53 protein-coding genes and 1 tRNA gene (1 of these 54 only partly in view) are annotated in these 56205 nt (G+C 58.0%); 35 read left to right on the top strand and 19 right to left on the bottom strand.

The window, feature by feature from the left end; translation table 11 throughout:
• The 11 genes from DW171_RS06610 to nagA form a co-directional block, all read left to right on the top strand.
• Positions 1 to 420, top strand: partial view of a hypothetical protein gene (locus tag DW171_RS06610; protein ID WP_118270768.1) — the 3' portion only. It extends 279 nt beyond the left edge of the window; the window shows 420 of its 699 coding nt (coding positions 280-699); its start codon lies beyond the left edge, outside the window; it ends in the stop codon at positions 418 to 420.
• A gap of 6 nt (positions 421 to 426) precedes the next feature.
• Positions 427 to 1512 (top strand): isocitrate/isopropylmalate dehydrogenase family protein, encoded by a 1086-nt coding sequence (locus DW171_RS06605; protein ID WP_117743273.1) that lies wholly within the window; start codon positions 427 to 429, stop codon positions 1510 to 1512.
• Between the two features lie 126 nt (positions 1513 to 1638).
• Positions 1639 to 2721, top strand: coding sequence for a hypothetical protein (locus DW171_RS06600; protein ID WP_118270767.1), 1083 nt, complete (start codon positions 1639 to 1641; stop codon positions 2719 to 2721).
• A gap of 631 nt (positions 2722 to 3352) precedes the next feature.
• Entirely contained in the window at positions 3353 to 3796 is a 444-nt protein-coding gene (locus DW171_RS06595) for a PTS sugar transporter subunit IIA (RefSeq protein ID WP_035137680.1), read from the top strand.
• Positions 3796 to 4077 carry a preprotein translocase subunit YajC gene (gene yajC, locus DW171_RS06590; RefSeq protein ID WP_022094612.1) on the top strand — a complete coding sequence of 94 codons (282 nt, stop codon included), beginning with the start codon at positions 3796 to 3798 and terminating at the stop codon, positions 4075 to 4077. The genes DW171_RS06595 and yajC overlap by 1 nt, the downstream gene beginning before the upstream one ends.
• Positions 4078 to 4113: 36 nt before the next feature.
• Complete coding sequence (agaV, locus tag DW171_RS06585; RefSeq protein ID WP_118270766.1) at positions 4114 to 4596, top strand: PTS N-acetylgalactosamine transporter subunit IIB; 483 nt, start codon at positions 4114 to 4116, stop codon at positions 4594 to 4596.
• A 90-nt stretch (positions 4597 to 4686) separates the two neighbouring features.
• Positions 4687 to 5487 (top strand): PTS sugar transporter subunit IIC, encoded by an 801-nt coding sequence (locus DW171_RS06580; RefSeq protein WP_022094610.1) that lies wholly within the window; start codon positions 4687 to 4689, stop codon positions 5485 to 5487.
• Positions 5477 to 6559, top strand: coding sequence for a PTS system mannose/fructose/sorbose family transporter subunit IID (locus DW171_RS06575; RefSeq protein ID WP_022094609.1), 1083 nt, complete (start codon positions 5477 to 5479; stop codon positions 6557 to 6559). Before DW171_RS06580 ends, DW171_RS06575 begins: the two co-directional genes overlap by 11 nt.
• Positions 6560 to 6743: 184 nt before the next feature.
• A complete protein-coding gene (locus tag DW171_RS06570) occupies positions 6744 to 7475 on the top strand; it encodes a GntR family transcriptional regulator (RefSeq protein ID WP_089572401.1) in 732 nt (243 codons plus the stop codon).
• A 114-nt stretch (positions 7476 to 7589) separates the two neighbouring features.
• A complete protein-coding gene (locus DW171_RS06565; RefSeq protein ID WP_117797507.1) occupies positions 7590 to 8756 on the top strand; it encodes an SIS domain-containing protein in 1167 nt (388 codons plus the stop codon).
• Between the two features lie 118 nt (positions 8757 to 8874).
• Complete coding sequence (gene nagA, locus DW171_RS06560) at positions 8875 to 10044, top strand: N-acetylglucosamine-6-phosphate deacetylase (RefSeq protein WP_118270765.1); 1170 nt, start codon at positions 8875 to 8877, stop codon at positions 10042 to 10044.
• A 75-nt stretch (positions 10045 to 10119) separates the two neighbouring features.
• Here nagA and DW171_RS06555 read toward each other — a convergent pair whose 3' ends face one another.
• Positions 10120 to 10704, bottom strand: coding sequence for a flavodoxin domain-containing protein (locus tag DW171_RS06555; protein WP_118270764.1), 585 nt, complete (start codon positions 10702 to 10704; stop codon positions 10120 to 10122).
• Positions 10705 to 10861: 157 nt separating this feature from the next.
• Between DW171_RS06555 and DW171_RS06550 the strand changes: the two genes are divergently transcribed.
• The 4 genes from DW171_RS06550 to DW171_RS06535 are packed head-to-tail and all read left to right on the top strand — an operon-like array spanning position 10862 to position 13416.
• Positions 10862 to 11743: an aldose 1-epimerase family protein gene (locus DW171_RS06550; RefSeq protein ID WP_089572398.1), complete on the top strand. Its 882-nt coding sequence runs from the start codon at positions 10862 to 10864 to the stop codon at positions 11741 to 11743.
• A gap of 59 nt (positions 11744 to 11802) precedes the next feature.
• Positions 11803 to 12738 (top strand): hexose kinase, encoded by a 936-nt coding sequence (locus DW171_RS06545; RefSeq protein WP_118270763.1) that lies wholly within the window; start codon positions 11803 to 11805, stop codon positions 12736 to 12738.
• A gap of 37 nt (positions 12739 to 12775) precedes the next feature.
• On the top strand, positions 12776 to 12910 hold the full coding sequence (locus tag DW171_RS10380; RefSeq protein WP_255413387.1) for a hypothetical protein: 135 nt from the start codon (positions 12776 to 12778) through the stop codon (positions 12908 to 12910).
• A gap of 32 nt (positions 12911 to 12942) precedes the next feature.
• Complete coding sequence (locus tag DW171_RS06535; RefSeq protein ID WP_089572396.1) at positions 12943 to 13416, top strand: YhcH/YjgK/YiaL family protein; 474 nt, start codon at positions 12943 to 12945, stop codon at positions 13414 to 13416.
• A gap of 136 nt (positions 13417 to 13552) precedes the next feature.
• On the opposite strand, the gene DW171_RS06530 is transcribed toward DW171_RS06535, so the two are convergent.
• The 3 genes from DW171_RS06530 to DW171_RS06520 all read right to left on the bottom strand — a co-directional run bounded on the left by DW171_RS06530 (position 13553) and on the right by DW171_RS06520 (position 14775).
• Positions 13553 to 13918: a hypothetical protein gene (locus tag DW171_RS06530; protein ID WP_117766459.1), complete on the bottom strand. Its 366-nt coding sequence runs from the start codon at positions 13916 to 13918 to the stop codon at positions 13553 to 13555.
• Positions 13919 to 13932: 14 nt separating this feature from the next.
• Positions 13933 to 14442 (bottom strand): hypothetical protein, encoded by a 510-nt coding sequence (locus tag DW171_RS06525; RefSeq protein ID WP_117790543.1) that lies wholly within the window; start codon positions 14440 to 14442, stop codon positions 13933 to 13935.
• Positions 14443 to 14699: 257 nt separating this feature from the next.
• A tRNA-Thr gene (locus DW171_RS06520) sits at positions 14700 to 14775 on the bottom strand.
• Positions 14776 to 14982: 207 nt separating this feature from the next.
• Here DW171_RS06520 and DW171_RS06515 point away from each other — a divergent pair.
• Positions 14983 to 15465: a PTS sugar transporter subunit IIB gene (locus DW171_RS06515; RefSeq protein WP_118270761.1), complete on the top strand. Its 483-nt coding sequence runs from the start codon at positions 14983 to 14985 to the stop codon at positions 15463 to 15465.
• A gap of 326 nt (positions 15466 to 15791) precedes the next feature.
• On the opposite strand, the gene DW171_RS06510 is transcribed toward DW171_RS06515, so the two are convergent.
• Positions 15792 to 16844, bottom strand: coding sequence for an aldose epimerase family protein (locus DW171_RS06510; protein ID WP_117635796.1), 1053 nt, complete (start codon positions 16842 to 16844; stop codon positions 15792 to 15794).
• 205 nt (positions 16845 to 17049) lie between these two features.
• Here DW171_RS06510 and DW171_RS06505 point away from each other — a divergent pair, with 205 nt between their 5' ends.
• Positions 17050 to 17814 carry a DeoR/GlpR family DNA-binding transcription regulator gene (locus tag DW171_RS06505; protein ID WP_233539123.1) on the top strand — a complete coding sequence of 255 codons (765 nt, stop codon included), beginning with the start codon at positions 17050 to 17052 and terminating at the stop codon, positions 17812 to 17814.
• Between the two features lie 14 nt (positions 17815 to 17828).
• Here the strand turns inward: DW171_RS06505 and DW171_RS06500 are convergent, their stop codons facing one another.
• Together DW171_RS06500 and DW171_RS06495 are read right to left on the bottom strand one after the other, a co-directional pair.
• Entirely contained in the window at positions 17829 to 18134 is a 306-nt protein-coding gene (locus tag DW171_RS06500) for a type II toxin-antitoxin system RelE/ParE family toxin (RefSeq protein WP_118270759.1), read from the bottom strand.
• Complete coding sequence (locus tag DW171_RS06495) at positions 18124 to 18390, bottom strand: type II toxin-antitoxin system Phd/YefM family antitoxin (RefSeq protein ID WP_118256586.1); 267 nt, start codon at positions 18388 to 18390, stop codon at positions 18124 to 18126. Before DW171_RS06495 ends, DW171_RS06500 begins: the two co-directional genes overlap by 11 nt.
• Positions 18391 to 18691: 301 nt before the next feature.
• Here DW171_RS06495 and DW171_RS06490 point away from each other — a divergent pair, with 301 nt between their 5' ends.
• On the top strand, positions 18692 to 20062 hold the full coding sequence (locus DW171_RS06490; RefSeq protein ID WP_117629883.1) for an ATP-binding protein: 1371 nt from the start codon (positions 18692 to 18694) through the stop codon (positions 20060 to 20062).
• A gap of 314 nt (positions 20063 to 20376) precedes the next feature.
• Here DW171_RS06490 and lacG read toward each other — a convergent pair whose 3' ends face one another.
• Together lacG and DW171_RS06480 are read right to left on the bottom strand one after the other, a co-directional pair.
• Positions 20377 to 21816, bottom strand: coding sequence for a 6-phospho-beta-galactosidase (gene lacG / locus DW171_RS06485; protein ID WP_117790538.1), 1440 nt, complete (start codon positions 21814 to 21816; stop codon positions 20377 to 20379).
• A 66-nt stretch (positions 21817 to 21882) separates the two neighbouring features.
• Positions 21883 to 23658 (bottom strand): lactose/cellobiose PTS transporter subunit IIB, encoded by a 1776-nt coding sequence (locus DW171_RS06480; protein WP_118270758.1) that lies wholly within the window; start codon positions 23656 to 23658, stop codon positions 21883 to 21885.
• Between the two features lie 356 nt (positions 23659 to 24014).
• Here DW171_RS06480 and DW171_RS06475 point away from each other — a divergent pair, with 356 nt between their 5' ends.
• The 7 genes from DW171_RS06475 to DW171_RS06445 all read left to right on the top strand — a co-directional run bounded on the left by DW171_RS06475 (position 24015) and on the right by DW171_RS06445 (position 30186).
• Positions 24015 to 25019, top strand: coding sequence for a LacI family DNA-binding transcriptional regulator (locus DW171_RS06475; protein ID WP_118270757.1), 1005 nt, complete (start codon positions 24015 to 24017; stop codon positions 25017 to 25019).
• Positions 25020 to 25233: 214 nt separating this feature from the next.
• Positions 25234 to 25572 (top strand): PTS lactose/cellobiose transporter subunit IIA, encoded by a 339-nt coding sequence (locus DW171_RS06470; protein ID WP_089572387.1) that lies wholly within the window; start codon positions 25234 to 25236, stop codon positions 25570 to 25572.
• A 326-nt stretch (positions 25573 to 25898) separates the two neighbouring features.
• Positions 25899 to 26870, top strand: coding sequence for a hypothetical protein (locus DW171_RS06465; protein ID WP_118270756.1), 972 nt, complete (start codon positions 25899 to 25901; stop codon positions 26868 to 26870).
• Between the two features lie 309 nt (positions 26871 to 27179).
• A complete protein-coding gene (gene lacA / locus DW171_RS06460) occupies positions 27180 to 27608 on the top strand; it encodes a galactose-6-phosphate isomerase subunit LacA (protein WP_006234830.1) in 429 nt (142 codons plus the stop codon).
• 63 nt (positions 27609 to 27671) lie between these two features.
• On the top strand, positions 27672 to 28196 hold the full coding sequence (gene lacB / locus DW171_RS06455) for a galactose-6-phosphate isomerase subunit LacB (RefSeq protein WP_006234831.1): 525 nt from the start codon (positions 27672 to 27674) through the stop codon (positions 28194 to 28196).
• Between the two features lie 119 nt (positions 28197 to 28315).
• Complete coding sequence (locus DW171_RS06450) at positions 28316 to 29197, top strand: aldose 1-epimerase family protein (protein WP_118270755.1); 882 nt, start codon at positions 28316 to 28318, stop codon at positions 29195 to 29197.
• 53 nt (positions 29198 to 29250) lie between these two features.
• A complete protein-coding gene (locus DW171_RS06445; protein ID WP_118270774.1) occupies positions 29251 to 30186 on the top strand; it encodes a hexose kinase in 936 nt (311 codons plus the stop codon).
• A 315-nt stretch (positions 30187 to 30501) separates the two neighbouring features.
• On the opposite strand, the gene DW171_RS06440 is transcribed toward DW171_RS06445, so the two are convergent.
• Together DW171_RS06440 and DW171_RS06435 are read right to left on the bottom strand one after the other, a co-directional pair.
• On the bottom strand, positions 30502 to 32130 hold the full coding sequence (locus DW171_RS06440; protein WP_233539122.1) for a UDP-glucose--hexose-1-phosphate uridylyltransferase: 1629 nt from the start codon (positions 32128 to 32130) through the stop codon (positions 30502 to 30504).
• The gene (locus DW171_RS06435) at positions 32121 to 33326 is read right to left on the bottom strand and encodes a galactokinase family protein (protein ID WP_118270753.1); all 1206 of its coding nucleotides are present in this window, start codon (positions 33324 to 33326) and stop codon (positions 32121 to 32123) included. Before DW171_RS06435 ends, DW171_RS06440 begins: the two co-directional genes overlap by 10 nt.
• 383 nt (positions 33327 to 33709) lie before the next feature.
• On the opposite strand from DW171_RS06435, the gene DW171_RS06430 reads away from it, so the two are divergent.
• Both DW171_RS06430 and DW171_RS06425 read left to right on the top strand, forming a co-directional pair.
• Complete coding sequence (locus tag DW171_RS06430) at positions 33710 to 34696, top strand: LacI family DNA-binding transcriptional regulator (protein WP_118270752.1); 987 nt, start codon at positions 33710 to 33712, stop codon at positions 34694 to 34696.
• A 129-nt stretch (positions 34697 to 34825) separates the two neighbouring features.
• Positions 34826 to 35986: an FprA family A-type flavoprotein gene (locus tag DW171_RS06425; protein WP_233539121.1), complete on the top strand. Its 1161-nt coding sequence runs from the start codon at positions 34826 to 34828 to the stop codon at positions 35984 to 35986.
• A 66-nt stretch (positions 35987 to 36052) separates the two neighbouring features.
• Here the strand turns inward: DW171_RS06425 and DW171_RS06420 are convergent, their stop codons facing one another.
• Positions 36053 to 36856: a DeoR/GlpR family DNA-binding transcription regulator gene (locus DW171_RS06420; protein WP_118270750.1), complete on the bottom strand. Its 804-nt coding sequence runs from the start codon at positions 36854 to 36856 to the stop codon at positions 36053 to 36055.
• A gap of 335 nt (positions 36857 to 37191) precedes the next feature.
• Between DW171_RS06420 and DW171_RS06415 the strand changes: the two genes are divergently transcribed.
• A complete protein-coding gene (locus DW171_RS06415) occupies positions 37192 to 38049 on the top strand; it encodes a class II fructose-bisphosphate aldolase (protein WP_118270749.1) in 858 nt (285 codons plus the stop codon).
• A 322-nt stretch (positions 38050 to 38371) separates the two neighbouring features.
• On the opposite strand, the gene DW171_RS06410 is transcribed toward DW171_RS06415, so the two are convergent.
• The 3 genes from DW171_RS06410 to vsr all read right to left on the bottom strand — a co-directional run bounded on the left by DW171_RS06410 (position 38372) and on the right by vsr (position 41454).
• Complete coding sequence (locus DW171_RS06410; RefSeq protein WP_089572377.1) at positions 38372 to 38995, bottom strand: HAD family hydrolase; 624 nt, start codon at positions 38993 to 38995, stop codon at positions 38372 to 38374.
• A 56-nt stretch (positions 38996 to 39051) separates the two neighbouring features.
• Positions 39052 to 39981 carry an AraC family transcriptional regulator gene (locus DW171_RS06405; RefSeq protein ID WP_158549316.1) on the bottom strand — a complete coding sequence of 310 codons (930 nt, stop codon included), beginning with the start codon at positions 39979 to 39981 and terminating at the stop codon, positions 39052 to 39054.
• A gap of 498 nt (positions 39982 to 40479) precedes the next feature.
• Entirely contained in the window at positions 40480 to 41454 is a 975-nt protein-coding gene (gene vsr / locus DW171_RS06395) for a DNA mismatch endonuclease Vsr (RefSeq protein WP_118270748.1), read from the bottom strand.
• Between the two features lie 312 nt (positions 41455 to 41766).
• Here vsr and DW171_RS06390 point away from each other — a divergent pair, with 312 nt between their 5' ends.
• The gene (locus tag DW171_RS06390; RefSeq protein WP_118270747.1) at positions 41767 to 42552 is read left to right on the top strand and encodes an ABC transporter ATP-binding protein; all 786 of its coding nucleotides are present in this window, start codon (positions 41767 to 41769) and stop codon (positions 42550 to 42552) included.
• Positions 42542 to 44779, top strand: a complete 2238-nt coding sequence (locus DW171_RS06385) for an ABC transporter permease (RefSeq protein WP_118270746.1) — start codon at positions 42542 to 42544, stop codon at positions 44777 to 44779. The genes DW171_RS06390 and DW171_RS06385 overlap by 11 nt, the downstream gene beginning before the upstream one ends.
• 328 nt (positions 44780 to 45107) lie before the next feature.
• Here the strand turns inward: DW171_RS06385 and DW171_RS06380 are convergent, their stop codons facing one another.
• On the bottom strand, positions 45108 to 46073 hold the full coding sequence (locus tag DW171_RS06380; protein ID WP_118270745.1) for a response regulator transcription factor: 966 nt from the start codon (positions 46071 to 46073) through the stop codon (positions 45108 to 45110).
• 330 nt (positions 46074 to 46403) lie between these two features.
• Here DW171_RS06380 and ptcA point away from each other — a divergent pair, with 330 nt between their 5' ends.
• From ptcA to DW171_RS06360, 5 genes are all read left to right on the top strand, one after another.
• Positions 46404 to 47477, top strand: a complete 1074-nt coding sequence (gene ptcA, locus DW171_RS06375) for a putrescine carbamoyltransferase (protein WP_117583532.1) — start codon at positions 46404 to 46406, stop codon at positions 47475 to 47477.
• A gap of 133 nt (positions 47478 to 47610) precedes the next feature.
• Entirely contained in the window at positions 47611 to 49050 is a 1440-nt protein-coding gene (locus tag DW171_RS06370) for an APC family permease (protein WP_118226933.1), read from the top strand.
• Between the two features lie 367 nt (positions 49051 to 49417).
• A complete protein-coding gene (locus tag DW171_RS06365) occupies positions 49418 to 50623 on the top strand; it encodes an agmatine deiminase family protein (RefSeq protein WP_118270744.1) in 1206 nt (401 codons plus the stop codon).
• A 374-nt stretch (positions 50624 to 50997) separates the two neighbouring features.
• A complete protein-coding gene (locus DW171_RS10080) occupies positions 50998 to 51180 on the top strand; it encodes a hypothetical protein (protein WP_147327489.1) in 183 nt (60 codons plus the stop codon).
• Entirely contained in the window at positions 51170 to 52579 is a 1410-nt protein-coding gene (locus tag DW171_RS06360; RefSeq protein ID WP_117774345.1) for an APC family permease, read from the top strand. The genes DW171_RS10080 and DW171_RS06360 overlap by 11 nt, the downstream gene beginning before the upstream one ends.
• A 35-nt stretch (positions 52580 to 52614) precedes the next feature.
• Here the strand turns inward: DW171_RS06360 and DW171_RS06355 are convergent, their stop codons facing one another.
• From DW171_RS06355 to DW171_RS06345, 3 genes are all read right to left on the bottom strand, one after another.
• On the bottom strand, positions 52615 to 52806 hold the full coding sequence (locus DW171_RS06355; protein ID WP_117629864.1) for a hypothetical protein: 192 nt from the start codon (positions 52804 to 52806) through the stop codon (positions 52615 to 52617).
• A gap of 758 nt (positions 52807 to 53564) precedes the next feature.
• On the bottom strand, positions 53565 to 54215 hold the full coding sequence (locus DW171_RS06350; RefSeq protein WP_117818019.1) for a GNAT family N-acetyltransferase: 651 nt from the start codon (positions 54213 to 54215) through the stop codon (positions 53565 to 53567).
• A gap of 383 nt (positions 54216 to 54598) precedes the next feature.
• On the bottom strand, positions 54599 to 55630 hold the full coding sequence (locus DW171_RS06345) for a 3-deoxy-7-phosphoheptulonate synthase (protein ID WP_118270743.1): 1032 nt from the start codon (positions 55628 to 55630) through the stop codon (positions 54599 to 54601).
• Positions 55631 to 56205: the final 575 nt, after the last annotated feature.

Genomic DNA, 56205 nt, shown 5'->3' with positions numbered 1-56205 from the left:
CCCGAGCAGCTGGGCGATGCCTTTGAGGGCGCCGAGACCGCGCTGTTCGACGAGATCTCCTCCACGCTGCGCTATGCCGCCTTCCGCCTGCTGTGCGTGTGGGGTGCCACGAGTGTCGAGCGTTCGCGCGAGGCCTGGCCCATCCTGGACGAGGCCATCCAGTGCTACCACGGCGACCTTGAGTATCGCGACATGCTCGGTTGCCTGTACGAGTTTTGCCAGGGCGAGATCGACGCCGAGGTCGCAGAGAAGCTTGCGCTGCGCCTTAAGTTCGACGCCGAGAACGGCAAGGGCAGCTATCTCAAGGCCCGTTCGAGCGAGATTTGCGAAATGCTTGTTAAACGTTTTGGCCTGGATCTCTCCAAAAAGAAGAAGCGTGCTAGCGTTAAAAAATCTGACGACGCCGAAGACGAGGAGTAACAGATTATGGCGCACGATGTAGTCCTGATTCCCGGTGACGGTATCGGTCCCGAGATTACGCAGGCAATGCGCCGCGTGGTCGAGGCCACCGGCGTCCAGATCAACTGGAACGTCCAGGAGGCCGGCGCCGGCGTCATGGACGAGTTTGGCACGCCGCTGCCCCAGCACGTGCTCGACGCGGTCGCCGAGACCAAGGTTGCCATCAAGGGCCCCATCACTACGCCGGTCGGCACGGGCTTCCGCAGCGTTAACGTGGCCCTGCGCAAGCACTTTGACCTGTATGCCTGCGTGCGTCCCTGTCTGTCGCAGCCGGGCGACGGCTCGCGCTTCCGCGACGTTGACCTGGTCATCGTGCGCGAGAACACCGAGGACCTCTACGCCGGCATCGAGTTCGACGAGGGCGCAGCCGAGGTCGAGGAGCTCTCACAGCTCGTCGAGCGCTCGGGTCAGAAGACCTTTGCCGCCGATTCCGCCATCTCGATCAAGCCCATCTCTATCGCCAAGAGCCGCCGTATTGTGGAGTACGCCTTTGAGTACGCCCGCCGCTGCGGCCGCAAAAAGGTGACGGCCGTGCACAAGGCCAATATCATGAAGGCGACCGACGGCCTGTTCCTGCGCGTTGCGCGCGAGGTAGCCGCCAACTATCCCGACATTGAGTTCAACGACAAGATCGTCGACGCCACCTGCATGGGCCTGGTCCAGAACCCCAACGACTTCGATGTCCTGGTGCTGCCAAACCTGTACGGCGACATTGTGAGCGACCTGTGCGCCGGCCTGGTGGGCGGCCTGGGTATGGCCCCCGGCTCCAACATCGGTGCCGACTGCGCCATCTTTGAGGCGACGCACGGCTCTGCGCCTGATATCGCGGGGCAGGATATTGCCAACCCCACGGCCGAGATTCTCTCTGCTGCGATGATGCTCGATCACCTGGGTGAGAACGACGCGGCCAACCGCATTCGCGCCGCCGTCTCTGCCACGCTCGACGAGGGCGAACAGGTTACCGGTGACGTGCGTCGTGCCCAGACCGGTTCCGTTGAGGGCGCCGTGGGCACGCAGGCCTTCGCCGATGCCGTTATCGCGCACCTGGTCTAAGGCATGCAGGCTGCAAACGCCTAAATAGTACTTAAGTGTTTGCGTATAACCTAAGAATCAATACGCCCGGCGCTCCGTCGGGCGTATTCTATTGGGGACTATGTTTCCTAACAAGGAGTAACCGATATGGGTTTGATTCAAAAGAAGGACGAGAAGGACGAGATCGACGGCATCCAGATCATCGAGCGCGGCGAAGGCCCCGACGGTGACGAGGCCGAGAAGATCGACCTGGTCGCCGGTACATCTGCCGAGCACATTGCCGCTGGTACGACGGCCGAGGAGGAGGACGCTCGACTGGAGGCTCAGATTGCCGCGGACGCCGCTGATGAGAACCTCATGCCCGAGGAACAGGACGAGGACGACTCCGACGAAGACGACCATGCATCCAAGCACAAGAAGACGATGATCGCCGCCTTCGTGGTTGCAGTCGTGATCGCTGCGGTGGTCGGCTTCTTTATTGGCAATGGCGGCTTTGGCGGCAAGGGTGTCGGTTCGTCGACCCTGACCGAGGACCAGCTCGATTCGACCGTGGCAAGCTATAGCTACAACGGCAAGAAGAGCGACATCACCGCGCGCGAGGCCATCGAGAGCCAGTACAGCCTCGATACCGTCAAGGATAGCGATGGCAACTACACCGCTCCTTCTGCCGACGTCATCCTGTCCTATGTGCGCAACAAGATCCTGCTCGACGCTGCCGAGGACGAGGGCATTACCGTCTCTTCTAAGGAGATGAAGAAGTACGCCGAGGATTCCATCGGCACCTCCGACTACAAGACCATGGCAAAACAGTACGGCGTGTCCAAGGACCAGGCCAAGCAGATCGTCCGCCAGTCCGCGACGCTGCAGAAGCTCTACAAGAAGAAGGTCGGCGATAGCTCCGCAAGCATGCCGACCGCCCCGACCGAGCCTGCTGACGGCAACGAGGAGACCGCGAGCAAGGACTACGCCGACTACATCATTAACCTTGCCGGCGACGAGTGGGATAGCGAGAAGGGCACCTGGAAGGACGCCGATAGCACCTATGCCAAGGCCTTCGCTGACGATGCCTTTACGGCCGATAGCGCTACCTATAAGCAGGCCATGACCGCCTATTACACCGCCTACCAGCAGTATTCCTCGCAGGCCTCAAGCGCTAGCTCCAAGTGGACCGAGTATGCTAACGGCCTCTACGCCAAGGCCAACATCAGCATCTACGGCCTGTTTGCGTAAGGTTTGCCTGCACTACTGCGCGCTAGCCGATCTGCCTGATTTAGCCCGCTAGAACGGACAACGTTCTAGCGGGCTTTTTGCTGCCGAAACCACTGGGGTAGGCCTCGCGCCCGCGCAAGCGCTCCATCGCGCTTCCCTAATTCATCTGGGAAAACAACTGCAAACGATTGCAAGTAACCGGTGAGCGGTCGAAAACTACCGTTCACCGATAATCTCAAAACTGGTTCTAACTGGTATTAAGTCAAAAAGACCAATTCACATATCTTCACAATGACCTGCAATTTTTCTACACGCTATTTTTAGCCGCCCTGCGTTGTTTAGACACAGGAAAAGATCCGATCTTTTGCCAAAACATTTCGAAACGGTTTCAAAACCGCAGGTAGAAGTGTTAACGACCGGTAAACGGTCGATTTATCACCGTGAGCGGTGCAAAAACGTTTTACCGTATGAATCAACGAAAGCGACCTCTTTTGGGGTGATATAGTGACAACAACACGTCACGTGGTTACTACCAGTTTAGAAACCACTGGTCTTCAAAGAAGGCTTTCTAAGAAGCTTTAAGGGCGAGCGCCCGCTGGCTTCCGAAAATCATCGGACTCAGATTGTACACACCTTCGGAAGGGAAATTTGAATGGTTGGCTTTATTCTTACCGGTCATGGACAGTTCGCACCCGGCCTTGCAAGCGCTATCGCTATGGTTGCCGGCGACCAGCCTGCTTTTACCGTCGTTCCTTTTGAGGGCGACCAGGCCGCATCCTACGGTGAGGATCTCCGCGCCGCTATTACCGCCATGCGCGAGGAGTGCGATGGCGTGCTCGTCTTTACCGACCTGCTTGGCGGCACCCCGTTCAACCAGTCGATGATGATTGCCCAGGATGTCGACAACGTCGAGGTTCTGACTGGCACCAACCTTCCCATGGTTATTGAGCTTCTGTTCCTCCGCGGCAATGCCACGCTCGCCGAGCTTGGCGAGCAGGCCGTGACCGTTGGCCAGACGGGCGTCACCGCCCAGACGGTCGCATCCGTTGCCGGCTCCGAGGAAGAGGATATCTTCGGCGACGAGGACGGCATCTAATGGCCGATTTCGGAGCCAACGTCCTGAGCTCCTCGGTCGCCCTTTTAGGCCTGCTTGTCATCATGGGCTTGATTTACACCATCTGGTCGCAAATCAACATGAAGAAGAAGCAGAAGTACTTCAAGGAGCTGCACACCGAGCTAAAGCCGGGTCAAGAGGTTCTTTTCGCCGGCGGTATCTACGGAACCGTCAAAGGCATCGAAGGCGAGAAGGTCCAGATCAAAGTCCGATCCGGGGCCGTCGTAGATGTTTCGCGTTACGCGATTCAGGAGATCAAGTAACTGTCGTCAGCAAATAACGAAAGGAAGCTGATCAACATGGCAGAACCCAACATTCTTCTTACCCGCATCGATAACCGACTGGTTCATGGTCAGGTTGCCACCCAGTGGAACTCCACCCTGGGCTCCAACCTCATCCTCGTCGCCAACGACGACGTGGCGTCCAACACCATGCGCCAGAACCTCATGAAGATGGCCGCTCCCGCCGGCGTCGCTACGCGTTTCTTCTCTCTGCAGAAGACCATCGACGTCATTGGCAAGGCGAGCCCGCGCCAGAAGATCTTCATCGTGGCCGAAACACCGGAAGACGTGCTTACGCTCGTCAACGGCGGTGTGCCTATAAAGAAGGTAAACATCGGCAACATGCACATGTCGGAAGGAAAGCGCCAAGTCGCCACCTCCGTCGCAGTTAACGACGAGGATGTCGCTGCGTTTAAAGAGCTGCAGGAATTGGGGGTGGAGTTGGAGATCAGGCGCGTTCCGAGCACGCCTGTTGAGGACACGAGCAAGCTCTTCTCGTAATCCTCGTGATCCACGTTGTCAGGAGTGAAACCCTGACGTTCTGTACGTGATATCCAAAGTGCGTACATTCATTTTGAAAGGAGGAGCAAGATGGAATACTCGATCATCCAGATCGCTCTGGTCTTCGTCGTCACGTTCATCGCGGCAATCGACCAGTTTGACTTCCTCGAGTCTCTCTATCAGCCCATCGTCACCGGCGCCGTCATCGGTCTTATCCTTGGCGACCTCAACACCGGTCTTCTCGTGGGTGGTACTTATCAGCTCATGACGATCGGCAACATGCCGATCGGAGGCGCTCAGCCGCCTAACGCCGTCATTGGCGGCATCATGGCAGCCATTCTCGCTATCGCTACGGGTCTCGAGCCCAACGCGGCAGTCGGCCTTGCCATTCCGTTCGCTCTGCTTGGTCAGCTCGGCGTTACCCTGGTCTTCACGCTTATGTCCCCGCTTATGTCCACGGCCGATAACATGGCTCATAACGCGGACACCAAGGGCATCGAGCGCCTGAACTACTTCGCCATGGCTCTGCTCGGCCTGATCTTCGCTGTCGTCGTCACCCTGTTCTTCATCGCTGGCGCTACCATTGGTCAGACCATCGCTTCCGCCATCCCGACTTGGCTGCAGACCGGTCTGTCCGCTGCAGGCGGCATGATGCGCTTCGTCGGCTTCGCCGTCCTGCTCAAGGTTATGATGAACCGCGATATGTGGGGCTTCTTCCTCATGGGCTTTGGCCTCGCGCTCATCACCGTTGCCAACGATTCTCTGGCAACCCCTGCTCTGCTCATCCTCGCTCTCATCGGCTTCGGCATCGCTTTCTGGGACTTCCAGCAGCAGACCGAGCTGAAGGGTGCAGCTGTTTCTGACGGAGGTGACTTCGAAGATGGCATCTAATGAGTATGTAATCCCGGAGCACTACGAGGATCTCACTCCTGCTCCGCAGCTCGACCAGAAGACCCTCAACAAGATGGCTTGGCGCTCCTGCTTCCTGCAGGCCTCGTTCAACTACGAGCGTATGCAGGCCGCTGGCTGGCTCTACTCCATCATCCCCGGTCTGGAGAAGATCCACACCAACAAGAACGACCTCGCGGCTTCCATGAGCCACAACCTGGAGTTCTTCAACACCCACCCGTTCCTCGTCACCTTTGTTATGGGTATCGTGCTTTCGCTCGAGCAGAACAAGGTTGACATCCCCACGATCCGCGCCGTCCGCGTCGCCGCAATGGGCCCGCTCGGTGGTATCGGTGACGCCCTGTTCTGGCTGACGCTCGTGCCTATCACGGCCGGCATCACCTCCAACATGGCCATCAACGGCAACGCCGCTGCGCCGATCATCTTCCTGGTGATCTTCAACGTCGTCCAGTTCGCTCTGCGCTTCTGGCTCATGAACTGGTCCTACAAGCTTGGCACCAGCGCTATTGACGCTCTGACTGCCAACATGCAGGCCTTCACGCGTGCCGCTTCCATCATGGGCGTCTTCGTCGTCGGTTGCCTGGTCGTCACCATGGGTGGCACCCAGATCAACCTCCAGATCCCCAACGGCACCACCCGTGGCCTCTCCGCTACTACCGTGATCGTCTCCGAGAAGGAGGCCGAGAACTTCACCGGTATGGAGGGCATCGATACCGAGACCGCTGAGGCCGGTACCATCGCCATGACCGATGAGGACGGCAACGCCCTCACCGCTTCCGATGCCGACGGCAACGCTGTCGAGTGCGGCGTCACCGATCTGGGCAACGGCATGGAGTCCGTTACCTACGGCACCGTCACCGAGGATCCGGTCAACTTCTCCGTTGCCGACACCCTCAACACCATCGTCCCGAAGCTCGTCCCGCTTATGCTTACGCTGCTGCTTTACTACATGTTCGCTAAGCACAGCTGGACCCCGACCAAGGGCATTCTGCTGCTCTTCGTCCTGGGCATCCTGGGCGCTGGTCCGCTTGGTCTCTGGCCGAGCATCTGGTAAGGCTCTAGCTTGAGGGGTGTGTCCCTGCGCGGCTCACACCCCGACCCCTTAAGCCATGTGTATGTTAAAAGCCGCGTGCTCGAAAGAGCGCGCGGCTTTTGTTTTCTTGATGATTCGGGTGTGGCAGACAGATAATGCTAAACACCCAAGGTAGTAGCCTAGTTTGAGCAAAAGGGGGGATAGGATGGCGATCGGAGCGCGCAAGCAACCGCTGTACGATCAGCTGGTCGATATTCTGACCGAAAAGATTGACCATGAATATCGCGCCGGTGACATGATTCCTTCCGAGCGCGAACTTTCGGAGCGCTATGGTCTCTCGCGCACTACGGTACGCCTGGCTCTGCAGGAACTGGAGCGTTTAGGACTGGTGGTTCGGCAGCACGGTCGCGGTACCTTTGTGACCGACCGTTCGGCAAAGGCAACCAATCTTATGCAGTCCTACAGCTTTACCGAGCAGATGCGCGCGATGGGTCGCGACCCCGAGACCACGATTCTCGATTTTTGCGAGATGGAGGCCGATAAGAATCTGGCCGAGCATATGGGATTACGTATCGGTGATCGCATTTTTAAGCTCAAGCGCCTTCGTTCTGCCGACAACATGCCCATGATGGTCGAACGTAGCTATCTACCGGTTCGTCAATTTCTGTCCCTAAAGCGACCGCTGCTGGAGCGTAAGCCGCTTTACGATGTGATTGAGCAAGACTTTCAGCAAAAGATACGCGTGGCTGAAGAGGAGTTCTATGCGAGCATAGCCCGTCCCACCGACGCCCACCTTTTGGGAATTGTCGAGGGCTCGCCTGTGCTCGATTTGGTCAGGACTACGTATAACGAGTCAAACGAGGTTGTGGAGTATACACTCTCGGTTGCTCGTGCCGATCAGTTTAAATACAAGGTTTACCACCAGCGTAGCAACTAGTGTCCGCATCGTTTCCATATGGTGATTCTTTGCATTTAACTGGTTACTACCAGATAACCAACCGAAGTGTATAATTGCACGTCAGAGGATTACTTCTAGAGAGAGGTATTAGAAATGTTCGAGAAGAGTGTCGAGGAGCTCACCGAGCTCGGCGCCCAGATCACCACGGCCGAGATTGCTCAGCAGCCCGAGCTTTGGCGTGATACGCTCAACATCTATCGCGAGAACAAGGAGGCCATCGAGGCCTTCCTGGCCGAGGCTCGCGCTATGGGCGAGGGCCGTCTGTCCGTTGTCTTCACCGGTGCCGGTACGTCCGACTACGTTGGCGATACCTGCGCCCCGTACCTGCGTCACGCTGGCAACACTGATCTCTACGACTTTAAGCCCATCGCCACGACCGATATCGTGAGCGCCCCGCGCGACTTCCTGCGCGCCGAGGATCCCACGCTCGTGGTTTCCTTTGCCCGCTCTGGCAACAGCCCCGAGAGCCTTGCCGCCGTCGCCGTTGCCAAGGAGCTCGTCCACAACGTCAAGTTCCTCAACATCACCTGCGCTCCCGAGGGCAAGCTCGCTGTCGAGTCCGCTGATGACCCCAATGCGCTGACGCTGCTCATCCCGCGCGCCAACGACAAGGGCTTCGCCATGACCGGTTCCTATACCTGCATGACCCTGCTCTCTACCCTCATCTTTGACGAGGCTTCCGACGAGCAGAAGGCCGAGTGGGTCGAGACCATCGCCAAGATGGGCGAGGAGGTCATCGCTCGCGAGTCCGAGGTTGCCGATTACCTGGCTGGCGACTTCAACCGCGTGACCTACTTGGGTTCCGGCTCCTTCGGTGGCCTTGCCCAGGAGAGCCAGCTCAAGATCCTCGAGCTCGCTCACGGTCTGGTCGCTACTTCCTACGACACCTCTATGGGTTATCGTCACGGACCCAAGTCCTTCGTCGACGACAAGACCCTCGTGTTCGTGTTCGTCAACAACGATGCCTACACCCGTCAGTACGATATCGACATCCTCAACGAGATCGGTGGCGACGAGATCGCTCAGCACACCGTTGCCGTTCAGCAGGATGGCGCTACCGTCTACGAGGGCGAGTCCTTCACCTTTAAGGGCTATGAGGCACTCCCCGAGGGCTACCTTGCCCTGCCGTTCGTGATGTTTGCCCAGGCCATCAGCCTGCTCAACTCCGTGCGCGTGGGCAACACGCCCGATACGCCGAGCCCCACCGGCACGGTCAACCGCGTGGTTAAGGGCGTGACGATTCACCCCTTCACCGCTTAATCGCGTCCCCCCTGTAAGGGCGCCCGTCCGCTCATAACGGCGGGCGGGCGCTTTTTGTTTTACCTGAGCTGGGTATAAGCATCACCACAGTCAACTGCTTTAGAAGCAAGGAGTGCATATGAGCACGTACGCAATTAAGGCTGACAAGTTCTTCTTGCCGGCAGGCCCGCAACTGGGCGGCTATCTTATGGTCGAGGATGGCGTCTTTGGCGCCTGGCAGGCCGACGAGCCCTCTTGCGAGATTAAGGACTACACTGGATCGTGGATCGCACCGGGTATGGTCGATACTCACATCCATGGCTTCTACAACCACTCAACTACCGATAACGACCCCGAGGGTATCGATATCAGCTCGACTGAGCTCGCCCGTCGCGGTACCACCAGCTGGCTACCCACGACGTTCACCGATGGCGTCGAGCAGATCAAGGACGCCTGCGCCGCCATCGCTCAGGCGGACGAGGGTCGCGGCCCCGACTTCTGCGGTGCTCGCATTCAGGGCATCTACCTGGAGGGCCCCTTCTTTACCATGAAGCACGTGGGCGCGCAGAACCCCGCTTATCTTATCGATCCCTCCGAGGAGGTCTTTGATCAGTGGCAGGAGGCTGCGGGCGGTCGCATCGTTAAGAGCGCCATGGCGGCCGAGCGCGACGGCGCCGCTGCTTATGCGGCTGCTCTGAACGCCAAGGGTGTGGTGACCAGCATCGGTCACTCCGACGCCACCTACGATGAGTGCATCGCCGTCATCAACGCCGGTGCCAGCTGCTTTACGCATACCTATAACGGCCAGCGCGGGCTGCATCACCGTGAGCCCGGTGTCGTGGGTGCTGCTATGTCCACGTCCGAGACCTACGCCGAGATCATCTGTGACGGCAAGCACGTAAACCCTGCCGCCATCAAGGCGCTGCTGCAGGCCAAGGGCTGGCAGCACACGGTACTCATCACCGACTGCCTGGGCTGCGGCGGCATGCCCGAGGGCAGCTACACCAGCGGCGGCATGGACGTCATCATGAAGGACAACCTGTGCTGGCTCGCCGATGGCAAGAGCATTGCCGGTTCGGTGCTCACGCTTGCCCAGGGCGTCAAGAACATCGTCGACTGGGGCATCGCCAGCGCCGATATCGCCATTCGCATGGCAACCGAGGTGCCGGCACGCTCCGCGCACATCGAGGATAAGTGCGGCAGCATCATGCCGGGTCGCGACGCCGACTTTGTCGTGTTCGACCATGAGCTCACCCTCGTCGAGACGTATGTTGGCGGCCAGAGCGTCGGCAACGCCTTTACCGAGTAACGAAAGAAAAAGACGGCGGGCCCGAATCTGCTCGGACCCGCCGTACGGGTTAAACGCTCAAAAGCACCTTTACAGTTACAGCTTGCTAGCGATTTTCTTTGCCGTACGCTTAACGCCGGCCACCAGGCCTCCTGCAGGATGCTCCTTCTCGTATGCTAGGCGCTTCTCGCGCTTGGCGTACTCTTCGACGATGATGTCTCCATACTCGTCTTCGATCTTGTCGAAGAAGTCGACGGCACCCTTAATTTCCTCAGCGGTCGGGTGCCCCTTTTGGACACCGCCGGTGAGTTTGAACGGCCCCCACGTATCAAAGCCGGGGCAGCCGTAGACACCCATAAAGATGGCCTGCCTCATGCGGCAGATGCCATCGATATCCTTGCCGTACCACTTGTTTTTGCCACCGTAGGTCATAAGGCCAAACACCTTGTCCTGCGGCTGCAACACGTTAGTGAGCACGCGTGCCATGTCCTTGTCGATCTCGGAGTAATAGATGCCCGTGGCGACACCAATCAGATGGTATTCGTGCAGGTTGGGATACTCGTTTTTGCCGAGCGCCTTGACGTCGAGGGTATCGATTTCGGGGTGCGCCTCGACGATGGCGTCCACGAGCTTTTTCGTATTGCCGTGGTGGCGTGAGGCATAAAGAATGATGGTTCGCATAAGAAGGCCTTTCAGCTGTAATTGCATCAATGTCTGTATGGTACCCCGTTACATGGCCGGGATACCGGACGCATCGATGAGCGTGCGGGTTTGTTCTATGGTTAGGATTGAAACGGGCGCTTGCGTGAAATAAAGCAGTTGTTCGAAAGGATGGGTAATGGAATACGCTCTCTCCAACGATTCGATTTCTATTAAGGTTTCCACGGCTGGTGGCTCGTTTACCTCGATTGAGGCCGGCGGTCGCGAGTACTTGTGGCAGGGTGATCCCACCGTGTGGTCCGGCCAGGCGCCGATTTGCTTCCCGATTTGCGGAGGCTTGCGCGACAACAGCGCCATGACGTTTGCCGGGCATCATGTAAAGCTCGCTCGCCACGGCTTTGCGCGCAAGCAGGAGTGGAAGCTGCTGAGCCAAGGCGAGAACGAGTTGGCTATGTGCCTGGCTTCGGAGGATAACGCCGCGCTGCTGAGCGATTATCCGTATCCGTTTAGGCTCGTCGCCCGCTATACGCTCGAGGACGCCGCCGTGCGTGTCTCCTATGAGGTTACCAACGAGGGCACCGAGGACATGCCGTTCTTTATCGGTGGGCATCCCGGCTTTAGGTGCCCGCTCGATGAGGGCGAGGCCTATACGGACTACGAGTTGCGCTTTGAGAAAGAAGAGGCTGCAGAGCTTTGCACCGCTGTCCCTTCGACTGGCTTGATTGACGTGGACAAGCGCTCCAAGAACCCCATGGTGGGAAAGACGCTGCCCCTGTCGCACGAGCTCTTCGATTTTGCGGAGACCATCTTTGACGTGCTCGAGAGCCGCCAGGTCACGCTTTCCAAAAAGGGCGAGGACAAGGGCGTTCGCCTGAGCTTTGAGGGCTTCCCATATCTCATTGTGTGGAGCAAGCCCGAGGGTGATTTTGTGGCAGTTGAGCCTTGGGGCGGCCTTTCGACCTGCTCCGATGAGGACGACGTGCTTGAGCATAAGCGTGGCTGCCTTGTCGCCAAGCCCAAGGAGACCGTCGTTCGCTCGTTCACGATTGAGATTCTGTAATTCCGTTTTGTCGACTCGTATCGCGAGGCACAAGGAGCCTGCGAGATAAGGAGCTAAAAATGATCCTCACCGTTACGATGAACCCGTCCGTCGATACACGCTATCAGCTCGATGAGCTCATTATCGACGACGTTAACCGTGTGACGCCCGAAAAGACCGCCGGCGGCAAGGGTCTTAACGTGGCCCGTGTACTGGGTCAGCTGGGCGACGACGTTGTGGCAACTGGTCTACTCGGCGGCCACATGGGCGCCTACATGGCCGAGCTCATGGATGCTAACGGCATTAAGAATGATTTTGTACCCATCAAGGGCGAGACTCGTATTTGCCTTAACATCCTCCACGCCGGCAACCAGACCGAGCTACTCGAGAGCGGCCCGACGATTGCCCCCGAGGAGCTCGATGCCTTTACCGCCAAGTTCGCCGAGCTTGCGAGCAAGGCCGCTGTTGTTACCATCTCGGGTTCGCTGCCCCGTGGTGTCGAGGCGGACTACTACGCCAAGATCACGGGCATTGCCGAGAACGCCGGCGCCAAGGTGCTGCTCGATACCTCGGGTGCTTCGCTCGAGGCCGCCCTTAAGTCCGATATTAAGCCCGAGCTGGTCAAGCCTAACCTGACCGAGATTAACGGCCTTCTGGGCACGAGCTTTACCACCGACGATGTGGACGAGCTCCGCGCCGCGCTCGCCTCTGATGCCCGCTTCTCCGATATCCCCTGGGTCGTCGTGTCCATGGGCGCTGCCGGCTCCGTGGGCTTCCATAATGGCCGTGCATTCCGCGCCAAGACCCCCGATATCCCCGCCGTTAACGCTACGGGCTCTGGCGATTCGACCATTGCCGGCTTCGCACATGCGATTGCTGCTGGCGCGGATGACGAGACGGTGCTGCGTACCGCCAACACCTGCGGCAAGCTCAATGCCATGGATCCCATGACTGGCCACTTGGTTATGGATCGTTGGGACGAGGTTTACAACGGCGTTGTCGTGACCGAGCTGTAGGAGCTTGTGCGCCGCCCCCGGCATCGGTTGCTTGCTTGTGGTTAGAGTTGACGACAAGTGCGGTAGCATTATGCTGGGGCGCGACGCCGAGTTTGTCGTGTTCAATCCCGACCTTACCCTGGTCGAGGCGTATGTGGGTGGCAACAGCATCGGTAACGCGTTTGCCGATTAGCCGCCAAAGAAGCGATCCGAGAGGGGATTTAGATGATTTACGGTGCATTGGGCGATATCGAGGAGTACCGCGGAATGCTCAAGGGCCTCGACGTGCTGATCGACTGGCTCGAGGAGAACGACCCGGCACAGCTCGAGGTCGGCAGCCATCCGATTTTGGGTGAGAAGGTCTTTGCGAACGTCATGTCTCCCACGACGCGTCCCGAGGCCGAGGCTCACTATGAGACGCATCAGCGCTATCACGACCTGCAGATCGACGTCGAGGGTCGCGAGGCCTTTAAGGTCGCCACGGGCAGCCTGACGCTGGTTCAGGAGTTTGACGAGAAGGACGACTACGATCTGGTCGATTCCGACGCTTCGATCGCCGGCGATCTTGCCGACGATAAGTTTGCACTGTTCGTTGCCGGCGAGCCTCACATGCCCACGCTCGAGTTCCCGGGCGATGGCGCACAGCCGGTCAAGAAGATTTGCTTTAAGCTGCTTGCAGATGCTTACTGGGAGGAGTAGCGAACTGCTCGGCTGAGCTGCTCGTCTGATGGCGTGATCCCCTTAGGGAAAACACGCCAGGACCCCGCCAAGCGTTTTTTCCCTAGGGAAATCACGTTTGGCGGGGTTTTCGGTTTTTTGAATAGGGAAGCCTCATTTATTTGCGAAGAACATCGGCTAGCCGCAGGATTGAAATCATCGACCGATAAGTGAGTTCCACTTTTTCGCCCGCAAGCAGTCGTTTCGAGCCAATCTCATCTAGCCCCACAAGCCGAGAAAACAGCGGGCCGCTCATCGTTCCCTCGTCAATTGATTCCCTTATGGTCTTCAAAACGTCCGTATCATGAAGCGATGCCGAGCTGTAGGGGGCAACACGAGCGGAACTCTCAATTAACGACGAGACAAAAGGATGGAGATGCTTTGGACATAGTCCATCAAACACCACATCCCCATTGTCGTTCGAGCCGACCAGGCGCCAAGTATAGTGATCGACCCAGTCATCTCCGTCATATATGGCGTTCATGAGCAACTTCCCGTCTAGAGAGAGAAACCTATTTGGACATCGGGGCGCAAGACCGCAATCCATATCGGGCCTCCAGCAGCTCCAACCCAACGCACCACATAGGTTCCCTTTCGTACATGTGTATCAATCTGCCCCGAAATGCCGGTGAATGCAATTCCAGACCCGTTTGTCGGATAGCAATCGACGTATTTTTGTTTTCCGCTCACAACCTTGTATAGATATATCGTTCCAGCAAAAGAGAAGGGATCGTTCGCAATTTTGTCCGGAAGAACTTGCCACCTCAAAATCCCGCTACCAATATGGTCAAGCTTGACCGTTCCGCCGTCCCCCTCAAAAGTGGCAAGGGGATTTACCCCAGACTGAGAGTCGGCATCGCCCTCCTTAGCAGTTATCAGCAGGCTGCCCGTATAAGACTGCTGAGGCTCACCTTCAGGACAGGCAGCCTCGGCCCAAGAAGGGCCACTCAGGCAGAACAGTCCGAGCAGCATCATTACCAACAAAAGAAAACCCTTAGTTCTTTTCATCTATATCGCCAATATCTCTCGACATTTGTATATCGTGACTATTTTAGATCTATATGGCCAATTTGAGCCCTCACCATGGCAATTGTTGCAGCTGGGTTTCTTTTCATTAAGATTTCACTTTGGTAAATCCCCCCCCCCTAAGCATTAACCCGAAGTCCACCGAGTGGGCCGCCGTTGACGTGGCGATGTTTGGATTGGCGCGCACGCACTCAAAATCGGCAACAAAAAAGCCGCCCGAAGGCGGCTATCTTGTGTAATGGAGCCAGCGACCGGGCTCGAACCGGTGACCCCCGCTTTACGAGAGCGGTGCTCTACCAACTGAGCTACGCTGGCGGCCATATGATGACGCAACTGAGGCGTCAACGGCTGTCTATGATACGGGACATCACACATCCGCGCAAGTGTTCTGACGGCTTTTCTCACTTTAAATGCACTAATATTAGAGGCGTGATGTCTGCAGTGCCCATTTGTTACTTGACCTGCTGTTGAGTTGGTGGTCGACGTCCCGCTCGTATGGGTCTCAAACAGAATGGGGCAGCCATGGCTCAACCCAAGATTCTTCTTACGCGTATCGATGACCGTTTCATTTACGGGCAAGACGTTGAGCTGTGGAACGAAGCCGTGGGTTCCAACCTTGTCCTAATCGTCAACGATGAGATCGCGGCGGATTCGCGCCAATGGGCACCAATGAGGGTGGCGGTGCCAGAAGGCGTTTGGACGCGGTTTTTCTCGGTGCAAAGGACCATCGACATCATTTATACCGCAACGCCGCGCCAATGGATCTTGATCATAGTGGCCTCACCCGCCGATGCGCTCGCGCTGGTTAAGGGTGGTGTGCCAATAACCAAGATCAGCATTGGCCATATGCAGGCAGGGGAGGGCAAGCGCTCTGCAACGCCTACCATTGCCGTAGACGATACGGACATCGCCGCCTTCAAAGAGTTGCAAAAGCTCGGCATAGAGCTAGAAATCCGCTATCTCCCCAGTTCCGCCCCCGATCCCATTGGCAATCTGTTCAACTGATCCCTTGGGGACGGAGGAAAACGGATCATTTTGCCCTTGCGAGGGACGCGCGCGATGCCGCCTGTCAAAAACTATGCCCATTTACTACGTTTGATTGGCTATCGTCGAGCATGTCGAATTTTAGATAAACAAAACCGCAGGTATACTGCTCACAAATGTAACAAAAACCGGTGCATGGTCGAGCATCCCGGGCTAAACGTAGTAAATGGGCATAGTTTTGATATGTCACTCATACAGTCACAGAAAAAACGAGCCTAAAAGATGAAAAAGCGCCCGCTGGCGGTGGTGCCGGCGGGCGCTGCTGTGCGATATGTCGCGTTGCGGGCTTAGTGCCTCATAAAGTGGTATTCGATCACATTGCTGTAGGGATGGCCCGGGCCCACAATGCCCTGCGGGAACAGAGGCTGGTGCGGCGTGTCGGGGTACATCTCGGCCTCGAGGGCAAAGCCGGCGCCCCAGCCATAGTTGGCATCGTCCTTGGCGTGCTCGTCGCCCAGCCAGTTGCCGGTGTAGAGCTGCACGCCCGGGGCAGTGGTGTAGTAGTCCATCTCACGACCGGTCCACATCTCCTCGACGTGCATCGCGCGGCGCAGGTTGCGGCCGTACTGATAGCCATCGATGCACAGGCAGTGATCGTAGCCACGGGCCTGCTTGATCTGCGGGTCGTCGGCCTCCATGCCGGGTGCGACGGGGCGAAGCTCGCGAAAGTCAAACGGTGTTCCCTCGACCGGAGCAATCTCGCCGGTGGGGATGTTCTGCTCGTTAATGGGCAGGTAGTGGGCGGCGTTGGCGACAAAGAAATGTTCGCAGTCCATGCCGGCGTTATGGCCTGCAAGGTTAAAGTACGTGTGGTTGGTCATGGACACGTAGGTGGCGCGGTCGCTCTCGCAGCCATAATCGATGCGGAAGACGCCGGTGCGCGTAACGGTAAACACGGCCGTAAAGGTTCGGTTGCCGGGCAGGCCCAGCTCGCCATCCTTAAGCGAGGTGGTCATGCGCACGGCGTTATGGACCTCGTCGAGCTCAACATCCCACACACGTTTGTGCAGGCCGTGCTCAAGGTCGCTGTGCAGGTTGTTGGCGCCCTCGTTGGCGGGCATATGCCAGTCCGTGCCGTCGATGGCGATCGTGGCGCCAGCGGTGCGGTTTGCCACGGGGCCGATGGTCGCACCAAAGCAGGCGGGGTTGTCAAAGTAATCCTCGAGCTTATCGAAGCCCAGCACCACATCGCGTACGTTGCCGGGAATGTCGGGCACATCGATGCCCAGCACGGTGGCGCCATAGTCCATAATGCGAACGCAAATCTCGGGCCCGTTGAGGGTGTAGCGATGAACGGGGGTACCGCACGGCGCGGTGCCGAAAAGCTCGGAAGTGATCATTTGGTTCCTAACATCGAGGTATTCCGACAAACTGTAGCGCGAACAGGCGAGATTATCACTACACCCCACTAAAGCTGGGGGTATTTTTCTCAAAAAAGTGATGATTGGAGCTGTGCGGGCGTTCATTTTTGACGCGTACGAGTCTGATACAATTTGTTCGTTACTGTTTGAATGATATGCGCGCAAAGAACGGCGAGGATTCATCGTGATTAAGGCAGAGCGACAGGATAAGGTTCGTCAGCTGCTCGAGGAGCAGGGCACGGTCTCGGTCAAGGAGATCTCGGATGCGCTGGGCGTATCGGACATGACAATCCGCCGCGACCTTGAGGAGCTTGCGAGCCTGGGCGAGATCGAGCGCGTGCACGGCGGCGCCCGTAGTGCGCAGGGTCGTCCGCACGCTATGCTGCGCCATGAGTATTCGCACAGTGAAAAGCGCACCAAGCATGCCGAGGAAAAGCTGCAGATCGCACGCCGCGCTGTGGAGCTTATCGAGGAAGGCTCGACCATCTTTTTGGGTACGGGCACCACGGTTGAGCAGATGGCCTCGATGCTGCCGGCGTTTCGCCTGCGTATCGTGACCAATTCGCTTTCGGTGTTCAACCTGCTCGAGGAGCGCGAGGACTGCGAGCTGTGCCTCGTGGGCGGTATGTACCGCCGCCGCACTGCCGCTTTTGTGGGGCCGACGGCCGAGGATACCCTACGTGCGCTGGGCATCGATGCGGCGTTTATCGGCGCCAACGGTATCTTGGACGGTGACGTATCCACGTCCAACATGGACGAGGGCCGTATCCAGCAGCTCGCCTTTAGCAAGGCGGACTCGCGCTATCTGATCGCCGACTCCAGCAAGATCGGCAAACGCGACTTCTACACCTTCTGCCGCCTGGACAGCTTGGACGCCGTGGTGTGCGAGCCGGATATTGCCGACGAGGACCGCGCCGCCATCGAGGAGCACACGCAGGTCATTTGCTAGCGAGTGCCGCCGTGCTAGATCAGGCGGGCGTAGTCTTGTGACTGGTGAAAGACGTGGGCGATATAGATCGCATCGCGCTCAAACTTGTAAAGGCAGGTGTAGTTGTTGACGGGAAACGATCGGTAATTACGTGCCGCCAGCTCTTGCATGTGTGAGAGAGGTCGCAGGAGCGGCTGCTCGCGAAGCAGATCAAGCTGATATTCAAACTCAGCGACAAAATTGCCTGCTGCGCGCGGATTCTTGAGGATTTGAGCAAGGTATCCGACAATACTCTCGTACTCATATCGCGCGCTTTTGAGGATTACGACGTTATAGGTCATATTTGTCTCGTATCGAAGCCGCGAAGGATTCGTAGTCGCTGTAGTCGCCTTGCGATATTTCGTCTTCTGCCAACATCATACGAGACAACAGTTTTGCCTTGGCGATTTCTTCTTGCATGAGGCGATACTGGTCGCTGCTGATGCAGTGCATGGCCTCGTAGCCGTTCTTAGTTACGGTGACGTCGCGCTCAGACTCAACAAGTGCGGTGAATGTGGCAGTGTCCTTCATGTCTCGGACGGGCACACAGATGGGCATAGGTATCTCCTTCGCATTGGGACATAATTGTACCACGCCGTATCGAATAGTCGGCATCGTTGAATTGTCTTGATCTGTAACAGATAGACGCCCAAAACCGGGTTTAGTGTTACAGATCGAGACGGCTCGGCATAGCATCCGTTATACATGAAGCTCGGTATTATGTATGTTTAGACCAATGCAATAGTCGGTATTTTTGTAGATATAAGCTCATTTAAAGCTCGGTATTTTTGTATTATTAGATATATCTGAAGGTCGGTATTTTTGTAAACTAGCACGTAAATTATGCTGAGGTGAGATTATGTTTAAACGGAAGGCATATGATCGTCTGCAGGAGTGGAAAGAACGCTCGCAAGGGCGCACTGCGGTGCTTATTGAGGGTGCAAGACGCGTTGGCAAAACGACGCTCGTCAAGTGCTTCGCGCAAAATGAATACAAGGATTATCTGTACATTGACTTTTCGGCTGCTAGCAAAGCCACGCTCGATATATTTCTGAACCATCGTGAAGATGTCGATCTTTTTTTACGCATGCTTCAGCTGCAGTATGGTAAGGCCCTCGAACCGAGAGAGTCGCTGGTCATTTTTGATGAAGTGCAGCGGTTTCCCATCGCGCGCGAATACATAAAGCATCTTGTAGAAGACGGCAGATTTGATTACATCGAGACAGGCTCTCTTGTCTCCATCAAAAAGAATGTCGATAGCATTGTCATACCGTCAGAGGAAGAAAGAATCCCTCTCGAGCCCCTCGATTTTGAGGAGTATCTTTGGGCGACCGGAAAAGATCTTTATGCAGAAGAGATCCGTAAAGCGCGCGAATCTCGGACCGCGCTTCCGGACGGCGTTCATGCGACGTGCATGAGATTATTTGATGAGTATATGCTTGTCGGTGGTATGCCTCAGTCGGTCGACTCCTTTGTGGCAGAGAATGATTTTAGAGGATGCGACAGGGTTAAACGGCAGATTATCGCACTGTACAGGGAGGACATTGCCAAGTTTGGAGGTTCGGACGCTAGACGTGCGCGGGCGGTTTATGACGATATTCCGGGTCAATTATCTGCGGCAAATAAACGGTTCAAATTTGACAGCTTGGAGAAGGGGTCCCGTTTTGAGACATATGAGTCGGCGTTAATCTGGCTTGAGGATGCGCGACTGATTAACCGTTGCTATTTATGCAGTGATCCGAGCGTGGGTTACCGCCTGCACGAGGACGCGTCTTCGCTTAAATGCTATATGGCGGACACGGGATTGCTCGTGAGCTTGGCGTTTGATGATGGTCCGGACCTTATGGATGTTCATAGAGACATTCAATTTGGAAGAATTTCAATTAATAAAGGAATGCTAATCGAGAACATCGTGGCGCAGCAGCTTAAGAGTCTGGGGCATTCGCTTTTTTATTACAGCTGGCAGGAGCCTTCCAAAACAGAGGGGAGTCGGCCCAGAACGCGTGAAATTGATTTTCTTGTTTCGCGCGGCTTTGAAGACGCGGCTGGAAAACCGCGGGTCACTCCTGTTGAAGTTAAATCTTCCAAATCGTATTCAACAATCTCGCTTGACGATTTCGGCAGACGATTCGAACGACGAGTCGGAGAAGAGATAGTTCTTCACCCAAAACAGCTCAGGGCTGAAGGGCATAGGATATATCTACCTCTGTATATGACGATCTTTATCTGATCGACGGCATGCGGCCAAAAGGGGGCATGCGGCTGAGATTGTCAGCCCGGTCTATTTCATTTGTCTCGATCTGTAACAGTTGGGACCGAAAAACTCGGCTAGGTGTTACAAATCGAGATTGAGGGGATTGACTGGTTCGTTTGTCTCAATCTGTAACAGGTGGGACCGAAAAACTCGGCTAGATGTTACAGATTGAGACAAACGGCTCCTGACCAGCCCAAAAACAAAAAGGCCGGGGGCGGCGCGTCGTGTGACGTGCCGCCCCCGGCTGAGAAATGGGGACAGGTTGTGTGAGCGGGCAACCCCGCCAGCCACTAGTCCAGACGACGGGTCTGCGCCACGTGCTTGTACCAGTAGGCGCTTGCCTTGGGCGTGCGCTTCTGGGTTTCAAAGTCTACGTAGAAGAAGCCGTAACGCTTGTTGTAGCCATTGGTCCAGGAGAACTGATCCTGCAAGCTCCACAGGAAGTAGCCACCTACGTTGACGCCCACCTCCATGGCCTTGAGCAACCAGCGCAGGTGCTGCTCGATGTAGTCGATGCGCGGCTGGTCGTCCACAAAACCGTCCTTGTAGGGGTCCTTGTAGCCCATGCCGTTCTCGGTGATGAAGATCTGCTTGTAGTTGGGGTAGCGCTGCTTAATGTAGACGAGCAGATCGAACAGACCCTCGGGATAGATGATCCAGTCCCAGTCGGTGGTGGGGATGCCGGGCTTGTTCACGTGCTCGCCAATGCCCTTGACGCGCCAGCGGCCGGTACCCTTCTCGCCCGTGCCGTTGTGGTGCAGGTCGTTCTCGCCGTCGTAGGCCTTGAGGAAACGGCACTGGTAGTTGTTGACGCCCAGGTAGTCGTTGTAGAGCGCTGCCTCGCGCATGATCTCGAGATCCTCCTCGCGGATCTCGATGGTGCCGCCGGAGACTGCAGCCAGGCGGTTGGCGCACTCGAGGGTGTCGGGGGCATAGTCGCCGCGGAAGGTGGCGTCGAGCAAGAACTGGTTCTGCAGCACGTGCTCGTTGTTGGCGGCCTTGATATCGGCGGGGTCGTTCTCGTTGAGCGGGTACTTAAACTCCAGCGACTGAATGACGCCGATCTTGCCCTTAAAGCCGCCGTTATGGAAGGCCAGTACCGCCTTGGCGTGGGCGAGCATCATGTTGTGCTCGCACTGGAAGGCCTCGGCCAGGTGCGCCTTGACGCCGCCGGGGAAGGTGCCCTCGATGTAGGTGTTGGAGGCGTCGGCCCAGATCTCGTTAAAGGTGAACCAATAGGTCACCTGGTCGGCGTACTCCTTAAAGCAGAAGGTGGCAAAGTCCACAAAGGCGTCGATGGTCTCGCGGTTGAGGAAGTCGCCCTTCTCAAAGAGGGGCAGCGGCGTGTCGAAGTGATGCAGCGTGACAAACGGCTCAACGTGGTGCTTGTGACACTCGGCAAAGAGGTCGTGGTAGAACTGCACGCCCTCGGGGTTCACCTTGCCGGTGCCCTCGGGGAAGATGCGGCTCCAGGCGATGGAGAGGCGAATACCGTTGATGCCAAACTCCTCGCACAGCTCCAGATCGACGGGGTACTGGTTGTAGAAGTCGGAGGCGGGATCGGGAGAGAAGCGGCCCTGGGCCTCCAAGAAGTCGTCCCAGGCGACCTTGCCCTTACCGTGGGTGCGGGTCTCGCCCTCTACCTGGTAGGCAGCAGTGGCGCCGCCAAAGACAAAGTCCTCGGGGAACTGCGCGGGCGGGTTGGTGACGCTGGCGGGGTTAACGGACATGATGATCCAATCGTTTAAATCGAAGGGCCAGCCGGTCTTGGATAGTCGGCTGGCCCTAAGCGTTACTTACTTCGACAGCTGCTCGCTCACAAAGGCGAGAGACTTGTCGCCGTTCTGGGAGAGCTCGATGTACTGCTTACCACGGCAGGCGACGCACCTGTTGCCCACACGCTCGCAGTCCTTCTGCAGGTCGGCCAGGTAGCTGGCAGCCTGCGGGGCCAGGACGACCAGGTCAAAGTCGGGGAGCATGTCCACGTGGTTGCCATAGGCGTCGGCAGCGGTCTCAAGATCGATGCCGCGCTCCTTGGCGGCCTTGGCCAGCGCGTTGGCGAGCAGGCCCGAGGTGCCGCCGCCCTGGCAGAGCACGAGCACGCGCTTGCCGTTGAGGTCGCTGGCGGTCGTTGCCTCGGCAGCGGGCGCTGCGGAAGCGGCGGGGGCATCGGCCTTCACGGCCTCGGCAGCGGCGCCGGCGGCAACACTCTTGGCGTCGGCTTTACCCTGGAAGGCGTCGTTGAGCTTGGCGGCCTTCTCGGCGTTCTGGGCGGCGAGCTCCTCCTGGGAGATCTCGGCCTCCTCGGCGCACTTCTGGGCGTCATAGGCACGGAAGAACGGGTAGTACAGGGCAAAGTCGACGACTAGAATGATGGCGAGCATCACAAAGGCGAGCGGCTGGAAGCCCAGGCCCATGATGGTGCCGATGGGGCCGGGGACGGTCCAGGGCAGGGTGTACATAAAGCCGTTCATGCCCAAGAAGTCGATAAAGACCTTGAGGATCCAGATGTTGGCGATCGGGGCAAAGACAAACGGGACAAAGAAGACGGGATTGAGCACGATAGGTGCGGCGAACAGCAGCGGCTCGTTGACGGCAAAGCACACGGGGACGATGGCGGCCTTACCGACGGCGCGCATCTCCTGGGACTTGGCCAGGAAGCAGAACATAAAGACCAGGACGAGCGTGGCGCCGGTGCCGCCCATGCAGACGACGAAGTACTGGGCGCCCTGCGTCAGGACGGCGGTGGCGTGCTCGCCGGCCTGGAATGCGGCCAGGTTGTCGGTCATGTTGGCAACGAGGGCGGCGGCGATGGCAGGCTCGACGATCGAGGGACCGTGGACGCCGACAAACCAGAAGAGGCTCATGGCACCGTAGATCACAGCGAGACCGATGTAGCCGTCGGCAGCGGTGAACAGGGGCTGGAACACCTGGATGACGCCCTGGGCAAAGCAGAAGCCAAAGGCAGCGCGGAAGACGATGTCAAAGACCCAAAAGACGGTGATGCAGACGGAGAAGGGGATGATGTCCTTAAAGGTCTGCGAGATGTTGGGCGGAACCTGCTCGGGCATCTTGACGGTGATGTTGCGCTTAATGAAGAACTTGTAGATGATGCCGGTCACAAACGCAGCGATAAAGGCGGTCAGCAGGCCCTTGGAACCAAGGTAGGTGGTGTTGAAGCCGCTGGCGGCGTCCGTGGCGATCGTGTCGCTCGAAAGGAGCAAGAAGCCGATGATGGCCGCGCACATGCACGAGATAAAGTTGATCTGGTTGTTCTTGGGCAGGTCGCGGTTCTGGGCGTCGGCGAAGTGCTTGGCCGTGGTGGCGGCACAGGCGATAGCCAGGATGCCCATGGAGTAGTTGTAGCACTTCCACAGGGCGTTGTTGATGTCATCGGGCCAGTAGAAACCCCAGATGTTGGGGACCGAGGCTACCAGGCAGAAGATGGACGAGAAGATGATGATGGGGATGACGGAGATAAAGCCGTCGCGAATCGCCTTGAGGTACTTGTTGCGGGCGATCGCGTTGAAAAAGGGCTGGCCTTTTTCGATGGTGGCGATGAGTTGCTCCATGCAAAGCTCCTAAGAGTCGGTGGGTTAGCAACGATGGTAGCTTTTGACGTCTGGTTGCCAAAATGTTGACGTTGCCATTTTGCGACACAAAAAAGATGTGAACCGGTGGCCCCTGTGCCTGTAGACCGTCGATTCCTTGCGTGTAAACGATTGAGCCGCCCGGTGGCTCTGTGTTTGCACAATGGCAACGTTAACATTTGGGCGACAAAAGCCGTTCGTGGAAGCGGGATTGTCGGTGAACGGTAGGTTTTGGGTGGTGAGCGTATTGAGGGGGAGGCGTTGGATATACTTGAAGACGTTTAAAATGACTGCGCAAGATGCCATCAATGGCATCGTTGACACAGAAAGATCGACCTATGGCCGCTGTTAAAAAATCGGTATCCGTCAAAGATGTGGCGCGCCTCGCGGGCGTCTCGGAACAGACGGTCTCGCGCACCGTGCACGATTCGCCCAGCGTGCGCCCCGAGACCAAGGAGCGCGTGCGCGCCGCCATGCGCGAGCTTGGCTACCGTCCAAACTTTGCCGGCCGGTCACTGCGCCGCGGCAAGTTCAAGACGGTCGGCGTCGCCATGTTCAACATTACCGGCACCGGTAACCTCGATCGTATGGAGGGCTTTGCCGCCGCTGCCGACAAACACGGCTATGCCATCACCCTTACTAAAGTAGACGGACACCCCTATACCCTCGAGAGCGCATCGTCGCGCATGAGCGCACTGCCGGTGGACGGCATGGTTGTGATTATGAACCGCATGCCGGCGGACTTTGGCACCTTTGAGCCGCTGCCCGGTATGCAGACGGTGCTCGTTACCATGCTGGAGCACCCGCTGTGCTCGACGGTCGACAACGACCAGTTCGATTGCTCGCGCCAAGTTGTCGAGTATTTGCTGGGGCAGGGGCACAAGACCGTGCACTTTATCTCGTGCCCCGAGCGCTCGCTTTCGGGCATGCAGCGCGAGGAAGGCTGGCGCGAGACATTGCGCGCGCATGGTATTGAGCCGCCGCGACTTGTCCGTGGCGATTGGACGGCACAGAGCGGATATGCCGCTGGTCAGGCTCTGGCGGACGATCCGACCTGTACGGCCATTTATGCTTCCAACGATGCCATGGCATATGGCTGCATCCGTGGGCTCGAGTCGCGCGGGAAGCGCGTGCCCGAGGATGTGAGCGTAGTGGGTGTTGATGACAGCCTGGGCGATATCGTGCCCGACCGTCACCTGACCACGGTGCGCTTTGACAACAAGCGCGTCGGCATGTGGGCGGTCGACAAGATTGCCGGCGCCGAGGGGGGTGCGTCTGGCGTGGAGCACATGCTGATCCCCGGTATGCTCGTAGAGGGCGATACGGTGCGCGATTTGCGTTAGGGTGCGGTCCTGTTTGGGTTGCCGCTAATTGTGTTCGATATTGTTTGGATTGGTTTAAAAACCGTTCACGGGCGAAAAGTGACCGTTCATAGCTCGAAATTACGTTTTGCGCTGTTCTTTTTTGTTTGAATGTTAATGTTCCTGCCATACACAGCGCAGCGCGTATGCCCGGACGCGATGCTCTCCGTTGGTTCATATGTGAAAGGAACGCAATATGGCAACCAAAGAAGAAATCTCGATGGTTGGATTCGAGATTGTCGCATACGCGGGCGACGCCCAGACCGATCTGCTTGCAGCGCTCGATGCTGCTCGCGAGGGTGATTTTGAGAAGGCCGAGCAGCTGCACAAGGATGCCAGCGATGCACTTATCGGCGCCCACGACACGCAGACCAAGCTGCTTTCGCAGGAGGCCGGCGGCGGTGAGATGGAGATGACCTTCATCATGGCTCACGCTCAGGATACTCTCATGACCACCATGATCCTGGAGAAGCAGACCCGCTTTACCATCGATGCCTATAAGCGCATCGCCGCACTCGAGGCTAAGCTCGCCTAACGAGCTCTCACAACCAAGTCCCCTTCCAAAAGCTCTGCCGCTACCCGCGGCAGGGCTTTTTCTGCACTCCTCCAAGTTGCGGTGAAATAGGGACTGAATAGGGACCGGCGGGCACAAAACAATCCCTATTCCACCGCAACTCATCCCGAAATAGTCATTGGGGACGTTCTTAAACGACTAGTCATTGGGGACGTCTTGGGGTGCTCTGCCGCCCTTCCGTTCGGTTTTTCGCTCGGTGGGTATACTTCCTTTCGCATTAAACGCCGGACTGAGGAGGTATCCAAATGCCGGATAACGGATCAATTCAAAAAAGAGACGCGTATGAGATGGCTCATGGACGTCCTGTCCAGATAACCGAGCACACGACGGTAACCGAGCTGCAGCCCAGCCTGTCCGATGTCGTGTGCGCAAACAAAAAGCTGCAGATTGGCTTTATCGTTGCGCTCGTGGTGCTGGCGCTGCTGTCGGGCTTTGCAGCTCGTCCGCATTTCGCCGATACCAAAACATGGGACTCCACCATCGAGGTCATCGATCAAAAGAAAGGTAACGTACTGGCGCTCACGACCTCGTGCGTGGCGCTGTCTGCGGGCATTACCGCGCTGCCGGGTGATACGGGAACACCGGTTGCCGAGCAGCTCGCACAGCTTTCGGGTAACTTGGGCATCGTGCTTGCCGTGCTCTACCTCGAGAAATACCTGCTGACCATTTTGTGGTCGGTTGGTCTGGGCATCCTGATCCCGTTTGCGTTGGTGCTCTTTGCGGTGTCGCTCGGCATTCACGGGCGCTGGAGCACGAGCGCTGTCCTGCGCCGCGTGGCGACTCGCGTGCTGGTGGTCGCCATGATCGGAATGGCCTTGGTGCCTGCAAGCGTATGGGTGTCGCAAAAGGTCGACGAAACGTATCGAGTGAGCATCGAGGCGGCCGAGCAAAAGGCGGCCGACGCTGCGAGTGCGGCAGATGGCGACAGCTCCAAAGCAAGCAAGAAAAAGACCGAGTCCACAGAGTCCAAGAACGTGCTTGAGCAGCTTGCCGACGGTGCCTCGAGCCTGGTCACGTCGGTAACCAGTGGTGCCAAGCAGATGACCGACGAGATCGTGCAGCAGGTGACCGACCTTATCGAAGGCGTCATCGTGATGATCGTGACCTCGTGCGTGATTCCATTGCTGGTGCTCGCGGCGTTTTTGTGGCTGGGGCACACCTTGCTGGGGATTGATATCTCCGGTCCCGCGAACTATTTGACGGGCCGCTTTCTGAGTGTTCCGTCCAAGCATGCCAAGAAGAGCGTACGGTCTGAGTAACTAAAACAGCTGTATATACCGGGGTATACCGCCGAAGGGCGGCCGAGATGCGTTCTCGGCCGCCCTTTTTGTTTGTTGAATATGTGGCAGGCTAGGTTTTTCCCGATCCCAAACTGTCAGCAATCATCCGTGAACGGTATTTGTTCAAAAAAGAACAAAGACAAACAAATAATTGTTGCAGTTGATGTTCGAATGTGTTCAAATAAACATGAACAGTGAAGAACCGCACATTCAGATGCCCGGACCTGAACGCGATTCAACACTTCCAAACAGAAACTACGCACCTGCGTATCTCTCAAGGAGGATGTCATGAGGGTTGTAATCGCTTCCGATGCCGACGGTATGTCGATGAAGGAGTCCATCAAGGAGATGCTCATCGCCGACGGTCACGAGGTCGTCGACTATTCCGAGACCCCTGCCGCGGACTTTGTCGATTCCGCCACCGCCGTTGCCAAGGACCTGCTGGAGCACAAGGATTCCCAGGGCTTCGCATTCGATAAGTACGGCGTCGGCTCCTATATGGCCGCCGTCAAGATCAAGGGCATGGTCGTCGCCAACATTTCCGACGAGCGTTCCGCCTACATGACCCGCGAGCACAACGGCTCGCGCATGGTCACCATGGGCCCGGGCGTTGTGGGCACCGAGGTCGCCAAGAAGATTGCCCGCGAGTTCCTGCGTGCACAGTACGCCGGCGGCCGTCACCAGATCCGTGTCGACATGCTCAACAAGATGGCCTAACGAGAGCCACCGAGAACTCGAACTTCTACCTCAACTTGTGAATTCAGACGAAAGGACGTTCTGATGAAGAAGACCATCGCAATCGGTTGCGACCATATCGTTACGGACGAGAAGATCTATCTGGCCGACCGCCTGGAGCAGGCTGGCTACAAGGTGCTCGACTGCGGCACCTACAGCCACACCCGTACGCACTATCCCATCTACGGCAAGGCCGTGGGCGAGGCTGTTGCCAGCGGCAAGGCCGACTTTGGTGTGGCCCTGTGCGGCACCGGCATCGGCATCACCAACGCCGTCAACAAGGTCCCCGGCGCCCGTTGCGCCCTGGTCCGCGACATGACCTCTGCCCTGTATGCCCGTCGTGAGCTCAACGCCAACATTGTGGGCTTTGGCGGCAAGATCACCGGCGAGTTCCTGATGGCCGATATCATGCTTGCCTTCCTGGAGGAGCCCTACGAGAAGACTCCCGAGCACGATGCCCTGATCGCCAAGATCGATGCCTGCAATAAGGCCGACGCCGAGGCTCAGGCTGACCCGCACTTCTTTGACGAGTTCCTCGAGAAGTGGGACCGCGGCGAATACCATGACTAGCGGGTATCCGGCGTAATTTACTAGTCCGTTGACGGCTCGCGTTTCTGTGAGGGGGCGCGGGCCGGTTTTCTATCAGCCCTATTGACTTGGCGGGCTGTCGTAAGAAAGGGAAGGCTCCTATGGAGTTTGTTCTTGATAACGGTTTGATTCGTGTGGCGTTGACCACGGCGGGCGGGTCGTTCACTTCTATTGCGGCCAACGGCCGTGAGTACCTGTGGCAGGGCGATCCGGCGGTCTGGTCGGGCCAGGCACCCATTTGCTTTCCGATTTGCGGCGGCCTTCGTGATGGCCGCGCGATGACCATGGGTGGCCGCGAGGTCAAGCTTGCCCGCCACGGCTTTGCCCGCAAGCAGGAGTGGAAGCTCGAGGAGCAGAGCGACAACATGGTTGCGCTGAGCCTAAGCTCTGCCGACCATGCCGAGTTGCTTGAGCAGTACCCGTATCCGTTTAAGATCGTTGCTCGCTACACGATCGATTCGGAAAAGGTGGCCGTGTCGTACGAGGTGACCAATGAGGGCACCGAGGATATGCCATTCTTTGTGGGTGGTCACCCCGGCTTTAAGTGCCCGCTCGACGAGGGCGAGTCCTATGACGATTACGAGCTCCGTTTTGATCAGCGTGAGGCCGCCGAGCTCTGTACTGCCGTTCCCTCGACGGGCTTGATTGATGTTGAGCATCGCAGCAAGAACCCTATGATCGACCAGAACCTGCCGCTGACCCACGAACTCTTCGACTTCGCGGAGACCATCTTTGACGTGTTCGAGAGCCGCGTGGTTACGCTGACCAAGAAAACCGAGGACAAGGGCGTGCGCCTGACGTTCCCCGATATGCCATACCTGATTGTGTGGAGCAAGCCCGAGGGCGACTTTGTGGCCGTGGAACCGTGGGGTGGCCTGTCTACCTGCTCCGACGAGGACGATATTCTGGAGCACAAGCGTGGCTGCCTGGTTGCCAAGCCGGGGGAGACCGTCACCCGCGGCTTTGAGATCGAGATCCTTTAACGAGCTATCGTATGTTTGGGGTGGGTCATGCCGCCCCGGAACAGGAGTTCAATATGATTCTGACCGTTACCATGAACCCGTCGATTGATACGCGCTATCAGCTCGACAAGCTGGTCATCGACGATGTTAACCGTGTGACGCCCGAAAAGACCGCTGGCGGCAAGGGCCTCAACGTGAGCCGTGTGCTGCTGCAGTTGGGCGACGATGTGCTCGCGACCGGTCTGCTCGGCGGCTACATGGGTGCCTATATGGCCGAGCTTATGGATGCCGACGGCGTCAAGAACGACTTTGTGCCCATCGCCGGTGAGACGCGCATCTGCCTGAATATCCTGCACGAGGGTAATCAGACCGAGCTGCTGGAGAGCGGCCCGCAAATCGCCCCGGCCGAGCTCGAGGCCTTTACGGCCAAGTTCGCCGAGCTTGCGGCGAAGGCGGACGTTGTGACGCTTTCGGGCTCGCTGCCGCGTGGCGTCGATGCCGGCTACTATGCCGAGCTCGTCAAGATCGCCGAGGAGGCGGGCGCCAAGGTGCTGCTCGACACCTCGGGTGCATCGCTGGAGGCAGCGCTGGAGTCCGACGCTAAGCCCGAGCTCGTAAAGCCCAACCTGACCGAGATTAACGGCCTGCTGGGTACGTCCTTTACGACCGATGATGTCGATGCCCTGCGCGAGGCGCTTGCCGCCGATGACCGTTTTGCCGGTATTCCCTGGGTTGTCGTTTCGATGGGCGCTGCCGGTTCGGTAGGCTTCCATGAAGGTCGCGCGTTCCGCGCCAAGACGCCCGCGATTGCGGCTGTGAACGCGACGGGTTCCGGCGACTCGACCATCGCTGGCTTTGCGCATGCCATTGCTGCTGGTGCCGACGATGTCACGGTGCTCAAGACCGCCAATACCTGCGGCAAGCTCAACGCCATGGATCCCAAGACCGGCCACCTGGTCATGGACCGCTGGGATGAAATCTTCAACAACGTTGTCGTGACTGAACTGTAGAGTTGCGCGGTTTTACCAAACCGCGTAACCAGCCGACGCTGCAAACCCGCCAGAGCGGCAATCTGCCTTTCAACTGCGGCGGCATGACCAGAAGGTCAATGCCGCCTTGTTTCAAGGCACCTTGCTCGCTCTGGCGGGTTTTCGCTGTCGTTGCCAAAACATCGACGTAGCCATTGGGGACGCTCTTTAATGACTGGTCGTTTAAGAACGTCCCCAATGGCTACACTCAAAAACGGCGCCCGTCGGCGATGTTGCCGGCGGGCGCCGTTGTCTTGAAGACGAAATGATCCGTTTTCCTCCGTCTCCAAGGGATCATTACAGTGAGTCGATAAAGCGCTGCTGGGCGGCGCGGCCGGCTTCGTCCCACTTAAAGACGCCGGCGTTGTCGAGCACGTGGCCAAACACTACGCCGACTTCCTCGTGCAGGATGCCGATGGCGCTATCCGCCGTAAGCTCGTCGGCGCGGCGGGCATAGACGTCCTCGGCCCACGCGGCATGGCTGCGGCAAAGGTCGTCGCCTTCGAGCGCACTGGCAAGGTCGTAGCTGGTATCGGCTTTGGCTGCCAGCAGGTGCTCGCGGACAGCGCCGAGCTCGGGAACCAGGCGCGGCGGAAGAATAGCCAGGCCCATAACCTCGATCAGGCCGATGTTCTCCTTCTTAATGTGGTGATACTCGGCATGCGGGTGGAAAACGCCCAGCGGATGCTCGTCGGTCGTGATATTGCAGCGAAGCGCCAGGTAGGCCTCGTAAATCTCGCCGCCGGCGTTGCCGCGGGAGTCGACGCGGCGGATGACGGGCGTCACGGTGTTGTGCGCTACGCCGTCGGCCGTGTGCGCGATAACGCCCACAGACTCGTCGGTCCACTCGCGCCAGGCGAGGATAATCTTCTCGGCAGCGTCGAGCAGCTGAGCGCGGTCATGCGAGCGCAGGCGCAGCACCGAGAGCGGCCACTGCAGCACAGTGCCGGTGACCTGGTCAAAACCGGGCATGCTAAACTGCGAGACCTCGGTGGCATGCATCATGGGGAACTCGTGCGCGCCGCCCTGGAAGTGGTCGTGCGACAGAATCGAGCCGCCCACGATAGGCAGGTCGGCGTTGGAGCCGATGAAGTAATGCGGGAACAGGTCCACAAAGTCGAGCAGGCAAGTCAGGCCCTTGCGGTCGACGTGCATCGGACGATGCTCGGAGCTCATGGCAATGCAGTGCTCGTTAAAGTAGGCGTACGGGCTGTACTGGAAGCCCCAGCGCTCGCCGTTGAGCTGGATGGGGATAATGCGCAGGTTTTGGCGAGCGGGGTGAGCGCCGCCGTCGGCTGCGGCGGAGCGTCCGGGATAGCCCTCGTTTTCGATGCAGAGCTGGCAGGCGGGATACTTCTCGCCCGTGTTCTTGGCGGCACCTGCCGCGGCGATATCGCGCGGATCCTTCTCGGGCTTGGACAGGTTGATGGTGATCTCAAGATCGCCCCAGTTGGTGGGGGTGCTCCATTTGATGTTGCGCGCGATGGCGGCGCGGCGCACGTAGCCGGCGTCGCAGCACAGGCCGTAGAACCAGTCGGTCGCGGCGCGGGGCTCGTTGACGCCCATACGTCCGTTGAACTCTTCGTTTACAACCGAAGGCCTCGGCATGAGCGCACCCATGATGCGCATGGCGATGCGGTCGCGGCCTGACGCCGTGTCCTCGGCGGCACCGTTGGTAACGGCGGCCTCGGAAAGCGCGGCAAGCGTGCCTTCAAGATCAAAGTCGGGCAGGGTATTGGGGTGCAAGAGCGAAATCTTCTCGGTCTTGAGTGCCCAAGCCATGTCGAGTGCGGGGCCCGTGGCGCCGATGCACTCCAAAATGGTGTTGTATGCCCAGATCCGGTCGTCCTGGCCGATCATCGATCGGTGGATGGCGTACTCGATCAGGTTCTGCGCGGCCTCTCGCACGTCAGTCATTACAGCCATGCCGCGTAAGCCCCCTTGTCAGAGATGGCGTAGTGACGGGCAGAGCCCTCGCCCAGCCAGCCGTTCATCTTGGCAATGAAGGTGTCGACCAGATCGAGCGGCACGAAGGCCTGGATGGTGCCACCAAAGCCGCCACCGTGAATGCGAACGGCGCCGCGGCCGTCGAGCACGTGCTCGGCCAGCGCCAAGGCATACATGGAAGGCTGTTCAGATCCCAGCTTGGCAACGACATTCTGCAGGTACATGGCAGAGCTGGCGCCGGACTCGCGCGTCAGGACCAGGAACTGGTCAATGTCGCCGGCGTTGAGCGCTGCCCAGCGCTTGTCGACCAGGCCGTTCTCGTACCAGTAGTGAACGGCGCGCAGGCAGGCGCGGTCGCCCAGCTTGGCGCGCAGCTCGGGGAGTTTAGCGTCAAAGTCGGCAACGTCGACCTCGCACAGGCGTGCCTTGCCAAACTCGGCGGCGACGTCCTGCATCTCGCGCGGAACGGCGGCGTAGTCGTCGGTAGCTGCCACATGGTCGGCGCCAACCTTAACGAGCACAAGTGCATAACCGTGATCCTCAAAGTTGAGCTCGAGCTTTTGGGTCTTAGGCTGGGCCTGGTCCTCAAAGTCCATGTAGGCAAGGCCGCCCAGGCACACAGCGGCCTGGTCCATCAGACCGCAGGGCTTGCCGTAGTAGTTGTTCTCGGTGCGCTGACTCATCTGGGCGAGCGTGACGGGCTCAATGGCGGGCGCGCCCCAGAGTGCCTCCATGGCACGACCGTACGCGGCCTCGACGGCGGCAGAGCTGGAAAGGCCGCCACCCGAGGGGACGGAGCAGGTGAAGGCGAAGTCGAAGCCCTGGGGCTCAACACCAAGCGCTGCGACCTCGTGGGCCATACCGCGCACGAGGCTTGCGGACGTGCCCTTCTCGGACTCCTGAACATTCAGCGTGTCGAGGGTAATCTCAAACGTGGGGTAGCCCTCGTCGGCGACGCGGACCTTGTTGGAATCGGTTGCCACGGCGATGCCGTCGACGGCGACATCGAGCGAGCCGGCGATAACGTGACCGCCCTCGTGATCGGTGTGGTTGCCGCTGATCTCGGAACGGCCGGGCGCGTGCACATAGAGCACCTGGCGATCGCCGATGGGGCCAAACTCCTCCTCAAACAGCTTGGTGAGCGTGGCGAGTGTCTTTTCGTCGGGGGTGGTCATGAGGGTCCTTTCCTTGGCGCATACTGACGAGTTTTCCGTCGTAGTGAGTACGTTAACAATCTGAAGTGGCATAAACTCAGCATCTACGATGCCGCACGTTACGGGCTATGTTAACGTACTCATAACACAACACGTATCACTTTTTGAGAATCTGGTAATCGGTAGAAATTCAGCCGTGAACGGTACTGCCGTATGGACTTATAAAGCAGAAGAGATGCAGATTGAAAAAGTAGAGTACGTTAACATGCGTCCGACGATAGCGGGCCTCGGCGCGGGATGTATTTCTGCCCGGTCCGGCATTCACGCTATTCAGATCTCTCAAGGGTGAAGGTGATCCTGTGGCAAGGCGCCCGTCCAACGATACAGGTACGCGTCCGGTCTCCATGGCCGACGTCGCCCGCGCTGCTGGCGTTTCGCAGCAGACGGTTTCGCGCGTCGCCAACGGCTTGCCCAACGTTAACGAACAGACGCGCCAGCGCGTGCAGGCCGCTATGCAAGAGCTTGGCTTTCGTCCGAGTTATGCCGGTCGCTCGCTGCGCGACGGCCGTTACCATTCGGTCGGGCTGTGCGTCAACGATGTCACCAAGTTTGGGAACCTCTCAATGATCGACGGCATCGCCAGCGCAGCTCGCGAGCATAATTGCGCCATCACGCTGGTCGAGATGTCCAAGACCGAGGAGTTTTCGCTTGCCGAGGCCACGCGTCGTATGGCCGCGCTGCCCGTGGACGGTATCATCATCGGCATGAGTCGCATGGCGCCCGATTTCGAGACGTTCGATCCGTTGCCGGGCATTGGAACGGTCATCGTTACCATGTACGCGCATCCGCGCGTGACCACGGTCGATTCCGACCATTACGGCTGCTCGCTATTGCTTATGGATCACCTGTTTGAGCTGGGGCACGAGCAGATTCGCTATATTGGCGGCCCGTCGTTCTCGGTCGACGAGCAATTTCGTCGCGCCGGTTGGCAAGATACACTCGAGCGTAAACACATCGAGACGGTAGAGCCACTCGAGGGCGACTGGTCTGCCAACAGCGGCTACGAGGCCGCTCGGTACTTGGCTGAGCACGACCGCACCATGACGGCGATTTACGCGGCAAACGACCAGATGGCAAACGGCGCCATTGCCGCGCTGCGCGATAGCGGCTTGCGCGTGCCCGAGGACGTGAGCGTGGTGGGCGTCGATGACTCGCTCGACGACTTTGTCGCACATAACGAGCTCACGACCGTTCGATTCGATCTGCATCAGCGCGGGCGCGAGGTGTTCGAGCGCGCAGTTCCCAAGGCGGGGGCATCGCACAAAACCGTCGCCATTCGTATTCCCGGTCAGCTCATCGTTCGACACACCACGGCAGCGCCGCGCGCATAGTTTTCGCAGGTCAACGGCTCGGCGTTGCATATCAATAACAATCGGTAAGGATGCCGGCAGATAGCCGTGACTATGAAGGCGAGTGCTATGATAGACGGGTTCATTTGTCTATCTAGGAGGCTTTGCCTGATGGAGATCACCAAGGATATCCGCTACATTGGCGTTGACGATCATGACATCGACCTGTTCGAGGGCCAGTACGACGTGTCCGAGAACGGTATGGCATACAACAGCTACGTTATCTTGGGCGAGAAGATCGCTGTCGCCGATTCGGTCGATGGCGGATTTGTCGACGAGTGGCTCGGCAACCTCGAGACCGTACTCGACGGCCGCACGCCCGACTACCTGGTCATCCATCACATGGAGCCCGATCACTCCGCCGGCATCGCCGCCTTTATGGAGCGCTATCCCCAGGCGCAGATTGTGGCAAGCATGGGCGCCTTCCGCATGATGGTCAACTACTTTGGCACCGACTTCCCCGAGCGCAAGATGGTTGTCAAAGAGGGCGACGTGCTTGATCTGGGCGGCCACAGCCTGACCTTTGTCGGCGCCCCCAACGTTCACTGGCCCGAGGTGCTGTTCTCTTACGAGGCCACCGACAAGGTGCTCTTTAGTGCCGACGGCTTTGGCAAGTTTGGCGCCAACGACATCGAGGATCCCGAGGGTTGGGCCTGCGAGGCGCGCCGTTACTACTTTGGCATCGTGGGCAAGTTCGGCAAGTTTGTGCAAGCGGTGCTCAAGAAGGCCGCCGATTTGGACATCCAGATCATCTGCCCGCTCCACGGCCCCGTGCTTACCGAGAACCTGGGCTATTACCTCGACACCTACAACACCTGGTCGAGCTATCAGCCCGAGGACGAGGGCATCACGATTGCCTATGCGAGTGTGTATGGCCATCTGAAGGCTGCCGTTGAGGAGCTCGCTTCTGCGCTCGAGGCCCGCGGCCAGAAGGTTTCCGTCTTTGACCTAGCTCGCGACGATATGGCCGAGGCCGTTGAGGACGCGTTCCGCTATGACCGTCTGGTGCTTGCCTCCATTACCTATCAGGGCGAGATCTTCCCGTTCATGAGCACCTTTATCCATACGCTTGCCGAGCACGCCTATCAGAACCGTACGGTGGCACTCGTTGAGGCCGGCTCCTGGGCGCCCACTGCCGCTAAGGTTATGACCAAGGAACTCGAGGGTATGAAAGACATCACGCTGACGCAGAACAAGGTGACCGTCCTGGGTTCGCTCAACGACGCATCGCGCGCCCAGATTGAGGCCCTCGCTGACGAGCTCTCCAAGTAGCGATACGTTCACGTTTAACGCTCAAACCACCACAAAGGGGACAGGCACCTTTGTGGTGGTTTTTGTTTAAGTGCCGGCGATGACGAGATTTGGGCGGGCGTTGTCGACGGTCTCGGCGATTGAGATGGCGACGGCGTGATCGGGGTCACGGTCCATCACGATGGCGTTGACGTCGGTCAGCTCGGCAAAGCGGTACATGCCACGTCCGTTGACCTTACTGGCGTCCATGAGGGCGACACTTTGACGAGCGGCGCCAATCATGGCCGTTTTGGTCTCAGCCATCTGGGGAAAGTCGGTGGTAAAGCTGCAGCCGGGAACGAAAGCGCCAGGGCACATGACGGCAAGATCGGCGTGGACCATTTGGAGCGCCTGCATGGTAAGTGGGCCGTACAGATAGCGATGGCCTTTGCGCAGTGCCCCGCCCAGCATGACGACATCGACTGAGGGCATGCTCTCGTCGATGTAATCGGCAATGGTAATGTCGGCCGTGATGACGGTGATGCCATCGCGCTGGTCGAGGAGCCGGACAAACTCGAGCGCTGTGGTGCCCGAGTCGACGAGCAGGGTGTCACCGTTGCTGACGAGCTCGATAGCGCTTTGCGCGATGGCCTGCTTGGCGGCGACATTGACGTTGATGCGGCGATCCTGGGTGGATACGGTCAGTCGCTTCTGGAGCGACACGGCGCCGCCATGCGTGCGGCGCAGCTTGCCGGACTCGGCTAGCGCGTCCAGGTCGGCGCGGGCGGTGACGGAGGATACGCCAAAGGTCTGGGCGATTTCTGCCACCTGCACAGAGGCGTTATGTTCAAGCATCTCCATGATGGCGGCGCGTCGCTCATCGGCGAAAGCTCGGGTTGTTGCGTGGGCCATAGCTGCTCCATCCTCAGCCTAAATTTGCAGGAATTGTGTTGAGTCTATTTTCGTTCATTTTCTTTTTGAGCAAGTAAACGCCTTTCGATTACTTATCTTTTCTATAAAAGAAAGATGATTCGCTTGAAAACGGTAATGTCGGATAGGGGAATTTAGCCTGAATCCCTTCCGTTTGCTTTTCAAAAACGAGCGTTTTGGCCTGCGTGCCGGCGATATCTCGTACATGCGACAGATGCGATTTTCATACAATGAACGCAGAAAAACGCAAGGTAAAACGCCTTGTGAACAACTATGCCCGATGTCCAGATGCGGGCGAGGGAGAGGAGCAAACGCTCATGGCACTTGTTACCACCGAAAAGATGCTCAAGGACGCTCAGGCCGGCCACTACGCCGTCGGCGCGTTCAACGTCGAGAACCTCGAGTTTGTTATGGCCATTCTGGCCGCTGCCGAGGAGACCAAGTCCCCCGTCATCATGCAGACCACCCCGGGCACCATCAAGACCGCTGGTCTGGACTACTTCTACGGCATGGTGAAGGCCGCCGCCGAGCGCGCTTCCGTGCCCGTCGCTCTGCACCTCGATCACGGCGATGGCTATGACCGCTGCATGCAGGCTTTCCGCACGGGCTACACCTCTGTCATGATCGACGGTTCGCACGAGTCCTTCGAGGACAACATTGCCCTGACCAAGTCCGTCGCCGATGCTGGTCGCGCCATGGGTGTGCCTGTCGAGGCTGAGCTCGGCAAGGTTGGCGGCAAGGAGGACGACGGTCCTGCGGTTGAGGGCGAGAGCCCTTACACCGATCCTGTCGAGGCCAAGGAGTTCGTCGAGCGCACCGGCTGCACCTCGCTGGCCATTGGCGTTGGCACCAGCCACGGCGTGTACACGAGCGATCCTCACATCGAGCAGTCCGTGGTCAAGGCCATCCGCGACGCCGTCGACGTGCCGCTGGTTCTGCACGGCACCTCCGGTGTGCCCGATGAGCAGGTTGCCGAGGCTGTGAAGAATGGCATCTGCAAGGTTAACTACGCCACCGAGCTGCGTCAGGCCTACACCAAGGGCTTCATGGCCTACATGGCCGAGAATCCCGCCTGCTTCGATCCCAAGAAGCCGGCCAAGGAGGGCATGCGTGAGATCACCGAGCTGGTTAAGATCCGCATGACCAACCTCAACTCCGTGGGCAAAGCAGAGTAACAGCAAGGGTACTCCGACTCGCTACATATCCCGGGGAGGGACGAGGACTTAGTTCCCCAATCGTCCTCGGGCATGCAAAAAGCCTCGCTGCGCACTTCGTGCGGCGAGGCTTTTTGCCCCTTGCGGAAAGATTGGGGAACTAAGCCCTCGTCCCTCCCAGGTTGACCTACTCGAGGTCGTCGCCCTTGTGGCGTTAGGGCGGAAAATAATAAGAAGCCTTCGCGCTGCGGAATGATTTTGGAAACTAAGTACGGGGACCCGCCCAAGCCGTCCTGCTCAATCGCCCTTGTGGCGTTGGGACTGAAAGGGTGGGACGCGTGGGTTATTTGGTTGTTAGGGTTAGCAGGTCGTTGGGGGTTTTGAGGTTGTAGGTGGCGTTTGGGATATCTTGGTGTGATCCCCATGCTGCTCGGGCAAAACTGACCCCTGCTGAAGTTGCGCACTGTTCGTCGTAGACGGTGTCGCCAACGTAGACGACGTTGCCAGGATTCGCGCCCGCACGTCGGAGATATTCGAGCATGGGTGCGGGTGCGGGTTTATGTTCGGTTGTGTCTTCGACAAGGATGATGTGCTCAAAATACTTATCGAAACCAAGGGGTGCAATTTCTTTTGCGTATTCGTCGCGCGCACGTGAGGAGACGATGCCAAGTTTGCAGCCGCTATCGGCGAGTGTTGCGATGACTTCAAGCAAACCTGGAAACACGCTGATGGTGCTTTTAAAGCTGGCGGCAACTTGGCACCAGCGATCCAACGTTGCCTGCGAGTAGATCCCAAGTTTCTCAAGGGCATCCTTGCCGGGTATGCCGAGGGCAAAGTCAAGCTCGTGTCGGGGAAGCGTTTTGCTGGTCTCTTCTTGGACAATCTGGACAAGCGATGACAGAACGCTTTCTTCTGTATCTGCCAATGTCCCATCAACGTCAAATACGATATGGTCAAAGTGCTTCATATGATTGCTCCTCTCTGTTGTTTGCCTGCAAGTTTGATGCAGTGACAGAAGAAGGGTTAGCGGGATTTCTGCCTGGTGCTATCGAGATTCTGCCTCGCTGCTCGATAGCTCGAAGGAGTGCACCCCATTTGTTCTTTAAATACCTGGCCAAGATGGCTTGCTGTTATAAATCCGCATTGGCGCGCGACTGTCTGTACCGTTCGCGTGGTGTGTGCCAAAAGTTCGCAAGCACGGTTTATGCGGTATGCGCGTAGATATGCCGCCGGGGTCGTTCCTGCACAAGTTTCGATAATGCGGTAACACTCTCTTTCGCTTACGCCGGCTGCAGATGCCATCTGGGGCACATCTATAGCGGCTGCATAGTTTGCGCGGATAAAGTCCAGGATTGCCTTGAACTGTACGTCGCGGCTGGTCATCCAAGAGGCGCCGTCGGAAGAAAAGAGCGGTTCGGCCTTGGCGTTAATCTGAATCCAGAGCTCTGACAAACTATTTCGAAGCGCCATCTCGTTCTGCGGCCGTTGAAGGTCGTGGCTAAAGGAGCTCTTCAGCAAATCGATAAAGGGCATATCGTCGGGATTGGTGGGCGACCATTTGAGCACATCGACGCCTCGACATTGAAGCAATGGGTTGATGTAGCGCTTTTGGAGACGTCCCGCGGGATCGCCGAGCATCGACGGCTGAAAGATATGCAGCATTTGAATGGCTGGCGCCGAATTGGGTGATTGCAGCGTGCTGTGCAAAACGCCGCCGTTGATAAAGCCGGCGGACCCTTCCTCAAAGCGTACGTGCTCATGAGCCGCGTGCGTTCGATAGTCAATCGCTCCCTGCTCCATGTAGAAAAGCTCAACTTCGGAATGCCAGTGCCAGGGGACGGAATTGCCCGGATAGCGAGCGAATTCTGCGCGTTCGGCAATATAGGGCCAGTCTTCGGCGGTCTCGGGAAACGCTTCCTCGCGTCCTCCGCGGTGCAATTCTATGTGATCCATGTTTCGCATGGCATCAGTATAAAGCGCGATGGGCTTAGATTGCTCTTGCCTGTTCGGGGAACGCCTTGTCTAGGGATGCTTGGAGCTTTTCGAAGGATGCTCGTAAGTTGAGGCTCTGATCGGCTGAGCGCTTGGTTTTTGTGGTGGGGGAGTCGAGGAGGCCGTTTCTCTGTGTCGGGGGGAAGGAGAAAAGGTTTGCATGTTTTAGGGATGGCTGCTGTGCTGCGTCATTGGAAGAATGCATGCTTTTGCGGCCTCCTCGATGTCCACCAAAAGGTTGCGCACGGGGTGTGCTGCTAGGTCCCGTGCGTTGGCGGTATTATGCCGCGGCTGTTGCAAAGAAGCGCTAAAGGAAGGCTTAATGAGATTTGACGTTGCGATGAAACCGCAGTTCAAAGCTATCGAGTAACACTCTTGAAAGGTTTTGAGCTTAAGGGCTTTCTAAGGTTTGTGACGTGGATGTGGCTTGCCTGTGTGGGGCGTGTGGATGGCTCGTTCCTAGCGCTGCGGCTCTGCGGCGCGCACCTGTTCGATGACCTTTTCCATCGTGGCGTCGATGCGGTCTTTTTTGAGCTCGCATTCCCAGATGGTTATGGGTGTCCAGCCCATTTGAGTGAGTGCTGCCACGGCAGCGCGGTCGCGCTCGACGTTGCGACGGAACTTTGCCTCCCAAAACTCAACGTTGCGCTTGGGCTGGCTAGGGTTGCACTTGGGACAACGGTGCCAAAAGCAGCCGTTGACGAAGATGGCGATCTTGCGCCCGGGAAAGGCGATGTCGGGTTTGCCGGGTACCTTCCATTCCAAGCGATAACCCGTAAGGCCCGCTGCGCGCAGGCGCTGTCGTACGAGCAGCTCGGGCTTGGTATTGGCGCGCTTGTTGCCCTTCATGGACTTTTTGATAGCGGCGCGACGGCGGACCAGTTCGCGCTCGTCAGCGGAGAGGTCCGAGGTATCGATGCCGTCCAGCAGGCCGGGCTTCGGACGCTTTTTGCTGCGGCGCTTAGGTGCACGCTTGGGTTTGTCGGCTGTGTTGGGCGCGGCGTCATCGGCAGAGCTTGTCTCAAGCCGATCTTCCTTCAGCTCAATCAGGGCATCGATGAGTCCCTTGTCGGCGGGCATCCACTCAACCGTGGCAAGCGAGGTACGCGGAATCCAGCGGATATCGAGCTGGCGGTCGTGCTTCTGGGGCTCATCGGATTCATCGGCGAGCGAGCAGTAATAGCACTCCATGGAGAGATGAAAATCGGGGTAGTCGTACTCAACAGTGTAAAAATCGCGCAGGTTGGTGACTTTTACCTGCAGCTCTTCCATAAGCTCGCGTCGCACGGCGTCTTCGGGTGTCTCGCCGCGCATGAGCTTGCCACCGGGGAACTCCCAAAGTCCCTGCATGTTGCCATAGCCGCGCTGCACGGCAAGTAACTCATCGGATCCTTCCTTGCGAATGATCCCAGCGGCAACATGAACGGTCTTCAACAGGAGTCCTCTCTCAACAACGACAATCGACGGGGTAGCTAATTTGGGACGGGGCTATTTTGACTACCTTTCAAGCGAATGATCTACCCGATGATTTTTCTGGGACGGGGATTAAATAATCATTCGGTACAAAATGATTATTTAATCCCCGTCCCAGAAAAATCATCGCCAAGGTAGTCAAAATAGCCCCGTCCCAAATTAGCTACCCGTACCTTACACAACGGTAAGGCAAGCGTAAGCCATATCGATGGTAGCCGACTCGGCTTCTTGCGACTATAGATGCCGTAGACTAATCGCAAGAAAGGACTCGGTATGCAAACCACGCACATGGCGACCCCGGTACTGGAGGTCGCGCATCTCGAAAAGGTATATGGAGCGCTGGGCAACGTGACCCGCGCGCTCAACGACGTCAGCTTTACCGTCAACCGCGGCGAATTCGTTGGCATCATGGGCGCCTCGGGCTCGGGCAAGTCGACGTTGCTCAACTGCGTCTCGACCATCGATAGCGCTACGAGCGGCACCATCCGCATCAACGGCCAGGACGTAACACGCATGAAGCAGGCCAAGCTCTCGCAGTTCCGCCGCGAGGAGCTGGGCTTTATCTTCCAGGACTCTAACCTGCTCGATACGCTCACGGCACGCGAGAACATCGCCCTGCCGCTCACCATCGCCCGTACAAACTCGGCGGAAATCTCGACCCGCGTGCAGGATGTGGCAGCGCGCCTGTCCATCAGTCAGGTGCTCGACAAGTATCCCTACCAAATGTCGGGCGGCCAGCAGCAGCGCGTTGCCGCGGCTCGCGCGCTCGTCACCGACCCCACCATGATCATGGCCGACGAGCCCACCGGCGCCCTCGATTCCAAGAGCGCCCGTCTGCTGCTCGAGAGCCTGGAGGCCCTTAACCGCCGCCTGCGCGCCACGGTGCTCATGGTCACGCACGACAGCTTTGCCGCCAGCTACACGAGCCGTGTGCTGTTTATTCGCGACGGCAAGATCTTCACCGAGCTGCGCCGCGGCGACACCGACCGCCGAGAGTTCTTCGACCGCATTATGGAGGTCATTGCCATGATGGGCGGTGAGGGCTCCGATGCTCTGTAAACTCGCTTGGGGCAACGTCCGCCGCGCCGGCCGCAACTACCTCGTCTACCTTTTGACGCTCACCCTGGGCGTTACGGTCTTCTATGCCTTCAATACCGTCTCGATGCAGGTCGACATTGCCGGCATCAAGGAGCAGGGACTGTCCGAGCTCATGGGCAGCATGCTCGGCTACCTCACGTACTTTTTGGCCGGCGTCATGGCCTTTTTGATGGTGTATGCCAATAACTTCATCATGAAACGCCGCAAGAAGGAGTTTGGCCTGTACCAGGTGCTCGGCATGGGGCGCGGGCGCGTCGCCACGATCATGGCGCTCGAGACCGTGATAGTATCGGTCGTGGCCTTTGTCGCCGGCATTGTGCTGGGCGTGGGGCTCTCCCAGCTCATGACGTTCTTTACGGCCTCGCTCTTTAAGACGCAGATCGCCAATTTCCACTTCTTTTTCTCGGTGCATGCGTTCAACCTGACCCTTGCCTGCATGCTCGTAATGTTTGTGCTCACGCTGCTGCTGAACCTTCGCGCCGTGCGTCGTACCAAACTCATCGAGCTTATGGGTGCCGAGCGTCGCAACGAGAGCATCAAGACACGCAACCCCTGGATCGCGATTGCCATCTTTGCCGTGGGCGTGGTGCTTGTGGGCGTGGCCTATTACCGTCTGCTACGTGATGGGTTCCCGCTAACCGCGACGGACAGCAAGCTGCAAGAGGCTATGAACCAGTTTGGCATTACGACCGCTATGGTTACAGTGGGCACCTTTGCCCTGTTCTGGGGACTCTCGGGCATGCTTATCAAGCTGTTGCAGAGCCTGCGCAGCGTGTATTGGCGCGGCCTCAATATGTTTACCGTGCGTCAGCTTTCGGCCAAGGTCAACACGGTGTGCTTTTCGATGGGCGTCATCGCGATGATTCTGTTTTTGGCCATTACCTCGGTGACCTGCGGTATGTCGATTGCCAACGTGATGAACGAAAACCTGGAGCGCTATAACCCTGTTGACGTGTCTCAGACGTATGTCTATTACACGCCCGAAACGCTCGACTACTACAAGGAGTATGTCAATCCGTCTGAGGCCGATCGCATGGTGCTGGCCGATGCAACGGTCGATTTGTACGCTGCATGGCATGGCGATCGTAAAGATCCCGATAACGTTGCAGACGGTATTAAGGGCAAGTCGGCGGACAACAACGACGAGACCGGCAAGAAGGTCAATATCGCCGATGTTGCCGGTGAGCATGTGCAGATCGATTCGTATCTGAGTTACCCGCTTGGCGGCTCGGGCCCCTCGGTGGTGGCGGGTGAGATGTGCAAGGCCATGGGCGAAAAGCTTCCCAAGGCGCTCGAGGGAAGCAACGCCGATGCGATGGGTCTGTATGTGACGCCGGCGAGCCAGTACAACAAACTGCGCCAGATGATGGGCGAGGAGCCGGTGAGCATTGGCCGCGACCAGTATCTGCTCACGTGTGATATGGGCGGTGAGCTGGGCGACCTGTACACCAAGTATATGGCTGGCGGCCATGCCCTTACCTTGGGCGGGCATACGCTCAAGCCCGCAACCGATAAGTCGGACGAGGACACGGCGGCCATCGCCAACTCGGCGATGGGCAGCAATCCCGGTACCGTGGTCGTAGCCGATGAGCTGCTGTCCCAGCTTAATCTGCAACCGTATTCCAGTAATCTGCTCGTTAATTACAAACAGGGTATGGATACGACCGAGGCAGACGAGAGCATTAAATACACCTTGCTCGATAATCTGCTCGTTGACGGCAAGGAGCCGGGGTCGTGGGGAGTCTTCATCACGCGTTCCGAGATGTACACGCAAGCAGCGCAGATGAACGGCATGATTAGCTATCTGGCCATCTACATTGGCTTTGTACTGGTCGTTGCGTGCGCGGCAATCCTATCGATCCAGCAGCTCTCCAATGTGGCCGACGGCAGCCGCAGCTATCGTGTGCTGGCACAGATCGGCTGTGACGACCGCCAGATCCGGCATTCGGTGATGGCGCAGCAAGCGGTGTTCTTCCTGTTCCCGCTGGCAGTGGGCTTGGCGCACTCCTTTGTGGCGCTCAAGGTGATCATCGAGCTGGTGAGCGTATTCGGCGATATGAGCATCGCCGGCACCGTGGGCCTCACCTGCGCGATTTTCCTGGCGGCCTATGGTGGCTACTTCTTGGTAACGTACCTCATGAGCGCCGGCATGGTACAAGCTGCCATCGCCACCCGCTATAGCGAGTAGCAAGCAGGCAAAACCGTCACAAAACCAGCGCGAACAGCCGTCGCGAACGGGGTCCGGATCCCTTTCGCGGCGGTTGTTTGCCTTTCTGGTGCCTCTCAGATGCAAGTGAGTAGACTTTTTTGGACTTGTCGAGCACACCGCGCCAAACGCTCAATAAAACCGCAGGTCAGAGCTGTGGCGTTTTGGGGTGTGCTCGGCCTCATGGAAAAAGTCTACTCACTTGATTTTTTCGGCTAGAAGACCGCTGCGAGGGAAGGCAACTCCCTCGCAGCGGCCGACGTTTGTCCAGATAAAACCTGCCAAAATAAACCTGTCCCTTTTTGGTAGGTTATCGCTTCCAAAAGTGGAGGATCAACGTCGTGCGGTTTTGCTGCTCGGTTTTGACCAGGATGTTGTGGATGTGGGTCTTGACGGTGCCCACGGCAAGGAATAGCTCGTCAGCGATCTCTTGGTTCGATTTGCCCAGTACGACCAGACGCATAACTTCGGTCTCACGGTTGGAGAGCTTGTAGGCGTTGCGATAGAAGGGCATCTGCTCTTCGATGTGTCGATCAAGATCGCTGACGTTCTTTTCCTCGGGCGCCTCCTGCATGCGGATTGAAAGCACGTGGTAGGAGTGGATGATCAGCAGAATCGCAAAGTAGCAGGCAAAGACGTTTTCGCTAAAGTTGCGCTCGGACAGATATAGTTGCAGCCAAGAGGGCGCCAGACTCATGGGGACAATCAGAATGTTGTAGAAATCCTCGGCGACGATGCATCCGACCAGAATAGCGCCGATAATCAGGTGCTTTCGTTGGTTGTTAACGCGTGCCTTCAGCTCGACTTGTGTGCTCTTGCGTGCCGTCCAAAAGATATAGAGCCCCACAAATACAAGGAATGCCTGACGCATCGTGTAGTAGAGCCATTGATGCATGGGGCCGTAGGGGACAGCGACAATGATCAGCAGCTCGCTCAGGAAGAACGTTGCGACGGGAATGACAAACTGCTTTTTAGAATGCTTATCGAGCAGGTCCATGGCAATCAGCCAAATAAAAGCCTGTGAAGCGGTCGCCACAAGGGTCCGCATTACAGGCATGGTAATTGAGTAATAGTCACTGGCCGGAAAACTCTGGTTTTGCAACGTGTATTCAAAAAAGAAGATCTCGGTCATCTCGATGGCATAGCAAATAAAAACGCCGCTGCCATAGATAAAGAATCGGCGACGGGACGAGGCATAGGCGGCAAGCGAGAGCACTGCCGTCACAATACAGATCACGAGTATCGCTAGGGTATAGAAGAACATCAGAGTGTTCATCTGTCACCGTCCCATCTCATTTAATCTATGGCAAAGCCCTGTATGCCTTGTGGGGTATAGACGTCTCAACCCTTCGTTTCATTGCGGATTAGGCGCCGAGATACAGCATAGCCGTATACCGTTCGCGGTTCTAGATAGTAAACCCCCTGCAATCCCGCTACCTGCGGGTTTATATTGGTTTAGAGGGGGTGTAACTCCGTGAACGGTCTTTAATCCCGAATAAACTAGGTAAAAATTGCATACGGGTGAATGATGGTCTTGTCAACACGAGGCGTGATGTTCGAGCGCCTCATAGTAATAGTCGGCACGACCGGCGGAAAGGAAATCGACATGGCACTGCCTAAGGATTTCATCGACACCAACGACTTCACCAAAGAGCAGATCCTGGCTATCGAGGATCTTGGCCTGGCAATGAAGAAGGCCATCAAGGTTGACGGTTATTATCCGCACCTGCTCCGCAACAAGAGCCTTGGCATGATCTTCCAGCAGGTCTCCACCCGCACTCGTCTTTCCTTCGAGACCGCTATGACCGACCTCGGCGGCCATGCTCAGTTCTATGGCCCTGGCACCATCCAGCTCGGCGGTCACGAGTCCCTGGGCGACACCGCTCGCGTTATGGGCTCGCTGCTCGACATCATGATGGCTCGCGTTGACCGTCACAAGGACGTCGTCGGCCTCGCCGAGGGCTCCGCTGTGCCCGTCATCAACGGCATGTCCGAGTTCAACCATCCCACGCAGGAGATGGGCGACCTCATGACCATGCTCGAGAACCTCCCCGAGGGCAAGAAGATCGAGGACTGCACCCTGGCCTTCATCGGCGACGCCACCCAGGTCTGCGTCTCCCTCATGTTCATCGCCTCCAAGGTCGGCATGAAGTTCGTCCAGTTTGGACCTAAGGGCCACCAGATCCCCGACGGCGGCCTGCACGTTGGCACCGTCGAGGAGCGCGCCGAGTTCGGCAAGCAGATGATGGCCATCGCCGAGGAGAACTGCAAGGTCTCCGGCGGCTCTGTCGTCATCTCCGACGACATCGAGTGCATCAAGGGCGCCGACTTCATCTACACCGACGTGTGGTATGGCCTGTACGACGAGGAGGTCTCGGGCGAGAACTACATGGACGTGTTCTATCCCAAGTATCAGGTCACCATGGACATGATGAACTTCGCCGGCCCCAACTCCAAGTTCATGCACTGCCTGCCGGCCACCCGCAACGAGGAAGTCGTCGACGAGGTCATGGACGATCCCGAGCGCTCCCTGTGCTGGGTCGAGGCCGAGAACCGCAAGCACTCCATCCGTGCTCTCCTTGCCGCCCTGGGCAAGCGCACTCCGCTCAACGACGAGGGTGTCGAGTACTCCGCCAAGGCTGAGCTCCACGCCGCTCTCGAGGCTCTCGAGCAGCTCTAAGCCTCAAGGGTTCTTAAAGCACGTTTGCGGGCGGCGGATGCTCGTCTCCTGTCGCCCGCTCACCGAGGCCCAGGCAATTGCCTTAATACCTTAGGGCCTCGGATCTGTCCAAGACTGAGCGAAGGAGCTCATCATGAGCGACGGAAAGAAAAAGCTTTCCTTCTTGACGGTCATTTCGACCATCATCTGCGTCGTCTTCGTTTGCGAGGCCGCCGCACCTGCTGCTGCCATTGGCAACCAGCAGTTCTTCTGGTGGATCTTCCTGATCCTGACCTTCCTGCTCCCTTACGGCATGGTTGTCGCCGAGCTCGGCACCACCTATGACGGCGAGGGCGGCATTTACGACTGGGTACGCGATGGCCTGGGCGACAAGTGGGGCGCCCGCATTTCGTACTACTACTGGGTCAACTACCCGCTGTGGATCGCCTCGCTGGCTACCATGTTCCCCGACATCCTGGGCATGGTCTTTGGCGTCGAGTTCAACCTAATCGCCAAGATGGGTATCGAACTTGCCTTTGTGTGGATCGTCTACCTTATGGGGCGCTCCAAGGCGGCCGACTCCGAGTGGGTCCTTAACGGAGGCGCTATCATCAAGGTCGCCGTTGCCGTTATCGTTGGCGCTCTGGGCATTTGGTATGCCATGGAGAACGGTTTTGCGAACGACATGTCCGCTGCCACCTTCCTGCCCGAACTCACCAACACCAACGCTCTTGGCTATCTGTCGATCATCATCTTTAACTTCATGGGCTTCGAGGTCATCTGCACCATGACCGATGACATGGCCGATCCCGCTCGCGATATTCCCAAGGCTATCATTGTCGGTGGCGTGGCTATTGCCGTCATCTACCTGTTCGCTGGCTTCGGCATCGGCGCCGCTGTGCCGGCCGACTCCATCGACCCCGACTACGGCATGATCGTCGCAGTCCAGACCATGGTGGGCGACTCCATGATCTTCAAGGTCATCTGCATCGCCTTCCTGATCACCCTGTTCGCTAACATGGCTGCTTGGTCCTTCGGCGTCAACTCCGTCGCTCGCTACGCTGCCGAGCACGGCAACATGCCCAAGGTCTTCGCCTCGATGATCTCCGAGGACGACATGCCCAACGGCGCCAACCTGGTCAACGCCGTCGTTGCCTCCCTGGTGCTGTGCCTGCAGCTCGTTCCCATCGACGCCATCTCCAACGGTGTCTTCTGGATGCTCTTCGGCACCTCCGTCGTCTTCCTGCTGCTCACCTACATCCCGATGTTCCCGGCATTCCTCAACCTTCGTAAGAACGACCCGAACCGTGAGCGCATCTTCACGTTCCCGTTTAAGGGCGCCATGATGAAGGTTATGCTCGCCATCCCCTGCATCGAGCTGGTTCTTGCCATCGTTGCAACGCTGATTCCGTTCTCCGCTGCTGAAATTGGTGACAAGGTCCCGATGATCGTCATCTTCATCGTGCTCGTGCTCATCGGCGAGGTCGTCCGCGTCGTCAGCGCTAAGGGCCGCAAGGAAGAGTACAAGGGTCTGACCCCTGAGCTCGCAGCCCAGCGTCTCGCTGAGGAGGCCGCCGAGGCCGAGGAGAACTAGAGCACCCGGTTCTGGGACTCCGACCCTCCTCGCGTACCAACGTGCGCTTCGTCGGGCTTGTCGCTCCCGACTCTGGGCACTCCGGCCTCTTTGGAGGCGTGCCCAAGCGACAGGTTTGCTAACCATTCCCTGGGGTGGGTGTGAGCTATTGCTCCGGTAACCACCGCCCACCCCAATCTCTCTTCCGTATCCTTCGTGCGTTCTGTCTCCGCGCACCGGGTTACGTCGTCGCTTGCCGGTGCGACTCCGTGAAAACCGGCGCCGGGCGCCCCGACCTTTGCCGGGGGACGGGCGCCTACCATCTCTTGGTTTTAGGCTGCGGGTAACCCGCCCGCGGCAAACGATCGTTCGATTTGGAGGAAATCTTATGCGTACGATCACCGAGTCCGAGTCCACCCCCAAGGCCGACGGCTTCTTCATGCCCGCCGAGTTCGCCCCGCAGGATCGCGTGTGGATGGGCTGGCCCCACCGCACCGACACCTGGGCCCACGGCGCCAAGCCGGCTCAGAAGCAGTATGCCGCCATCGCCCGCGCCATCGCCGAGTTCACCCCGGTTACCATGTGCGCCAACCAGGTCGACTATGCCAACTGCAAGGCCGTCTTCGAGGAGGACGAGAACGTCACCGTCATCGAGATGACCACCGACGACGCCTGGTTCCGCGACACCGCCGCCACCTACGTCATCAACGGCAAGGGTGAGAAGCGCGCCAACCACTGGCACTTCAACGCCTACGGCGGTCTCGTCGACGGCCTCTATTTCCCGTGGGACAAGGACGAGCAGATCGCCCTTAAGATGGCTGAGCTTTCCGGCTGCCGTCGCTACCGTCCCGACGACATGATCCTCGAGGGCGGCTCCATCACCGTCGACGGCGAGGGCACCCTTGTCGTGACCGACCAGTGCCTGCTTTCCCCGGGCCGCACCTGCTCTGCAGTGCTCGAGGAGGAAGAGGATCCCGAGTCCATCTGGCCCAAGTTCAAGAAGAAGTTTGAGCCCTGGAGCGAGGAGCTTCGCGCCTACATGGACGAGCACCTCAAGGATTACCTGGGTGTCGAGAAGGTCATCTGGGTCAAGGAGGGCATCGACCCCGAGGAGACCAACGGCCACATCGACGACGTCGCCACGTTCATCGCCCCGGGCGTCATGGCCTGCATCTGGACCGACGATCCCGAGTATCCGTTCTACGAGCAGTGCCACGCTGCCTACGAGACCCTCTCCAACGCCGTTGACGCCAAGGGCCGCAAGATGAAGGTCTACAAGCTCTGCATGCCCGTGAACCCGCTGTTCATGGACCAGGCTTCCTGCGACACCATCGACGCCGACGAGAACGCCGAGCCGCGCGTCCCCGACGAGCCGCTGATCGCGTCCTACATGAACTACCTGGTCACCAACCACGGCGTCATCGTCCCGCAGTACGGCGACGAGAACGACCAGCTGGCCGTCGACACGCTCCAGAAGATCTATGACGAGGTCTGGGGCGAGGGCGTCTACAAGTGCGTCGGCGTCCAGTCCGAGCAGGTCGTCTTCGGCGGCGGCAACATCCACTGCATTACGCAGCAGGAGCCGTCCGCGTAATTGTCTGGCTTCCCGAGGCACGGCACCTTGCCCTTCAATCGTCGGGCATGACCCTTAAGGTCTATGCCCTCCTCTTTCAGGGCAATCTGCCGCACCTCGGAAACCCAGCCGATCAATCGGACAGTCGATGAATCGCACCGTGACCATCTCGGGGCATTGATGGTCGGTTTATTCGATGTCTTGGTCGGCTGGGTTTTTCTTTGGGCACTCCGTTGCCTCCACTTCGGAGTGCCCGCCTCTTTGATTGAGTACGCGTCTGATCTGGGATTTATTGCGGGTTAGGCCAATTGTTCGCTTGAATATCCCAGGTCAGACGCGTCTTCAATTGCCAAAAGATTCCGGTCGCAATCGCGGCCGTTTTGATCGGAGTATCTATGTACCAGCGTATCGTTATCTACACGCGCCTGTTCCGCGAGCGTTGGTCCAACAATTGCATCCTCTCTTCTCTTTGGGATGGCACCTGCACCGGTGACGCGGCCTGCAACCCTACCTTGGGCTGCGCCTTCGGTACAGATGCCATCCTTTTTGCTGTAGGGGGAGCGTGTCGTGGCAGGTAAAAAGTTCTCCCTGTTCGAGGTCATCCTCTCGGTTATCTGCGTTGTCTTTACCATCGAGGCGGCCGCTCCGGCATCTGCCATGGGTAACGTGCAGTTCTTCTGGTGGATCTTCCTCATCATTACGTTTTTGCTTCCCTATGGCCTGGTGGTGGCCGAGCTCGGTACGGCGTTCGATTCCGAGGGCGGTCTGTACGATTGGGTTCGCCTGGGCTTGGGCGACCGTTGGGGCGCCCGCTGCTCCTGGTGCTATTGGGTCAACTTTCCACTGTGGGTGGCAAGTATCGCCTGCATGTTCCCCAGTGTCATCAATGCGGTATGGGGCATCGAATTTTCGCTTGGGGTCCGAATTGCCATCGAGCTTGCCTTTGTGTGGGGCGTCACGGTCATGGCAATGCAGCCGGTGGCCGAGGCCGATTGGGTCATGGATGGCGGCGCCGTCATCAAGGTGCTCATTACCGCCGTGGTGGGAATCGTCGGCATCTGGTTTGCCTGCAATAACGGCTTTGCCAACGATATGTCGTTTAAGACCTTTGTCCCCGATCTGGGAGACACTAACTCACTGACGTATCTTTCAATCATCCTATTCAACTTTATGGGCTTTGAGGTGGTCGCGACCTTTGCCAGCACGATGAAGAACCCATCGCGCGATATCCCCAAGGCGGTTATCGCCGGTGGCGTTGCCATCGCGGCGATCTACATTATCTGTGGCATCGGTATTGGAGCCGCGGTTCCCACCGAGCAGCTTTCACTCGATTCGGGCATTGTGGACGCGGTTGCCGCCATGGTGGGGCGCGCTCACCCGCTGACGATGGTCGTGGGCGTGGCCTTTTTGGTGACGCTGTTCGCCAACATGATCTGCTGGAGTTTTGGCGTCAACAACGTGGCGAGCTATGCCGCGCGCCACGGCAACATGCCGCGCCCCTTTGCGCTGGTGTCCAAGAAGACCGGCATGCCCAACGGCTCAGCACTCATTAACGGTTGTTTTGCCAGCTTGGTGCTGCTTCTTCAGATTCCGCTGGGCGAAGGTTCCGACGTCTTTTGGGTTTTCTTCTCGATGAACGTCGTCTTTCTGCTCATGAGCTATATCCCGATGTTCCCGGCGTTTTGGCGCCTGCGTAAATACGACGACCGCCCACGTGTGTTCCGCGCGCCCTTCGAGGGCAAGGTGCTTGCGGTAGCGCTTGCGGTGCCGGTGGTAGAGCTCGTGCTTTCGATTGTTGCGACAATCGTGCCGCTTAACAGCTCGCCCGCCGAGATGTCAAAGTTGCCGATCCTCATGGGTGTGGTGATCGGCGTGTTGCTGGGCGAGGTTTCGCGCCTCATATCGCGCCGCGGCCGCAGCATCGACAATCCCGGTGTTGGCGCAAGGGGGACAGGTCGCTTTGCGCCAAAACAGTAGCGCCGCGAGTTGTGCGGTGCTAGTTGCATCTTGGATTACTGCTCACGCTGCTCGGGATCAGATGCGAGCTTGGGTGCAAAGTAGGGGACGTGGCCCAGGTAGGGGCAGCTGTCCTCGCGTGATTCGACGACGCAGGGGATATCTTCGTAGGTGAGTGAGTCGCTCAGGCGGGCGATGGTCTTGGCGGCGGGAGCGACGAGCATCTTGAGCGGTGCAATAGGCGCCATGGCATCTCCTTTCTTGCATGCGACCCGTGTTTTGGCGCGAATGTATACGCCGCCAGTCTAGCATCCCGCCGCGGAGAGCTCCAAACCACCACAAAGGGGACAGGCACCTTTGTGGTGGTTTTGGTGTTTGACCAGATAATACCTGTTATCGCTCCCAGGCAGTCGTTGGGGACGTTCTAAAACGGTTATAGGTTACTATCCAATAACGCCTCTGAGCTGGGCTACTATAAGATTATGGAAAACACTACTGCAAGATTATGGCAAATGATACTGTCAGATTATGGCGTGTGCTGCTGTAGTCGTCGGGGGCCTGCCTTATGAGCGCCGGCATGGTGCGAGCTGCCATCGCCACCCGCTACAGCGAGTAGCAAGCGGGCAAAACCGCCTCAAAACCAGCGCGAACAACCGCCGCGAAGAGGATCGGACCCCTTTCGCGGCGTTTTTTGCCTATCTGGAGCGCCTCAAAACCAAGTGAGTAGGCTTTTTTGGATTTGCCGAGCACATCATGACAAGTGCTCAATAAAACCGCAGGTCAGAGCTGTGTCGATTTGGGGCGTGCTCGGCCTCCTGCAAAAAGTCTACTCACTTGGTTTTGGCTGCTAGAAGACCGCCGTGAGGGAAGGCAACTTCCTCGCGGCGGTTGGCGTTTGCCCAGATAAAACCTGCCAAAATAAACCTGTCCCTTTTTGGCATGTCCCTTTTGGCGTGGCTGATTGGTTTGGGCTGTTTTGGAGAAAGCCCATGAGGCGGCACTCAGGCTAATCCTGCGTGTCGCCTCCGTACATGTAGACGATAAAGCCGTCGCCGGTGTCTTGGCTGTGATCCTCCAGGATGCGTTTCATGTTGAGGCGCTCGTAGAACTGCCAGTCAGAGTTGCAGTCGCTCATCAGGAAGAACTTGGTGCACCCGGCTTTGGCGAGTTCGGCGCGCGCAAGGTCGATGAGCTCGCGGCCGAGTCCCTTGCCCTGCCACTCGGGCACAATGATGATCAGGTTGAGCTGGCCCTGGGCATACTCGTTGCCCGTGGCGGCAAAGCGATCGGCCGTGGCCTTTTCGCGACTGTCGCCAAAGAGCGAGCCCTCGAGTTTGGCATCGGCGGTCTTTGCCATCTCGGTTGCCTGGGCGAACATCTCGTCGTAGCAGGGTACCCACGTGGGGTTGGTACGCGGCTTGCCGTCTTCGAAGATGCCGATGCAGCAGGCGGCGATAATGCGGCCCTCTGCCTCGGCAACGAGCGCGATAGGGGAGCGCTGCAGCTGCATGGCAATGTTGAAGCGCGCGCAGAAATCGGCAGCTTCGACGTCGCCGCGGTTGCGTAGCGTGTTGCACCACAGCCGGTTGTAGATGGCGGCGATACCATCCAGGTCGTCGAGCGTGGCGGCGCGCAGGGTTACGTTGTCAAGGCTCATGGAGGCTCCTTCCAAGTTGGGTCAGGCCATCTATGAGTGTGGCATGGCCGCAGGGCCGCCGCATCAACCATTCGGTAGACGACCCCCGATTCCACGGGGGCGGAGAGATAGTCATTGGGGACGTTTTTAAACGACTAGTCAAACAAGAACGTCCCCAACGACTACTCATTTAAGTACGTCCCCAATGAGTGCCCCCAATGAGTGTGCAGCCAAGGTGATGCCGTTGTTTTGGCAACGACAGCGAAAACCCGCCAGAGCGAGCAAGGTGCCTTGAAACAAGGCGGCATTGACCTTTTGGTCATGCCGCCGCAGTTGAAAGGCAGATTGCCGCTCTGGCGGGTTTGCAGCGTCGAGCCGTTACGCGGGTTGGTAAACCCGCGTAACTAAACCCGCTCTGCGATCTCGTGGATGAGGTAGTCGGTCTTTTCCCAGCCTAGGCACGGGTCGGTGATCGACTTACCAAAGACGCCGCCGTCGACCGGCTGGTTGCCATCCTCCAGGTAGGACTCGATCATAAAGCCCTTGACCAGCTTGGAGATGGACTCGTTGCGGCGGCAGCTGTCGAGCACCTCCTTGCAAATACGATACTGCTCAAGCGGTCGCTTGCCCGAGTTGTCGTGGTTGCAGTCGATGACCGCCGCCGGATTGGCGTAGCCGGCGTGCTCGGTATAGCGCTCGGCCAGGCGCTCCAGGTGCTCGTAGTGGTAATTGGGGTAGGTGCGCCCATCGAGGCCGATGTAGCCGCGCATGACGGCGTGCGCGAGCGGGTTGCCATCGCACTCGACCTCCCAGTTGCGGAAGATGAAACTCTGGTGCGCCTGCGCGGCGTAAATAGAGTTGAGCATGACGGTGGTGGAACCGGCGGTGGGGTTCTTCATGCCCACGGGCACCGAAATGCCGCTCGACACCAGGCGGTGCTCCTGGTTTTCGACCGAGCGTGCACCCACGGCAACGTAGCTCAGCAGGTCGACGAGGTACTGGTAGTTGGACGGATAGAGCATCTCGTCGGCGGTGAAGAAGCCCGTTTCCTCAATAACACGCAGATGCATATGGCGGATGGCCTTGACGCCCTCGAGCAGGTCGTCGGGAGCCTCGGGGTTGGGGTTGTGCAGAAGGCCCTTGTAGCCGGTGCCCTTGGTACGCGGCTTATTGGTGTAGACGCGCGGAATGATGATGAGCTTGTCCTTGACCTTCTCGGCGGTCTTGGCCAGTCGGTTCATGTACTCTAGCACCGAATCCTCGCGGTCGGCAGAGCACGGGCCGATGATGAGCACCTTGCGCGCGTCCTCGCCAGTAAAGACCTTGGCGACCTCGGCGTCAAATGCCTGCTTCTTGGCAGTAAGCTCGGCGGAAAGCGGCATTTCCTCGCGGATCTCCATAGGGATCGGCAGCCTGCGTTTGAATTCCATGGCCATAGGGGCCTCCTCAATCTATAGAAAGAGCAATAAGCGTATTGTCGAATGCCCGGCATTATCCGCTGTCGCACGCTAAAGTGCAAGCGAAACCTGCCGAAAAGGGACAGGTTTATTTTGGTCGGTTTTATCTGGGGAAATGTCGGCACTCGCCGGAAGGGGGGGACCGGCGTACGACATGCTGGAGCAAGTTGGACCTTCTGCGGCATATCCCGTGGACAAAAAATGGCAAATATGAGTACTGTTGCTAGCCTAGTATCATATCGATCTTATAAGATATTAGACACAACAGTAAATATGTTCATTAACGTTGGCACGCAGAAGCATGCTACCGGGCGTTTTGATCAATTTGAAGGCATATCTAGGCCGCAAAGACGTCGTTTGGGGCAGTTTTGGCTGTTACAAAAAAGGTGACAGTACTCATATTTGCCATTTTTTGTCCACGGGGTCTGGATGGCGCCGTCAATCAGGTCTCAGGGGAGGCGTTTCGAGGCCCAAAGGACAAAAAACGGGGGCGCAGGTTCATTCTGCGGGTAGCGCGCAGAGATGTGGTGTAAGAGGCGGGGAATGCCCCGCCT

This window comes from Collinsella sp. AM15-2, from assembly GCF_003471985.1.
Taxonomy (GTDB): Bacteria; Actinomycetota; Coriobacteriia; order Coriobacteriales; family Coriobacteriaceae; genus Collinsella.
This window is presented reverse-complemented; position numbering and strand designations above follow the sequence as displayed.

What these genes read in the sequence shown, in the direction of transcription:
- DW171_RS06605 (WP_117743273.1), top strand. Translation starts at nt 427, where the DNA reads ATGGCGCACGATGTAGTCCTGATTCCCGGTGACGGTATCGGTCCCGAG.
- DW171_RS06600 (WP_118270767.1), top strand. Translation starts at nt 1,639, where the DNA reads ATGGGTTTGATTCAAAAGAAGGACGAGAAGGACGAGATCGACGGCATC.
- DW171_RS06595 (WP_035137680.1), top strand. Translation starts at nt 3,353, where the DNA reads ATGGTTGGCTTTATTCTTACCGGTCATGGACAGTTCGCACCCGGCCTT.
- yajC (WP_022094612.1), top strand. Translation starts at nt 3,796, where the DNA reads ATGGCCGATTTCGGAGCCAACGTCCTGAGCTCCTCGGTCGCCCTTTTA.
- agaV (WP_118270766.1), top strand. Translation starts at nt 4,114, where the DNA reads ATGGCAGAACCCAACATTCTTCTTACCCGCATCGATAACCGACTGGTT.
- DW171_RS06580 (WP_022094610.1), top strand. Translation starts at nt 4,687, where the DNA reads ATGGAATACTCGATCATCCAGATCGCTCTGGTCTTCGTCGTCACGTTC.
- DW171_RS06575 (WP_022094609.1), top strand. Translation starts at nt 5,477, where the DNA reads ATGGCATCTAATGAGTATGTAATCCCGGAGCACTACGAGGATCTCACT.
- DW171_RS06570 (WP_089572401.1), top strand. Translation starts at nt 6,744, where the DNA reads ATGGCGATCGGAGCGCGCAAGCAACCGCTGTACGATCAGCTGGTCGAT.
- DW171_RS06565 (WP_117797507.1), top strand. Translation starts at nt 7,590, where the DNA reads ATGTTCGAGAAGAGTGTCGAGGAGCTCACCGAGCTCGGCGCCCAGATC.
- nagA (WP_118270765.1), top strand. Translation starts at nt 8,875, where the DNA reads ATGAGCACGTACGCAATTAAGGCTGACAAGTTCTTCTTGCCGGCAGGC.
- DW171_RS06555 (WP_118270764.1), bottom strand. Translation starts at nt 10,704, where the DNA reads ATGCGAACCATCATTCTTTATGCCTCACGCCACCACGGCAATACGAAA.
- DW171_RS06550 (WP_089572398.1), top strand. Translation starts at nt 10,862, where the DNA reads ATGGAATACGCTCTCTCCAACGATTCGATTTCTATTAAGGTTTCCACG.
- DW171_RS06545 (WP_118270763.1), top strand. Translation starts at nt 11,803, where the DNA reads ATGATCCTCACCGTTACGATGAACCCGTCCGTCGATACACGCTATCAG.
- DW171_RS06535 (WP_089572396.1), top strand. Translation starts at nt 12,943, where the DNA reads ATGATTTACGGTGCATTGGGCGATATCGAGGAGTACCGCGGAATGCTC.
- DW171_RS06530 (WP_117766459.1), bottom strand. Translation starts at nt 13,918, where the DNA reads ATGAACGCCATATATGACGGAGATGACTGGGTCGATCACTATACTTGG.
- DW171_RS06525 (WP_117790543.1), bottom strand. Translation starts at nt 14,442, where the DNA reads ATGAAAAGAACTAAGGGTTTTCTTTTGTTGGTAATGATGCTGCTCGGA.
- DW171_RS06515 (WP_118270761.1), top strand. Translation starts at nt 14,983, where the DNA reads ATGGCTCAACCCAAGATTCTTCTTACGCGTATCGATGACCGTTTCATT.
- DW171_RS06510 (WP_117635796.1), bottom strand. Translation starts at nt 16,844, where the DNA reads ATGATCACTTCCGAGCTTTTCGGCACCGCGCCGTGCGGTACCCCCGTT.
- DW171_RS06500 (WP_118270759.1), bottom strand. Translation starts at nt 18,134, where the DNA reads ATGACCTATAACGTCGTAATCCTCAAAAGCGCGCGATATGAGTACGAG.
- DW171_RS06495 (WP_118256586.1), bottom strand. Translation starts at nt 18,390, where the DNA reads ATGCCCATCTGTGTGCCCGTCCGAGACATGAAGGACACTGCCACATTC.
- DW171_RS06490 (WP_117629883.1), top strand. Translation starts at nt 18,692, where the DNA reads ATGTTTAAACGGAAGGCATATGATCGTCTGCAGGAGTGGAAAGAACGC.
- lacG (WP_117790538.1), bottom strand. Translation starts at nt 21,816, where the DNA reads ATGTCCGTTAACCCCGCCAGCGTCACCAACCCGCCCGCGCAGTTCCCC.
- DW171_RS06480 (WP_118270758.1), bottom strand. Translation starts at nt 23,658, where the DNA reads ATGGAGCAACTCATCGCCACCATCGAAAAAGGCCAGCCCTTTTTCAAC.
- DW171_RS06475 (WP_118270757.1), top strand. Translation starts at nt 24,015, where the DNA reads ATGGCCGCTGTTAAAAAATCGGTATCCGTCAAAGATGTGGCGCGCCTC.
- DW171_RS06470 (WP_089572387.1), top strand. Translation starts at nt 25,234, where the DNA reads ATGGCAACCAAAGAAGAAATCTCGATGGTTGGATTCGAGATTGTCGCA.
- DW171_RS06465 (WP_118270756.1), top strand. Translation starts at nt 25,899, where the DNA reads ATGGCTCATGGACGTCCTGTCCAGATAACCGAGCACACGACGGTAACC.
- lacA (WP_006234830.1), top strand. Translation starts at nt 27,180, where the DNA reads ATGAGGGTTGTAATCGCTTCCGATGCCGACGGTATGTCGATGAAGGAG.
- lacB (WP_006234831.1), top strand. Translation starts at nt 27,672, where the DNA reads ATGAAGAAGACCATCGCAATCGGTTGCGACCATATCGTTACGGACGAG.
- DW171_RS06450 (WP_118270755.1), top strand. Translation starts at nt 28,316, where the DNA reads ATGGAGTTTGTTCTTGATAACGGTTTGATTCGTGTGGCGTTGACCACG.
- DW171_RS06445 (WP_118270774.1), top strand. Translation starts at nt 29,251, where the DNA reads ATGATTCTGACCGTTACCATGAACCCGTCGATTGATACGCGCTATCAG.
- DW171_RS06440 (WP_233539122.1), bottom strand. Translation starts at nt 32,130, where the DNA reads ATGGCTGTAATGACTGACGTGCGAGAGGCCGCGCAGAACCTGATCGAG.
- DW171_RS06435 (WP_118270753.1), bottom strand. Translation starts at nt 33,326, where the DNA reads ATGACCACCCCCGACGAAAAGACACTCGCCACGCTCACCAAGCTGTTT.
- DW171_RS06430 (WP_118270752.1), top strand. Translation starts at nt 33,710, where the DNA reads ATGGCCGACGTCGCCCGCGCTGCTGGCGTTTCGCAGCAGACGGTTTCG.
- DW171_RS06425 (WP_233539121.1), top strand. Translation starts at nt 34,826, where the DNA reads ATGGAGATCACCAAGGATATCCGCTACATTGGCGTTGACGATCATGAC.
- DW171_RS06420 (WP_118270750.1), bottom strand. Translation starts at nt 36,856, where the DNA reads ATGGCCCACGCAACAACCCGAGCTTTCGCCGATGAGCGACGCGCCGCC.
- DW171_RS06415 (WP_118270749.1), top strand. Translation starts at nt 37,192, where the DNA reads ATGGCACTTGTTACCACCGAAAAGATGCTCAAGGACGCTCAGGCCGGC.
- DW171_RS06410 (WP_089572377.1), bottom strand. Translation starts at nt 38,995, where the DNA reads ATGAAGCACTTTGACCATATCGTATTTGACGTTGATGGGACATTGGCA.
- DW171_RS06405 (WP_158549316.1), bottom strand. Translation starts at nt 39,981, where the DNA reads ATGGATCACATAGAATTGCACCGCGGAGGACGCGAGGAAGCGTTTCCC.
- DW171_RS06390 (WP_118270747.1), top strand. Translation starts at nt 41,767, where the DNA reads ATGCAAACCACGCACATGGCGACCCCGGTACTGGAGGTCGCGCATCTC.
- DW171_RS06385 (WP_118270746.1), top strand. Translation starts at nt 42,542, where the DNA reads ATGCTCTGTAAACTCGCTTGGGGCAACGTCCGCCGCGCCGGCCGCAAC.
- DW171_RS06380 (WP_118270745.1), bottom strand. Translation starts at nt 46,073, where the DNA reads ATGAACACTCTGATGTTCTTCTATACCCTAGCGATACTCGTGATCTGT.
- ptcA (WP_117583532.1), top strand. Translation starts at nt 46,404, where the DNA reads ATGGCACTGCCTAAGGATTTCATCGACACCAACGACTTCACCAAAGAG.
- DW171_RS06370 (WP_118226933.1), top strand. Translation starts at nt 47,611, where the DNA reads ATGAGCGACGGAAAGAAAAAGCTTTCCTTCTTGACGGTCATTTCGACC.
- DW171_RS06365 (WP_118270744.1), top strand. Translation starts at nt 49,418, where the DNA reads ATGCGTACGATCACCGAGTCCGAGTCCACCCCCAAGGCCGACGGCTTC.
- DW171_RS10080 (WP_147327489.1), top strand. Translation starts at nt 50,998, where the DNA reads ATGTACCAGCGTATCGTTATCTACACGCGCCTGTTCCGCGAGCGTTGG.
- DW171_RS06355 (WP_117629864.1), bottom strand. Translation starts at nt 52,806, where the DNA reads ATGGCGCCTATTGCACCGCTCAAGATGCTCGTCGCTCCCGCCGCCAAG.
- DW171_RS06350 (WP_117818019.1), bottom strand. Translation starts at nt 54,215, where the DNA reads ATGAGCCTTGACAACGTAACCCTGCGCGCCGCCACGCTCGACGACCTG.
- DW171_RS06345 (WP_118270743.1), bottom strand. Translation starts at nt 55,630, where the DNA reads ATGGCCATGGAATTCAAACGCAGGCTGCCGATCCCTATGGAGATCCGC.